At 32.3% G+C, this 57671-nt stretch carries 42 protein-coding genes (1 of these 42 running past the window's edge); 13 read left to right on the top strand and 29 right to left on the bottom strand.

Features of this window, described 5'->3' with window-relative positions; translation table 11 throughout:
- On the bottom strand, positions 1-364 hold the start of the coding sequence (locus Q0998_RS06295) for a LacI family DNA-binding transcriptional regulator (protein WP_299667723.1). The gene continues 653 nt to the left of window position 1, outside the view; the window shows 364 of its 1017 coding nt (coding positions 1-364); the start codon lies at positions 362-364; its stop codon lies off the left edge, out of view.
- Positions 365-551: 187 nt separating this feature from the next.
- On the opposite strand from Q0998_RS06295, the gene Q0998_RS06290 reads away from it, so the two are divergent.
- The 6 genes from Q0998_RS06290 (at position 552) to Q0998_RS06265 (ending at position 20301) form a co-directional block, all read left to right on the top strand.
- Positions 552-3671, top strand: a complete 3120-nt coding sequence (locus tag Q0998_RS06290; protein WP_299667720.1) for a SusC/RagA family TonB-linked outer membrane protein — start codon at positions 552-554, stop codon at positions 3669-3671.
- A gap of 11 nt (positions 3672-3682) precedes the next feature.
- The gene (locus tag Q0998_RS06285; protein ID WP_299667718.1) at positions 3683-5257 is read left to right on the top strand and encodes a RagB/SusD family nutrient uptake outer membrane protein; all 1575 of its coding nucleotides are present in this window, start codon (positions 3683-3685) and stop codon (positions 5255-5257) included.
- Positions 5258-5277: 20 nt separating this feature from the next.
- Positions 5278-6354: a SusE domain-containing protein gene (locus Q0998_RS06280; RefSeq protein ID WP_299667716.1), complete on the top strand. Its 1077-nt coding sequence runs from the start codon at positions 5278-5280 to the stop codon at positions 6352-6354.
- 10 nt (positions 6355-6364) lie between these two features.
- Positions 6365-7774 (top strand): SusE domain-containing protein, encoded by a 1410-nt coding sequence (locus Q0998_RS06275; RefSeq protein WP_299667714.1) that lies wholly within the window; start codon positions 6365-6367, stop codon positions 7772-7774.
- A gap of 80 nt (positions 7775-7854) precedes the next feature.
- Entirely contained in the window at positions 7855-10635 is a 2781-nt protein-coding gene (locus tag Q0998_RS06270) for an alpha-amylase family glycosyl hydrolase (RefSeq protein ID WP_299667711.1), read from the top strand.
- 183 nt (positions 10636-10818) lie between these two features.
- Positions 10819-20301: a LamG-like jellyroll fold domain-containing protein gene (locus tag Q0998_RS06265; protein WP_299667709.1), complete on the top strand. Its 9483-nt coding sequence runs from the start codon at positions 10819-10821 to the stop codon at positions 20299-20301.
- Between the two features lie 216 nt (positions 20302-20517).
- Here the strand turns inward: Q0998_RS06265 and Q0998_RS06260 are convergent, their stop codons facing one another.
- The 8 genes from Q0998_RS06260 to Q0998_RS06225 all read right to left on the bottom strand — a co-directional run bounded on the left by Q0998_RS06260 (position 20518) and on the right by Q0998_RS06225 (position 29645).
- Positions 20518-21837, bottom strand: coding sequence for a sugar MFS transporter (locus tag Q0998_RS06260; protein WP_299667707.1), 1320 nt, complete (start codon positions 21835-21837; stop codon positions 20518-20520).
- Between the two features lie 37 nt (positions 21838-21874).
- Positions 21875-22849, bottom strand: a complete 975-nt coding sequence (locus Q0998_RS06255) for a glycosyltransferase (RefSeq protein WP_299667704.1) — start codon at positions 22847-22849, stop codon at positions 21875-21877.
- 286 nt (positions 22850-23135) lie between these two features.
- Entirely contained in the window at positions 23136-23942 is an 807-nt protein-coding gene (locus Q0998_RS06250) for an SDR family oxidoreductase (protein WP_299667703.1), read from the bottom strand.
- Between the two features lie 120 nt (positions 23943-24062).
- Positions 24063-25721: a DNA repair protein RecN gene (gene recN / locus Q0998_RS06245; protein WP_299667701.1), complete on the bottom strand. Its 1659-nt coding sequence runs from the start codon at positions 25719-25721 to the stop codon at positions 24063-24065.
- A 44-nt stretch (positions 25722-25765) separates the two neighbouring features.
- Complete coding sequence (locus Q0998_RS06240; RefSeq protein WP_299667699.1) at positions 25766-27928, bottom strand: peptidase domain-containing ABC transporter; 2163 nt, start codon at positions 27926-27928, stop codon at positions 25766-25768.
- Positions 27918-28829, bottom strand: coding sequence for a carboxypeptidase-like regulatory domain-containing protein (locus tag Q0998_RS06235; protein ID WP_299667696.1), 912 nt, complete (start codon positions 28827-28829; stop codon positions 27918-27920). The genes Q0998_RS06240 and Q0998_RS06235 overlap by 11 nt, the downstream gene beginning before the upstream one ends.
- A 68-nt stretch (positions 28830-28897) precedes the next feature.
- Entirely contained in the window at positions 28898-29104 is a 207-nt protein-coding gene (locus Q0998_RS06230; RefSeq protein WP_299667694.1) for a hypothetical protein, read from the bottom strand.
- 52 nt (positions 29105-29156) lie between these two features.
- Positions 29157-29645, bottom strand: a complete 489-nt coding sequence (locus tag Q0998_RS06225) for a hypothetical protein (RefSeq protein ID WP_299667692.1) — start codon at positions 29643-29645, stop codon at positions 29157-29159.
- Between the two features lie 561 nt (positions 29646-30206).
- Between Q0998_RS06225 and Q0998_RS06220 the strand changes: the two genes are divergently transcribed.
- Positions 30207-30425 (top strand): helix-turn-helix transcriptional regulator, encoded by a 219-nt coding sequence (locus Q0998_RS06220; RefSeq protein ID WP_299667690.1) that lies wholly within the window; start codon positions 30207-30209, stop codon positions 30423-30425.
- Positions 30426-30435: 10 nt separating this feature from the next.
- Here the strand turns inward: Q0998_RS06220 and Q0998_RS06215 are convergent, their stop codons facing one another.
- The 8 genes from Q0998_RS06215 to Q0998_RS06180 all read right to left on the bottom strand — a co-directional run bounded on the left by Q0998_RS06215 (position 30436) and on the right by Q0998_RS06180 (position 40551).
- On the bottom strand, positions 30436-31326 hold the full coding sequence (locus Q0998_RS06215; protein WP_299667688.1) for a DUF4835 family protein: 891 nt from the start codon (positions 31324-31326) through the stop codon (positions 30436-30438).
- Between the two features lie 201 nt (positions 31327-31527).
- On the bottom strand, positions 31528-32736 hold the full coding sequence (gene coaBC, locus Q0998_RS06210; protein ID WP_299667686.1) for a bifunctional phosphopantothenoylcysteine decarboxylase/phosphopantothenate--cysteine ligase CoaBC: 1209 nt from the start codon (positions 32734-32736) through the stop codon (positions 31528-31530).
- Complete coding sequence (locus Q0998_RS06205) at positions 32736-33056, bottom strand: DNA-directed RNA polymerase subunit omega (RefSeq protein ID WP_299667683.1); 321 nt, start codon at positions 33054-33056, stop codon at positions 32736-32738. The genes coaBC and Q0998_RS06205 overlap by 1 nt, the downstream gene beginning before the upstream one ends.
- Before the next feature lie 9 nt (positions 33057-33065).
- The gene (gene bamD / locus Q0998_RS06200) at positions 33066-33926 is read right to left on the bottom strand and encodes an outer membrane protein assembly factor BamD (RefSeq protein WP_299667679.1); all 861 of its coding nucleotides are present in this window, start codon (positions 33924-33926) and stop codon (positions 33066-33068) included.
- 176 nt (positions 33927-34102) lie between these two features.
- Positions 34103-34978 carry a 4-hydroxy-tetrahydrodipicolinate synthase gene (gene dapA, locus Q0998_RS06195; protein WP_299667675.1) on the bottom strand — a complete coding sequence of 292 codons (876 nt, stop codon included), beginning with the start codon at positions 34976-34978 and terminating at the stop codon, positions 34103-34105.
- 106 nt (positions 34979-35084) lie between these two features.
- Complete coding sequence (locus Q0998_RS06190) at positions 35085-35597, bottom strand: hypothetical protein (RefSeq protein ID WP_299667672.1); 513 nt, start codon at positions 35595-35597, stop codon at positions 35085-35087.
- 368 nt (positions 35598-35965) lie between these two features.
- Positions 35966-39616, bottom strand: coding sequence for a M1 family aminopeptidase (locus Q0998_RS06185; RefSeq protein WP_299667669.1), 3651 nt, complete (start codon positions 39614-39616; stop codon positions 35966-35968).
- Positions 39617-39663: 47 nt separating this feature from the next.
- Positions 39664-40551 carry an ABC transporter ATP-binding protein gene (locus Q0998_RS06180; RefSeq protein WP_299667666.1) on the bottom strand — a complete coding sequence of 296 codons (888 nt, stop codon included), beginning with the start codon at positions 40549-40551 and terminating at the stop codon, positions 39664-39666.
- Between the two features lie 127 nt (positions 40552-40678).
- On the opposite strand from Q0998_RS06180, the gene Q0998_RS06175 reads away from it, so the two are divergent.
- Together Q0998_RS06175 and Q0998_RS06170 are read left to right on the top strand one after the other, a co-directional pair.
- Positions 40679-41767 (top strand): M42 family metallopeptidase, encoded by a 1089-nt coding sequence (locus Q0998_RS06175; protein ID WP_299667665.1) that lies wholly within the window; start codon positions 40679-40681, stop codon positions 41765-41767.
- Positions 41768-41998: 231 nt separating this feature from the next.
- Positions 41999-42541 carry an NUDIX domain-containing protein gene (locus Q0998_RS06170; protein ID WP_299667664.1) on the top strand — a complete coding sequence of 181 codons (543 nt, stop codon included), beginning with the start codon at positions 41999-42001 and terminating at the stop codon, positions 42539-42541.
- A 192-nt stretch (positions 42542-42733) separates the two neighbouring features.
- On the opposite strand, the gene Q0998_RS06165 is transcribed toward Q0998_RS06170, so the two are convergent.
- The 5 genes from Q0998_RS06165 to Q0998_RS06145 form a co-directional block, all read right to left on the bottom strand.
- Positions 42734-43498: a DUF6503 family protein gene (locus Q0998_RS06165; protein WP_299667663.1), complete on the bottom strand. Its 765-nt coding sequence runs from the start codon at positions 43496-43498 to the stop codon at positions 42734-42736.
- A 72-nt stretch (positions 43499-43570) separates the two neighbouring features.
- Positions 43571-45337 carry an ABC transporter ATP-binding protein gene (locus Q0998_RS06160; RefSeq protein ID WP_299667662.1) on the bottom strand — a complete coding sequence of 589 codons (1767 nt, stop codon included), beginning with the start codon at positions 45335-45337 and terminating at the stop codon, positions 43571-43573.
- A 221-nt stretch (positions 45338-45558) separates the two neighbouring features.
- Entirely contained in the window at positions 45559-47466 is a 1908-nt protein-coding gene (gene acs / locus Q0998_RS06155; RefSeq protein ID WP_299667660.1) for an acetate--CoA ligase, read from the bottom strand.
- A gap of 10 nt (positions 47467-47476) precedes the next feature.
- The gene (locus Q0998_RS06150) at positions 47477-49162 is read right to left on the bottom strand and encodes a sodium:solute symporter family protein (RefSeq protein WP_299667658.1); all 1686 of its coding nucleotides are present in this window, start codon (positions 49160-49162) and stop codon (positions 47477-47479) included.
- Between the two features lie 13 nt (positions 49163-49175).
- Positions 49176-49430, bottom strand: coding sequence for a DUF4212 domain-containing protein (locus Q0998_RS06145; RefSeq protein ID WP_299667655.1), 255 nt, complete (start codon positions 49428-49430; stop codon positions 49176-49178).
- A 77-nt stretch (positions 49431-49507) separates the two neighbouring features.
- Here Q0998_RS06145 and Q0998_RS06140 point away from each other — a divergent pair, with 77 nt between their 5' ends.
- Together Q0998_RS06140 and Q0998_RS06135 are read left to right on the top strand one after the other, a co-directional pair.
- Positions 49508-50284 (top strand): sulfite exporter TauE/SafE family protein, encoded by a 777-nt coding sequence (locus tag Q0998_RS06140; protein ID WP_299667951.1) that lies wholly within the window; start codon positions 49508-49510, stop codon positions 50282-50284.
- Between the two features lie 120 nt (positions 50285-50404).
- Positions 50405-51199, top strand: a complete 795-nt coding sequence (locus Q0998_RS06135) for a tellurium resistance protein TerC (RefSeq protein ID WP_299667652.1) — start codon at positions 50405-50407, stop codon at positions 51197-51199.
- Between the two features lie 262 nt (positions 51200-51461).
- On the opposite strand, the gene Q0998_RS06130 is transcribed toward Q0998_RS06135, so the two are convergent.
- The 7 genes from Q0998_RS06130 to Q0998_RS06100 all read right to left on the bottom strand — a co-directional run bounded on the left by Q0998_RS06130 (position 51462) and on the right by Q0998_RS06100 (position 56276).
- Complete coding sequence (locus Q0998_RS06130) at positions 51462-51830, bottom strand: glyoxalase (RefSeq protein ID WP_299667650.1); 369 nt, start codon at positions 51828-51830, stop codon at positions 51462-51464.
- Complete coding sequence (locus tag Q0998_RS06125; protein ID WP_299667948.1) at positions 51823-52305, bottom strand: hypothetical protein; 483 nt, start codon at positions 52303-52305, stop codon at positions 51823-51825. Before Q0998_RS06125 ends, Q0998_RS06130 begins: the two co-directional genes overlap by 8 nt.
- A gap of 42 nt (positions 52306-52347) precedes the next feature.
- Entirely contained in the window at positions 52348-53535 is a 1188-nt protein-coding gene (gene fabV, locus Q0998_RS06120) for an enoyl-ACP reductase FabV (RefSeq protein ID WP_299667648.1), read from the bottom strand.
- Positions 53536-53691: 156 nt separating this feature from the next.
- The gene (locus tag Q0998_RS06115) at positions 53692-54657 is read right to left on the bottom strand and encodes a phosphoribosylaminoimidazolesuccinocarboxamide synthase (protein WP_299667646.1); all 966 of its coding nucleotides are present in this window, start codon (positions 54655-54657) and stop codon (positions 53692-53694) included.
- A gap of 40 nt (positions 54658-54697) precedes the next feature.
- On the bottom strand, positions 54698-54889 hold the full coding sequence (locus Q0998_RS06110; RefSeq protein WP_299667644.1) for a hypothetical protein: 192 nt from the start codon (positions 54887-54889) through the stop codon (positions 54698-54700).
- A gap of 25 nt (positions 54890-54914) precedes the next feature.
- Positions 54915-55250 (bottom strand): hypothetical protein, encoded by a 336-nt coding sequence (locus tag Q0998_RS06105; protein ID WP_299667642.1) that lies wholly within the window; start codon positions 55248-55250, stop codon positions 54915-54917.
- Between the two features lie 72 nt (positions 55251-55322).
- Positions 55323-56276, bottom strand: coding sequence for a PhoH family protein (locus tag Q0998_RS06100; protein WP_299667640.1), 954 nt, complete (start codon positions 56274-56276; stop codon positions 55323-55325).
- A 128-nt stretch (positions 56277-56404) separates the two neighbouring features.
- On the opposite strand from Q0998_RS06100, the gene Q0998_RS06095 reads away from it, so the two are divergent.
- Positions 56405-57265 carry an SAM-dependent chlorinase/fluorinase gene (locus Q0998_RS06095; RefSeq protein WP_299667637.1) on the top strand — a complete coding sequence of 287 codons (861 nt, stop codon included), beginning with the start codon at positions 56405-56407 and terminating at the stop codon, positions 57263-57265.
- A 2-nt stretch (positions 57266-57267) separates the two neighbouring features.
- Entirely contained in the window at positions 57268-57564 is a 297-nt protein-coding gene (locus tag Q0998_RS06090) for an antibiotic biosynthesis monooxygenase family protein (protein ID WP_299667634.1), read from the top strand.
- Positions 57565-57671 lie beyond the last annotated feature (107 nt).

Here is a 57671-nt window from a genome sequence, read left to right as displayed (position 1 = left end):
AACCATCTACACTACCATTAGATAACACTTTTAAGTTTTCTACTTCTTTACGGTAAGATTCACCAGAAAAGCAAACCATAATTCTATAACCCTTTGTACTGGCACCTTCTTCAATTCCTTTAATTACCGTAGAAAAAAAATGATGCACTATTTTAGGTAGAATAACACCAATTAATTTGGTCTTCTGATTTCTTAATTGCAATGCTAAACTATTTGGTTTGTAGTTATAGTGATTTGCATATGCTTGAATTCTTTCTTTGGTTTCTAAACTAATTTCATGACTGTCTTTTAGGGCTTTAGAAACGGTTGAAGTTGAAACGCCTAATTCTTTTGCTATTGTCTTTATCGTAATTTTTTGCTTCATATTTTACAAAAATCAAATTTTATATGGCCTTTTTTGTTGATTTTTCAATAAAGTTATCAACACGAAACCGTTTTCGTAATTTTTCGTATGAGGAAAATAGAGTTCAACAACATATATTTACGAAGTGGAATGTAAATTTATTGTTAAATCAAAGTCAAATTTACAGTTATTATTTAACAAATTATACATGAAAAAATTTAAATTATTATTAATTGGAATTCTTTTGACTTCATCCTTTACCCTGTTTGCCCAACAAACAGTGAAAGGTGTCGTAAAAGAAAAAGCATCTGGCGAACCTTTGCCGGGTGTAAGTGTGGTGTTAAAAGGCACAACAATAGGTGCTGAAACCGACTTTGATGGGATCTTTTCTTTAGATAGATTAAAAACAGGAGATATTTTAGTTTTTAAATACTTAGGCTACTCTGACAAAGAGGTTATAATTGGAACGAACTTTAACATCACAGTTTCTTTAGATGAATCTGCAGAGCAATTAGATGAAATTGTTGTGATTGGTTACGGAACTGTTAAAAAAGAAGACCTAACGGGTTCTGTAGATGTAATTTCTGCAAAAGATTTTAATCGAGGAGCAGTAATTTCTCCAGATCAATTGTTACAAGGTAAAGCTGCTGGTGTTAGAATTACTAGTGCTGGTGGACAACCAGATGCCGCGCCAAATATTAGAATTCGTGGTGGTTCTTCTCTTTCTGGAAACAATTCTCCATTAATCGTTATAGATGGTGTACCATTAGATAATGGTGGTATTGCTGGTGTAGGCAATCCTCTAAGCTTAATAAACCCAAATGATATTGAAAGTTTTACAATATTAAAAGATGCTTCTGCAACAGCTATTTATGGTTCTAGAGCTTCTAACGGTGTCCTAATTATTACAACTAAAAAAGGAACTTCAGGTGAAGCAAAATATAATTTTTCAGCAATAACATCGGTTAGTGCAATAAGTGCTAGAAACCAAATTCGGGTAATGGATGCTAATACATTTGTAGATTTTGCTAAAACATTTTATCCAGATAACTTAGAGGCTTTAGGTGTGCCTGTTGGTTCTGTTAATACGAATGAACCAAGTACAATTGTTTCTTTAACAGACAAAGATGGAAACTCTTTTCGACGTCAAATTTTTAATTCAAATTGGCAAAATGCCATTTATAGAACTGCTGTTACAACAGATTATAATTTTGGTGTTAGAGCAAATCTATTCAAAAGAGTACCAATTAGAGCCTCAATAGGTTTTAATGATACCGAAGGTGTTGTAAAAACTAATGATTACCAAAGAATTACGGGTTCTTTAAGATTAACTCCTAGATTTTTTGATGATCATTTGAAAATAGATATTAATGCGAAAGGAACTTTAGTAGATAAAAATGCTATTGATGATGGTGGTGCTTTAGGCGGAGCAATTTCTATGGATCCAACAAAACCTATTTATGATAATAGTTCTATTTTTGGTGGCTTTTATCAACAATTGAGACCTTCTACAGATGCCAATGCACCGAATGCTAGATTAGGTGCAAGCAACCCATTAGGTGTTTTAGAACAAAGAACAAGACCTGAAGAAGTGCAACGTATATTAGGAAATATAGAATTAGATTATAAATTTCATAGTCTGCCAGAGTTAAGAGCAGTTGTAAATTTAGGTTTAGAAGCTTCTACTGCAGAAATTAATGAAATTTTTCAAGAAAATGCTATAAACGCTTACACATTAGTTCCTGACGATAGTCAACCACTAGGTACTTATATTTTTAATTTTGGAAGGAGTTATGGTGAAAAGCAAGATATTACAAATACAACTATGGAAGGTTACTTAGCATATCGTAAAGAATTAAATGAATCTTTCATTAATAATTTTGATGTGCAAGCTGGATATTCTTATCAGAATTTTAAAAATGAAGGAACTAAAGATCTTTTTATCAATGATCCTACTTCTGGTGTTCGAATTCCAAATATTAATCCATTGAATCCAACAAACAGATATTTTAACGAATTAAATTTACAATCATTTTTTAGCAGAGCTAACATCAACTTAGCCGATAAATATTTAGTTACATTATCTTTAAGAGCAGACGGATCTTCATTTTTCACTGAAGAAAATAGATGGGGTTATTTTCCATCAGCAGCCCTAGCTTGGAAATTAAAAGAAGAAAGTTTTATAAAAAACATAGAACAAATCAACGATTTTAAAATCCGCATTGGTTGGGGGCAAACAGGACAACAAGATGTTTCTGGTCAAGTAGGTTTTTATCCTTCTACACCACTATTTGAAATTGGTTCCCCAGAAAGTCAATATATAACTGGTGTAAATTTATACAATGCTAAAGAATTTAATCCTGATTTAACTTGGGAAAAAACAACTACTTACAATATAGGTGTTGATTTCGATTTTTTTAAGAATAGTTTACTTTCGGGTTCTTTTGATCTATATCAAAGAGAAACTACAGATTTATTGGTCGTAGCTACAGTTCCTCCAGGACAAGCGTTAAGTGATCAAGTAATACAAAATATAGGTGCTACAGACAGTAAAGGTTTTGAATTAAACTTAAATGTCAATGCGATAAGAAAAGAGAATTTAAACATTTCTTTAAATAGTAATTTATCCTATAACTTTACAGAAGTAACCAACTTAGAAGGGGTTCAGCAAATTAATGCTCCGAATGGTGGTCTTGCTATTGGAACAGGCAATATACTTTTGAGACATGCTGTTGGGCAACAAGCAGGTTCTGCTTGGGTTTTAAAACAAGTGTATGATACTGCTGGCAACCCAATTTTAGGTTCTTTTGTAGACTTGAATGGAGATGGAAATATCACTGAAGATGATAGATATTATAAAGCCATACAGCCTAACTGGACCTTTGGTCTTGGTTTTAACGTCAACTTTAAAAACTGGGATTTTAGTGCAAGTTTTAGAGGTCAATTAGACGGAGAAGTATACAACTCTAGAAAATTAACAAACGGAGTTATTAGAAATGTACAATCTACAGATGGAACATTTTTCAACAATGCGCTAGATTTTTCTGCTGGTGAAGCAAATCTTGCTTTTACAAATATTTTAGATCCAGTGCAGTACTCAGACTATTTCTTAGAAGGTGCATCATTTTTAAGATGTGAGAATATTGTATTAGGTCATACATTAAATAATGTGTTTAAAAACGTAGCCTTAAAAGTATATGGCGCCGTTAACAATCCGTTTTTAATTACCAACTATTCAGGACAAGATCCTGAGAATTTTTCAGGAATAGATAATAATTTCTATCCTAGAGCAACTATATATAATGTAGGTGTAAATATTGATTTTTAATACATACAATTATGAAAAATATAAAAAATAAGTTTTTAAAACTATTCACAAGTTTTGTAATTATTTGTACACTTTTTACAGGATGTATAAATGATTTAGACACACAACCAGAAATAGAATTATCTTTAGAAGAACTTTTAGCACAAGACCCACAAGCTGTAGAAGGTATATTATCTAGGTTATATGGTTCTTTTGCGCTGTCTGGTGCAGCTGGACCAGGTAGTTCAGATATTAGTGATGATGCTGGAGAGTCTCCTTTTTTAAGAGGAATTGTAAATCTACAAGATTTTTCTGCAGATGGTATGAAAAATAGATGGGGAGATAATGGTTTAGACCAATTAACAACCACAAGTAATTGGACCCCAGAAAATAAATTCTTTAGATATTTATACAATAGAATTTTCTTCACAATACCCCAGTGTAATAATTTATTGTCGATTTTACAAAATGTAGAAGTAGATAACAAAGAAGTTATTATTGCTGAGGTGCGTTTTATTAGAGCCTTAGCTAATTTTTATTTAATTGATGTTTTTGGGAAAGGAGTGATTGCTACAGAAGAAAATTACGGGCAAACAGATCCTTTACCCGAAGCTACACGATTAGAATTGTACAACTTGGTAGAATCAGAATTAGTAGCCATCGAACCTCTATTATTAGCTTCAAATAGTTACGGTAGAGCAACAAAAGGTGCAGCACAAATGCTATTGGCCAAATTGTATTTAAATGCAGAGACATATACAGGAACACCACAGTATGACAACGCTGCTATTTTTGCAAAAAAAGTAATTAATGAAGGTGCATACACATTGGTTGACAATTTTGTAAGCCTTTTTTCTGCAGATAATAATACATCAACAGAAATTATTTTCCCTTTAATTGCGGACGCGCAAGTAAGCCAAAGTTTTGGGAATACTACTTATATTGTTAACGGAAGTTTGTTAGCAGATACAACACCTTTAGCACAGTTTGGTGCTACTGATGGTTGGGGAGGTCACAGAGCTTCTAAAGCATGGTATGCTCTATATGGAGATTTGTCTACTACGACAGATGAAAGAGCAAAGCTTTTCTGGACAGCTGGTCATACCTATGAAATGACAGATTATAGAGAATGGACTAACGGATATCCATCAATTAAATTTAGAAATACAAACTTTATAGGTTCTTCAGTTCCTACAGATTTCTCTGGTACAGATTTCCCATTATTTAGATTGGCAGATGCTTATTTAATGTATGCAGAATGTGCAGTAAGAGGCTCATCAGAAGCAGATATTCCAACAGCTGTCGGATATATAAATACGGTAAGACAACGCTCTAAAGCTTCTTTAATTTCAGCAGCAGATTTACAAAGCAATGGGGCTAACGGTTTACCATTTATTTTAAACGAAAGAGCAAGAGAATTGAATTTAGAAGGACATAGGCGTACAGATTTAATCCGTTATGGTCTATTTACTGGAAATACATACTTATGGCCTTGGAAAGGTGGTGCAAAGGATGGAACGTCAATTCCAAGCACTTATAATGTGTATCCTATACCTTCTTCTGCCTTACAAGCAAATCCTAATTTAACGCAAAATCCAGGCTATTAATTTTAAATAACGCAAAGATTATGAAAAAATTTCTTAAAAATATTATTCCTATAGTTGCTTTTTTAGCAATCTATTCTTGTGCAGAAGATAGAGATGATTTTAGTATCAATTCTTCTGTAGTCGCTCCTGCTGTTGTAGAGCCAAGTACTACTACCATTAATTTAGTAGGTTTACAAAACCTACCAGACAATCCTGCTATAACTTTAGTATGGAACAAGGTTGATTATGGTGTGCAAACACCTGTTAATTATGATGTTGAAATTTCTAACACACAAACTTTTGACAATGTTGCATCGTTTAGCAATAATAATCAACGTACTATTTCTTGGACGGTAGACGAGTTAAATGTACAGGCTCAAAAAATTGGTTTGCCAGTAGAAATTGAAAGCGATTTGTATGTAAGAGTAGTTTCTTCTTTAGGCACAGATGATAGTGTTAGAGCAACTTCCGACGTTATAACATTAAAAGTTACTACGTATTTTGCATATCTTTTTGATGATTTTTACCTAGTTGGTCCCGCATCTAGAGCAGGATGGGAAAACAATAACAACAACCCTCCGTTATTTAGAACTGAAGCCAATGCCGACAAATATATCTATACTGGTTATTTTAATGCCGATGATTTTAAAGTTTTAGAAATGTTAGGACAATGGCAACCACAATGGGGCACAGATGATAATGTAACCTTAGCAGGAAACCCAGCAACAAGTTCTTCAGATCCAGGTCCATTTTCAATTGCTGCTGCTGGTTACTATACATTTACTTACGATTTTGCAAATAAAACGTTCTCTATTACAACATTTGATGATTCTAATAGCACAACTTACACATCTATAACTGTAAAAGGTTCTGCGACTGTAGACGATATTGCACTAACACAATCTACTTTCGATTCTCATATCTGGTATGTAAACGGTGTAGATTTAAAAAGTGGATCTGTAAATTTCATAGATAGTAATGGAGCAGCTTGGGGTAATGATAATGAGTTTCACGGTACAGCTACCATTAATGGTGGAGATATACCCACTACCGATAGAAATTATAATATTTCATTTAATGACTTAACAGGTGATTATATGATTATACCAACATTTTAAAATATATACAATGAAACATTTATTAAAATTAAGTTTACTTGTACTAACGGTTTTTATGTGGTCTTGTGAAGAGAATAATGAAATTATTATTACACCAACCTCTAACTTTACCCTAAACAACCCAGAGATACAAAATATAATTATAAACTCTAGCTACTCTTCAGATGCAGAAGCTTTTAGAATAACTTGGGAAGACAACAGATCTAGTGCTACTGGAGATTATAAAATTGAAGTAGCTACCAATGAAGATTTTAGTTCTTCTATTGAAATAGGTACAAGTACAGTAGATAGTTATGTATTTACTTACGGAGTATTAAATACTGGATTGCAAAGTTTAGCCTTAAATGCACTTTCTAATAACAACGTTTATTTTAGAATTGTAAATGGAGATTCTTTTACCAATTCGATAAACATGTCTATTCTATCAGCAAATATTGCAGTTGCACCACCTGTGCTAACATCTCCAAATACTGGCGATAGCTTTGTTATAGAACCCTCTAAAGCTGGTGATGTAATTACAACGGTAGCTTGGAGTTTTAGCAACAGCTCTAGTTTAATTATTACCCATGAAGTAGAAATGGCTATGGCAGGAACCGATTTTGCAAACATTGTTGTTGCGGGTTCAGTAGATGATACTCAATCTTTAGAAATTCTTGCATCACAATTAAATAATTATGCACTTACAGCTGGTTTAACAAAAGATGTTGCTGGAGGTTTAGATATTAGAATTAAATCTTCTTACACAGAAGGTGGAAATACAGTAAGTACATATTCTAACATAAATACCATTACAGTTACGCCAACAGATTTACTACCAAGATTTGCAGTTCCTGGTAATCACCAAGGCTGGCAACCAGATGAAACAGTTGCTGCCTATGTGCCATATATTGCAGCCTCTGGTATTGGAGATACAAATTATGAAGGTTTTGTCTATTTAGATGGAGGCTACAAATTTGTAGAACCAGATGTAGATGGAAACTTTGTATGGGGCAATACAGATTGGGAAGATGATGGTACAGCTTCTGGCATAATGTCTACAAGCGGTCCTGGTAATTTTCCAGACCAAGACGCAGGATATTACCTTCTTAAAGCAGATACTTCTTCTCAAGCTTATACAGTAGAACAAACCAACTGGGGTATTATTGGTGCAGCAACACTAGCAGGTTGGGGCGCAGATACAGATTTAGTTTTTAATAGAGCTACACAAGCTTGGTCAGCAATTATGGCTTTAACTGCAGGTGAATTCAAATTTAGAGCAAATGATGATTGGGGCATTAATTTAGGTCCAGATAATGATAATGATGGATCTTTAGATTTTGGTACAGGAAATAATTTTTCTGTTGATACTGCTGGTACCTATTTAATTACTTTAGATTTAAGTAATCCAAGAAAATATGCATATTCTATCGTTTTGCAATAAATTAATTATATAGTTAGACTGTCTGAAAAGTATTTTATAGGTACTTTTCAGACAGCTTTATTCGTATTATCATAAAAATCATGAAAAAAATCACCTTACTGCTACTCTTTATTTCCTTTATAAGTTTTTCTCAGCAACAAAATGCTACATTTTCTATATCGCCAACCTCTTTTGAAGAAACAGAAGAAATTACGATTACAGTTTCTAATATAAACCCCTCTATTTGGGGAACTGCAGATGTCTATCTATGGACTTGGTCTTTTGATATTAATGATAAAAATATTGCGGATGCTCCCAATAACGGTTCTTGGACAAATTCTAGCGAAGCTCAAAAAATGACAAAAGTGAACAATAGCACTTTTTCAATTACTTTTACTCCAACCACATTTTATAACAGAACTAATATGGGTAGAATTGGCATGTTGGTAAAAGCGAAAGACGGAACAGGAGACAAAAAAACACAAGACAATTTATTTGAGGTTGGTAAATTTCAGGTAATATTAAATACACCTTCAACAAATACTTCTATTGTAAATGCTGGCGACAACCTCACCATTGCTGCAACTGCAACATTACCATCGAACTTTAACTTAAAAGCAAACGGAACAACAATAGATCAAAAATCTAATATAATAACCTACAACTTCTCTCCTACGCTATTGGAAAACACCAATTTTGTGTTAGAGGCAACAAATAACGGAACAACAATAAATAAAGAATTTACTGCCATTGTAAAGCCTACTGTTGTTGAAGCTGCTGTACCTGCAGGAATGAAAGATGGAATTAATTTAAATCCTTCAGACAACACAAAAGCAACCTTGGTTATATATGCACCAATGAAAGAATTTGTACATCTTATTGGAGATTTTAACAATTGGACCATCAACAATAATTATGTATTAAAAAAAGACGGAGATCGTTTTTGGATCGAACTAACGGGGCTAACTCCAAAAACAAATCATCTCTATCAATATCTAATAAATGGTGAACTAAGAGTTGCAGATCCGTATGCTACAATTGTTTTATCAGAATATGATGATCAATATATAGACGCAACAACCTATCCAGATTTGGCTTCTTATCCTACAGGGAAAACAAACCATGCTGTTACATTATTAAGAACTGGAGATGATCCTTACAATTGGCAAATAACCAATTTTACGAAACCCCAAAAAACAGATTTGGTTATTTATGAACTTTTAATCAGAGATTTTGATGCATTACACAGTTTCGATGCTGTAAAAGCAAGGTTAGATTATTTACAAAATTTAGGGATTAATGCCATCGAATTTATGCCTTTAAACGAGTTTGACGGAAACGAATCTTGGGGCTACAATCCTTCATTTCACATGGCTTTAGATAAATATTATGGCTCCAAAACTGCTTTTAAACAATTAATAGATGAATGTCATAAAAGAGGAATTGCTGTTATTTTAGATGTTGTGTATAATCATGCATCTGGGCAAAATCCTTTTTATAGAATGTACAATACAGACAACGGTGGTTATAGTGGTCAAGCAAGCACAAATAGCCCTTTCTTTAATGCAACAGCAACACATTCATATAGCGTGTATAACGACTTTAATCATAGCAAGCAAGTAACGCAAGATTATGTAAAAAGAACAGCGCAATATTGGTTAGAAGAGTTTAAGATTGATGGTTTTAGATGGGATTTAACAAAAGGATTCACTCAAAATTGTTCTGACGGTAATGAGAGTTGTACCAATAGTTATCAGCAAGATAGAGTTGATATCTTAAAAAAATATGCAGATTACCAATGGGAAATAGATGCTGATTCGTATGTGATTTTTGAACACTTAGGAACTAATAGTGAAGAAACACAATGGGTGAATTATAGACTCAATGAAGGAAAAGGAATTATGCTTTGGGGAAAGCATAATGGCAATTATTCTGAAGCTACAATGGGTTTTCACGATGGTGGAAAATCAGACTTTTCTTGGATTTCTTACAAAAATAGAAATTGGTCTGTACCTGCAAATGTGAGTTATATGGAAAGCCATGATGAAGAACGTCTCATGTATAAAAACTTAGAATTTGGCAATTCAAATGCTTCCTATAATGTTAAAAATCTAGCTACAGCTTTAGACAGAGTTGAATTAGCTGGCGCATTTTATTTTACAATTCCAGGTCCAAAAATGATTTGGCAATTTGGTGAATTAGGGTATGACGTTGGTATAAATGAAAATGGTAGAACTGGCAACAAGCCTATTAGATGGGATTATTTTGAAGAAGCTAACAGAAGAGACGTATATAAAACCTATTCTAAATTAATTGAATTAAAATTAAAATATGAGATTTTTAAAACCTCTAATTTCACTTTAGACGTTGCAAATACAAACGGTTTAAAGAAAATTCATTTAACAAATTCTTCAGCACCCGAAATACAAAATATTGTAGTTTTAGGAAACTTTGGCATTACAACACAAAACATCAATCCTTCTTTTCAACAAATTGGTATTTGGTATGATGTATTAGATGAAAACTCGAGCCGTATAGTTACAGATACCCAAGCAACAATTTCTTTAGCACCTGGCGAATTTAAAATATTTGGAAACCAACCTGCAACACTTTCCATTGATGATGTTGTTTTAGAGGATACTATTATTAACATATATCCAAACCCCACTTCAAGCTTTTTTTCAGTATCTAAAGAAGTTTTAGAGGTTCGAATTTGTGATATTACTGGAAAGCAAGTAAAAAAATATACGAAAGAAAATATAGATACAAATCAATTTTATATTGCTGGTTTAAACCATGGAATTTATTTTGTTAAAATAAAAGATGCCTACAATAAAATAATTACTAAAAAGCTAATTATAAATTCATCTAAAAATAAATAGTAAAGCATTGTCATCAATTAATATTTAATCATACTCATAAAAAATCACGAAGTACTCAACTACTTCGTGATTTTATTATGAATTCCTTAATTGTCTAGTTTACAGTATAAATAACTTTTTAATTGAGTAAAAAATAGTATGTTTGCAGAAGATCCCCCAAGATCTTATTTGCTAATGTAATCTATGAACAAAACGTTTAATAGAGTTTTTGAATTTGGGGGAATTCAATACTCAACAAAGAACAAAACAAAAAAAGTTATAACAACAACTTTACTTTTGTTTTTTATCACTTTTTCACATATTTCTTTTTCACAAACAATTGCTGGTACAGGTTCTGCTATAAATATATGTGGTAACTGTACACCTTCTGGTTGGACAGACACCGGTGGTACACCAGACATTTCAAATAGAACAAATGCAGGTGGACAAGGTAGTGTTGGTGGCGGTGCTTCTTGGGTAAACACTTTACCTTTACCTCCTACTGGAGACCTAACATGGATTTCTTTGAGAGACATTGGAGATGGAACAGATCCAAATGGTGTAGAAGAATCGATAAGGACAACTATGAGCGGTTTGGTTGCAGGTAAAGTCTATCGTTTAAATATCTACACCCTTACTACAAAATCTAACAATGACGGTTCTAGCCCTACAGGAAGTTATTATGCAGGAAATTATATGGAAGAATTCGATTATGAAATTGAAGGCTTCGGTAGACAACCCATCAGAAAAATACCTCAAGATGTTTGGGGCACAAAATCGGTAATTTTTATAGGAAAACCATCTGGTGGAAATATGGAATTATCATTTTATCCAGGAACAGATGCCATATCAGGCGGGTTTCCTTATGAAGGCTTACAAACGATACAAATAGCTATTGAATTAAACGCATTAAAAGAACTAGATTCAGATAATGATGGTGTACCAGACTTTGATGATGTAGATGATGACAATGATGGTATTTTAGATATAGATGAGACTACATCTGGCGGCATTATGTACGATCCTTTTGGTGATGAAGATAATGACAAATTGCCTAACTATTTAGATGTTCGAGATGATAATTTAAGCGCATCTCCAGATCCTGATGACACTTCAATAACAGATTATGAAGATCTCAATCAAGACGGAATCCCTGACGTCTATGATTTTGATGATGATGGTGTACCTAATCATTTAGATTTAGATTCAGATAACGATGGTATTCCAGACAATATAGAAGCACAAACTACCAACGGTTATATCGCTCCAAGTGGTGCCGTTGGTTCTGGTTTTACAGACGAAGATGGTGATGGTCTAGACGACAATTATGATCCTGAAATTATTGGTGGAACTGCTGGAACAGCTATCTTTCCAGTAAATTCAGATAGTGCTGCTATTACAGATAACCCAGATTATTTAGATTTAGATTCAGACGAAGATGGAGTCTCAGATACCATAGAAGGAAACTTAGTTTTAAGTAGAACCATTGGTATAAATGGATTAGACAGCACACATGACAGTGGTGGGAATTATAAAGATGTAAATGGTACTTTTGACAACACCCAAACAGATAATTTTCCAGATGATGGAAATAACGCAAACTTAGGGCTACCTAATGACGTCAATTGGAGAGACATTTCAATAGCTGGTTTCTTAGATACAGATCTTGATGGTGTTCCCAATAATATAGATAAAGATAGTGACAATGATGGTATTAGAGATTATTTAGAAAATTGCTTAGATTATAATGCAATAGTAACATCACAGACTGGCATTGTAGATAGTGCTAATTTAACAGGTGTTCCCGATGAAAATTTTGCGCAAATAAATACCAATGGAAATATTTTTGTTTTAGATTTTGGTGAACAATATCCTGCAGGAACTCAATATCAAATTACTTGGAGAAAAAAACCAGGACAAACGGGCACAGCAATTCCTGTAATTAATGAATCTGTTGATAATGCCACATATACAAACAACCCAAATGCTCCACAATCAAATCAAACAGCTAATTTTCAAACAGACATTATAACGTCAACTTCTGCCTTTAGGTATCTTCAAATAACAAAAGCAAATCCACCAAGTGTTACAGATTTTGAAGTAGATGCTATTGGTATCTTAGATACGAATAATTGTAATAACGACGTAGATGGAGATGGAACAAGTAATTATTTAGATTTAGATTCAGATAATGACGGTATTCCAGACAATATAGAGGCACAAACAACAATAAATTATATAGCTCCCACAACTTTTACTGATTTAGACAATGATGGTTTAGATGACAATTATGATGGAAATGTTGTTGGAGGTACTTCAGCAACCTACATAAATCCTACAAATACAGATGGTACTGATGCTGTTGATTATTTAGACCTAGATTCAGACAACGATGGCACACCAGACAGGTTAGAATCAAATTCAATCTTAGACGGTACCTATGGTATAAATGGTTTAGACAGAAATTTTGAAAGTTTAGATAATTATTCCGATGTAAACGGAACCTATGACAATACACCGTTTAATGACTTCCCAGACAATCCTTCTGGAGATGAAATAGATTGGAGAGATGCCACATCTGTTTTTTCTGATAATGATGGTGATGGCGTCGAAGATTTAACAGATTTAGATGATGACAATGATGGTATTTTAGATTCCATAGAATTATGTAATGCTAGTTCAGTGACAACATCTAAAGCCACTATTACTATTAATATCGATTTAGACAGTTTTGAAGAGGAAACTACTTGGACATTAGCCCCTAGCGGTGGTGGTGCAAACATAGCTTCTGGTGGACCATATAATAATGCTAATGATGTAATTAGTGTTCCTGTAGAAATAACCAGTACTGGTACGTATGTATTTACAATTAGTGACTCATTTGGTGATGGTTTAAATGACAATTCTGATGGTGATAACGAAAACGGTACAGCTTCTTATAGTGTTTTTCTAGATGGTAGTTCTGTGTTTGCAAGTGGAGCCAATCCCGTTTTTGGAAGTGGTGGATCTGCTGCTACTGTTAATATAAATGTAAATTCATTAACAACAACTACAAAACCTGCATGTTTAACAGCAGACCCAAGTCTAGATTCAGACAATGATGGTATTTTAAATTACAAAGATCCAGACTATGCTGCAGCAAATGGCTCTACCATCGTAAATGGTGTAGTAGCTAGTTTAGACACAGATGCTGATGGTATTCCAAATTTCTTAGATCTAGATTCAGACAATGACGGAATTCCAGACAATATCGAAGCACAAACCACTTTAGGATATGCTGCACCAGATGGCGTGTATGATGCTAACGGTGTTGATACAGAATATATTGGTGGTTTAACTCCAAGAAAAACAGACAACGATTCAAAACCAGATTATTTAGATATAGATTCAGATGATGATGGAATATTAGACAATTCCGAAGCAGGAATAACACTTTCAGGAATTTATGGGAATAATGGATTAGATAATGACTACGACAATGGTGATAATTATAATGATGTAAATGGAAGTTTTGACAATTCGCAATCAGATAATTTCCCAGATGCAGATGGTGACGTTTTTAATGCTGGTGATGTAGATTATAGAGATGATACGTTTACGACTGATTACGATGATGATGGCATTAGTGACGAGTTCGATTTAGATGATGATAATGATGGTATTTTAGATGATATTGAAATTGGTGCTTGTACTCCCTCAGGAAGCCCTATTTTTATTTGGGAAACTTTATATGACACGAATCCCAACAGTACAGTAATAGATCAAGGAGATGATCCTATTTTAGCAGACAATACAAAAAAAGTCAATAATGTTACTGTAACTTTATCAAGAACTACAACCGTTGCGAGTGAAAGTGAATATCGCATTAATGATGCTACCACTACCAATAGTTCTTATACTTTAAATCAAGGAGCTTCAGCAAGTGCCGTTTCTAGACATCGATTGGTGTTTAGCGCACCCGTTTATGGAGTTTCTTTTACCTTGTATGACGTCAATCAAGATGTAGCAACAACCGCTACAGATCAAGTTCAAGTAATTCTCACAAAACAAGATGGTACTACTTATGAATTAGCTACAACAGATTATACATTAGGCACTACAAATACCTTGATAGCAACCAATACTTTTCAAGGTACAGGTGCAACAAGCTCGAATATTGTAATTAATCCAAATAATACCATTACTGAATGGATTACACAAATTCAGATTATGTACGAAAATGCGAGTACTGGAAGCTTAACAGACAAGCAAGATATTGCCATTGGTGATATTTCTTTTTGTACGCCTTTAGATACTGATAATGATGGAGTTTCCGATTTTAGAGATTTAGACGCAGATAATGATGGTATTCCAGACAATATAGAGGCACAGTCTACTTTAGGGTACATTGCTCCTACGGGTAATTACAGTATTTCAGGCATCGATTTGGCTTATGATACAGGTTTAACCCCTGTAAATACAGATGGTGATGCAGTTGCAGATTATTTAGATTTAGATTCAGACAATGAAGGCGACTTTGATATTGTAGAATCAGGCAGTGGGTTAACAGACCTAGACAATAACGGTGTTGCAGACGGTGTCCCTGCAGATTTTGGTTTAAATGGATTGATCAATTCTTTAGATGACAATGGTGTAAGTAATGCTGATGGCGATGGTCTAGGTGAAGGTGATGGCGATAATTATAAAGACGTTAATGGAACTTTTGATAGCTCACAAAATGACAATTTTAATGATGCTGACTCAGATGTAAATATTGGAGGAGATCTAGATTACAGAGATGCTGTAGTTGGCGTAGATACAGATGGTGACGGCATTGCAAATACAAATGATATTGATGATGATAATGATGGAGTTCCTGATTATGTAGAAAATCAAGGCTGCGACTCACCAATAGCAAGTTTTGTAACTTCGCCTCAAGCCTATTGGACCTTAGATAATACATTAAATGATGGTATAAATTCATTTGACGCTGGTTCTGGCACTGCTACACCAATTTTTTCAACAGATGCAATTCAAGGAACTCATTCAGCAAGTTTTGATGGAAATAATCAAGAAGTAAGGTATAGCATAGATGGTGGCTTTATGGAATCCTCTTACAGGGAAATAAGTTTTTCTGCTTGGATTAAACCAACAAGTGTATCAGGGCAAACTATAATTTATGAAGAAGGTGGTGGTACACATGGCTCAATTTTATGGATAGATAATGGTATATTAACGTATTCTATTAGAAAATCTAGCAATCAAAGAAATATTGCTCATCCAACTTCGTTATCTGTAGGCTTGTGGCATCATGTTGCTTCAACTTATAATAATGGCGTTTTAACCGTTTATTTAAATGGTGTTTCAGCTACTTTTGATTCAGGATTTACTGATATTCCATCACATTCTGGAGATGGTGGTATAGGCGGTTCAATAGCAAATAACAATTCTGCGGGTATTAACACTGGTAATTCTAATTATTCAGGTTTAATAGACGCTGCAAGGTATTCCAATGCAATTGTTTTTTCTTCTGCAGATATAAAAACAGAAGCGACATTAACGGGTTGTGATAATGATGGTGATGGCGTTCCAAACAGTTTAGATATCGATGCTGATAATGATGGTATTCCAGACAACGTAGAAGCACAAACAACTTTAGGTTACGTTGCTCCTTCTGGTGCAGATACAGATAATGACGGTTTAGACGATGCCTACGATACTGATTGTGCTCCTTGTGCTGGTGTTACAGGTGTCAATTTATCTTCACCTAATAATCATGATACAATTGATACCCCAGATTATTTAGATACAGATTCAGATAATGATGGCAAACCAGATATCGAAGAAAATGGAGATTCAAATGATGTTATAAGTGGCATAGACACAGATGGAGATGGTTTAGATGATAATTTTGAAGGAGCTAATAAAAATGATGGGTATGATGTAAATGATGAAATTAACAATCCTTCTGTAAATTTACCAGATGAAGATTCTGATATAAATACTACAGGAGATGTCGATTATAGAGATGATACAACAGGTGTAGTTACTCCAAGTACAGCAGGTAACGTTTTATGGTTGCGTGCAGACATCGATGTTACAGGAACCACAACTGTTACACAATGGGATGACCAATCTGAAGGCAATTTTATTGCTACAGGAGCATCTGGCGTAGCACCTTCTAAAATTGACAATGGTGTAAACTTTAACCCTACTATTAATTTTGACGGAACAAATGATAGAATGAGAATTCTTGATGGTATATTGGGGGGAACTAGCTATACGAATCTTTGGACATATTTTGTTATCAACCCAAACACAGCAACCACCAATGGAATTGCTTACGAAACAGTTTCTGGTGGAAATTATGTTACGGGTATTTTTTCTGGTGATGTAAATCAGCAAATTGGTAATGGTAATACAAACCATTCAGAAGTAGTACCTAATTTAGTGGGAGAATTTGGTTTGTATACCTTAGGTTCAACAAATACAGCAGGTTCAGCTCCTTCAGGAACCAATCAAGCTATTTCTAAAAACGGATCAGTTTTAGGAACACAGAACCAAGCAATTAGTTTTAATGGTTTGGACGATAATTTTGATTTAGGAAGCATTAACAATGCTTCAGATTTCTTTGATGGTCAATTAGCAGAAATCATTATTATTAATGAAACGCCTTCTCAATTAAAACAGCAACAGATAGAAAGTTATTTATCCATTAAATATGGTATTACGCTATCTAATGACGCAGATGGTGATGCAATTATTAATGAAGTAGTTTCTGGAGCTATTAATGAAGGTGATTATATCTTACAAGATCAATCAACCAAAATTTGGGATTCTGAAAGTGCTTTTCATTTTGATGTTGCTGGCATTGGTAGAGATGATGCGATGGTGCTAAATCAAAAACAATCGAAGTCTATAAATTCAGATGCCATTATTACCATTGGTTTAAAAGCTATCGCTAACAATAATGCACTAAATACAAATACGTTTACGGCTAATAAGCATTTCTTAGTTTGGGGGAATAACAATGGTGTTATTAACACAACTACTGAAACAGAATTAATTTGTGCTCCAGAAAAAACCATTGGTAGAACTTGGAAAGTTGTTGAGAATGGTAATGTGGGCAAAACTCAAATTACAGTTGATAGAACAATAATTGATAATTCACTTACAACAAACAATACACTAAAAGTGTTTAAAGTTGCAGATGATGCCTCTTTGACCACCAATGTAGAATACATTCCTTTAATTGCTTCCACTATTTTAGACCCTTCTACAAATGTTTATACAGTAGATTATAACTTTGAAGGTGTAAAATATTTTACTTATTCAGAAGTTAACGGTATTTTCTGGCAAGGAGATATTGGAGATTTTGGTGCTTGGTCTGGTGGTAATAGTATCATTACTGCGGGTGTTCCAAGTAGAGCGGTGGCAGATAGAGACAAAGTGATGGTTATAGACGCCCAAACCTCAGGTAAAAATGCTTTACTTACAGAAAACGTAGAAGTAGAATGTGTCTGGGTAAAATCTGGTTCAAAATTAATGATTCCAAATGAAAGATATTTAGAATTTGATGAAGATTTTATCTTAGATGGTGAAGTAAGATTGCAAGGTGACGGGCAATTATTGCAAACTCATATTGGTTTGTCTAATGTAGAAGGCGTTGGTAAATTATTTAGAGATCAAAAGGCAGTTGTGCCAAACGTATACCGATACCATTATTGGACTTCTCCTGTAAGAGAATTAAGTTTAAATACCTTTAGAGTTGGGCAAGTGATGAAAGATGGAAACACGCCAACATCAGAAACCTCGCCTATTACAGACATCAATTTTGTTTCTTTAGATCAAGCGGGTATTCCTAATAGAGGATTAAATGGTGCCGCTGGTATTGCTGGTGTTACCCCAATTACCATTGCAAATTACTGGATTTATACAAATTTAAATGATCCAGCAGCAGACAATGAACAATCTGCAAATTATGTTAGAAAAAAAGAAGACGGTGCCATTAGCAGAGCAAGAGGCTACACAATGAAAAGTACTGGAGAGAGTCCACAAAATTTCACCTTTGTAGGAACGCCTAATGATGGTTCTATTAGTTTTCCTATAACAGGAAATACAGCTAGTTTGGTAGGAAATCCGTACCCAAGTGCTTTAGATGCAACCGATTTTATAAACACCAATATAGATGCTATAGAAGGTACCTTGTATTTCTGGGAGCATACAGGAGAAGATACAGAACCAGAGGGTATTTCTGGGCATACTTTTGCGGGCTATTATGGTGGCTATTCTCAAAGAAATTTAACCATGGGAATTGCAGCAAACGGTGTGCCAACAGCAAGTGCTTTTGTGTATGATTGGGCAACTGCCATAAATAATACAACGAATGTTACACAAACTGTAGAAGGTATAGAAGCTAAAGTAACTTTCTCTAACAATACCATTGTATTAGATGCTAATGCAGCCAGTGTAGGTGGTACAACAGCAAACATCATTGCAAAATCAGATGGAAGCACAGATACTTATGATATCACAGTAACTTTTGATAGCAGCGTGAATTTAAACACTATATTTTTATACAATGATGCACCTTCTTTTCCAGCTTCAGACCCTACAGTTACATTAACTCCTAACAACTCCCAGACAGTAAAGACGCAATTATTATCGGGTAATTCAGGGCAAGAAGTTATATTGAATTGGTCAGATGTTAGCACTTTTACAATCACTACAGACAGGCCTTATAATTTAGTCATAGATAATATTGAATTTACAAAAGGTGGTTTGCCTAGTTTAGGAGACGGAACGTATCATGCACCTAATAGATACATTGCGGTAGCACAAGGATTTTTTGTAAGAGCAGATACAGATGGAGGAACGCTAAGATTTGAAAACTCGCAAAGAAATTTTAAAAACGATGATTACCTTGGCAATAACGGAACTTTCTTCTTTAAAACTGAAAAAAAGAAAAAAGTCAATAAAAGTCTAAATGAAAATGAAGAGGAAATAGATTTACTACCAGTATTAAAATTAGGTTTTAACAGAACTACTTCAGACTTTGTAGCCTTACACAGACAAATAGGAATTTCTTTTAGAAGAGGCAATTCATTTGGGTATGAAAATGGATATGACAGTGAGATATTTGATGTTGGTGAGAATGATCTGTATTGGCAATTTCCTGAACTGCAGGAAAGAAAACTAGTCATTGCAGGAGTCGCTGAAATTACAGACAAACTAGAAGTTCCTGTGACCATTGCAGTGGGTAATGATGATGTAAAATCTATTCAAATTGATGAAATTAGAAACATCACTAGAGATGTGTATCTGTTAGATAAATTAACCGATACCTATTATACATTAAATAAAGATCCTTTAGAATTAACAATTGCTGAAGGCATCTATACAGATCGTTTCTTTATCACATTTGGGAAAAAGACAACTTTATCTGTAGATGCTAACAATCCTTTAAATAAAGAACTAACCGTATTTATGGATAATGGTTTAAAAGAGATTGTAATTCAGAATAGCAATTTACTTCAAATTAAAGAAGTAGCCCTCTTTAATATCTTAGGACAAAAAATAAATACCTTTAAAAACCTAGACAATACTCCAGTAAACAGGTTAAAAGTGAATAAACTTACTGCAGGTATTTATATTATCAATTTCGAAACTGCTACTGGCAAACTGTCTAAAAAAGTAGTTATCGAATAATAATTTTTTATAGAGGTTAGTAGTTAAATACATACTAAGTGCAAATTTTAAAATACTGTTTATTAGATGTTTGAATTATTGGTTATTGTCTGTTCGAGACCCGAGAAAAAAATTTTTATCAAGCGGTTGGAATGACATGAATTAGTCTATAAAATATAAACCCCGAAGCATTTAGTTGCTTCGGGGTTTATATTTTCTGATAATATGATCTAAATTTTACTCTTTTTTAGATTTCGTTCTTCCGAAAAACAAAATATAAGCATAACATAAAATGGTTAAAATAAAAGCACTTTTAAATCCGAAACCATCAATTAAACTTCCAAAGAAAAAAGGAATAATTGCGCCACCAACAATTGCCATACATAACAAACCAGAAGCTTGCGCTTTTAGATCTCCTAACCCTTCTAAACTCAAGGTGAAAATTGTTGGAAACATTATTGAATTGAACAAACCAACAGCTAAAATAGACCACATAGAAATTAGACCCGAAGTATTTATAGAAATTAAAATCATTGCAATGGCTAAAAACGCAAAAATACTCAACACTTTTCCTGGAGACATTATTCTAGTTAAATAGGCGCCAACAAAACGCCCAATCATAGCGCCTCCCCAATAAAATATAACAAAGATTCCTAATAAAGATTTTGGGTCAGATCCTGAAAACGTTTGATTAAAAAAACTGGCAATTGTATTGGCAATGTTCATCATGCTTTCATTTTCTGCAACTATGACTGCTAGATTCATATCAGCAAAATAATTTACCAAAAAACTACCAATAGAGACTTCTGCTCCAACATACACAAAAATCCCTAAGGCTCCCATGAGCATTAATTTGTTCTTTAGCAATGTTAAATAACCTCCTTTTGGAGTTTCTTGCATTACTTTAGGTAGATTTATAAAAGCAAATACAACAGCTAAAATAGCAATGGAAATAGCAATCAATAAAAAAGGCGTTTGTACGGTTGTTGCTTCTGCAACATAATAGTTTGTTTTATCTATTTCACTAAGTAGTTTAATTTCATCAGAAGTTTTTACAGAATCGCTTAATAAAAACAAAGCACCAACTACAGGTGCAATGGTTGCTCCTAAAGAATTAAATGCTTGTGACAAGTTTAAGCGACTACTTGCTCCCTCTTCGGTTCCCAATAAAGCTACATAAGGGTTTGCAGCAACTTGCAGAATGGTAATTCCACCTGCTAAAGTAAAATATCCAATTAAAAAGACAGTAAACGTTCTGTATGCTGCGGCTGGATAAAACAGTAAACACCCCAAAGACATGGTTAATAAACCCAATACAATTCCTTTTTTGTATCCAATTTTAGATAAGATAAAACCTGCTGGTAACGAGAATACAAAAAAAGCAACAAAAAAAGCAAATTGTACTAAAACTGTTTTTGCATAAGACATTTCAAAGACGTCTTTTAATCTAGGTACTAAACTGTCTACTAGCACTGTGATAAATCCCCAAAGGAAAAATAAGGTGGTTAAAAAAATAAAAGCACTTTTGTAAGATTTGTTGTTTCTAGTTGTTGACATAGTTCTAATTTATTAAATTATTATTTTATAGTAATTCTCAGGACGTTAAGAAGTTTTTATTTTTAGCATAGCACTGTGATACTAAAAACCCAATTCCATAACCGAAAAACTGAGTGAGAGAAGTAATGATACTCAAAAAAGCAACTTTTAAATTTTTATTTAAAAGTAAAGAATCTATAAAAATTGCAATGAAATAGACCAAATAAAAATATAGAAATTGATGATATCCAAAAAAAGCCCAAACAGAATTTACAATTAAAAATAAGATAAATAAGCTAGGAAACCAATACGTAATTTTAGCAGTCTTTGGATACTTTTTATTTAAAATAGGTCTTGCTGTTCCAAAACCATAGGTTTGTTTAAGAAACTGTTGTAGACTGCTTCTACGTTTATGATATACAAACGCTTTTGCAATTAATTGTGTTTCGAATTCGTTTTCCCATAAACGAAAGGTTAAGTCAATGTCTTCCCCATTTTTCATTTTAGAAAAACCTTGTGTTTTGCTAAATGCTGTCTGCGACAGCCCTAAATTGAAACTTCTGGGTTGAAATTTTCCAACGGCTTTTTTCTTTCCTCGAATTCCACCAGTTGTTAAAACCGAGGTCATCGAATAATTCATCGCTTTTTGTAACGAAGTAAAACTCTCATGCGCAGCATCTGCCCCACCAAAAGCATCTGTAAAATTAGTTGCTAATGCTTTTTTTACTTCAGATAGGTATTGAGGAGGTACAATAACATCTGAATCTAAAATAATAAAATAATTGCCCGTAGCTTTCTGCATTCCGAAATTACGGCTTGCTCCTGCACCACTGTTTTCTTTAAAAAAATATTTTAAATCAAGTTGGTGTTTGTAGGTATTTACAATTGCTTCTGAAGCATTATCAGAACCATCTTCAATAATTAAGACTTCAAAATCATCAGAGAAATCTTGTTGGGTTAAACTTTCTAGCAACTCGTCAATTTCTTGTGGACGGTTGTAAACGGGAATTATTATGGAAAAATTAAGTTTCAAAGTTTCAAAGTTTCAAAGTTTCAAAGTTGAATGACTTTTAAAACTTTCTATCGTGTAAATGTAGAAAAATAAAAAAAGCCGTAAGTTTTTATTTCGAAAAAAATCCCGACTTTAAAATATGAATAAATCTTTTAGTTTTTGAAAAATTAGCAAACAAATTTTAGCCCTGATTGAGCGGTTTGTTTGAGCTCTTTTGAGGAACGAAAAAAGCGAGTAGCGAAAGCAGGAAATAGCTTCAAATAAAATAAAACCTTTCGACTCCGCTCAAGGTGACATTCTGTTAAAACTATTCAAATTTCTCCATAACTGCATCGCTAACGCCCATGTTTGAGAATCCACCATCGTGAAACAGGTTTTGTAAAGTAACTTTCTTTGTCAAATCTGAGAATAGAGAAATGGTATAGTCTGCACAATCTGCTGCAGTGGCGTTTCCTAACGGACTCATTTTTTCTGCATACGCAATAAAACCATCAAAGCCTTTTACGCCACTTCCTGCTGTGGTGGGTGTTGGAGATTGAGAAATAGTATTTACACGTACTTTGTAATCTCTACCGAAGAAATAACCAAAACTACGTGCAATAGACTCTAAATAGGCTTTATTATCTGCCATGTCATTATAATCGGGAAAAACGCGTTGTGCTGCCATATAGGTTAATGCAACAATACTCCCCCACTCGTTCATGGCTTTTTTGTTGTATAAAACGTTCATTGTTTTGTGAAAAGAAACTGCGGAAACATCCCAGCCTTTTGTCGTGAAATCGTATTTTGGATCTGTATAATGTTTGCCTTTCCTCACGTTTACAGACATCCCAATGGAGTGTAAAACGAAATCGATTTTACCACCCAAAATCTCCATCGATTTTTCAACCAAATTTTCTAAATCTTCTATAGAAGTTGCATCTGCAGGAATTATTTGAGAACCCGTTTTTTTAGCCAAAACAGCCAATTCGCCCATTCTCATGGCAATGGGTGCGTTTGTCAACACAAATGCTGCACCTTCTTCATGTGCTCTTTCTGCAACTTTCCAAGCAATAGAATGTTCGTTCAACGCTCCGAAAATGATGCCTTTTTTTCCTTTTAATAAGTTGTACATGACTAGAATTTTAGTGATTAGTATTTAGTTATTATTCTGATTATTAAGAATCTATTAGAATAATTATTTGTAAATATTCTACTATTTTTCATAAGTAGCTAAAAGTTCCCTTTTGGGGATTTAGGGGCTACTCAATAGTTCTTTTGCGTGTGTTAAAGCGGCATCTGAGATATCTTTTCCGCTCAACATTTCTGCAATTTCTACAATGCGTTCATCTGTGGATAATTGTTTTAAATTGGTGGTGGTTATTCCTTTAATTTCGTCTTTGTAGACTTTATAATGGTGGCTTCCTTTTGCTGCAATTTGGGGCAAATGCGTAATGGCAATTACTTGCATATTGGCACTCATTTGTTGCATAATTGCAGCTATTTTGTTAGAAACTTCGCCAGAAACTCCAGTATCTATCTCATCAAAAATAATGGTGGGCAGTTGTGTGTTTTCTGATAGTATTTTTTTTACAGATAGCATAATTCTCGATAATTCTCCACCAGAAGCTACTTTTTTCAGTTCACCAAAACTACCCCCTTTATTTGCTGAAAAGAGGAATTCTAATTCGTCTTTTCCATTTAAAAAGTAATTATTTGTAGGTTTTATATTGATGGAAAAACGCGCATTTGCCATTCCTAAATCTGTTAATAGCAGTTCTAGCTCTTTTGTTAGTTTGGGTATTGCCGTTTTTCTTGCCTTCGCTATTTTTTCTGCTACAATATCTAGTTTTTTTGAGATGTTTTCGATTTCCTCTTTTTTCTTATTCAATGCATCTTCTGCAGATTCAACTTGTCGCACTTTATCAGACAAATCTTCAAAAACTTTTAACAATTCTTCATTAGAATTTACATAATGTTTCTTTTGAAGATTGTATAAGAGTTGCAATCTGTCGTTAATTTCTTCGGCTTCCGTCGGATTAAATTCTACATTCTCATTGGCATTTTCTAATTCAGCAACTATATCATCCATCTCTATTTTTACAGAGGTAATTCGCTCTAATAGATCTTGATATTCTTTTGAAAAAGGAGCAATTTTAGAGAGTTTAAATGCTAAAGAATTTAATAAATTTTGAAGTCCGATTTCTTCATTTACAGAAATTTCTAAAGATTCTGATAAATTCAGTTGGATATCTTCAATATTATTTAGCTTTTCTAAACTAGTTTCTAAGGTAGCTTGCTCATCAACTTTAATGGCTGCTGCTTCTAACTCAGTAAACAAATGCAAATTATAATCATATTGCTGGTTCGCCTCTCTTTGTTGAGTTTCTAGGGCAATTAACGCTTTTTTTAACTGACTTAACTGACGAAACCCTCTTTGGTAAGAGGCAATTCGCTCTTGGTTTTTAGCCAATGCGTCTAAAATAGCAAATTGGAATTTATGATCTGACAATTGCATCGTTTGATGCTGAGAATGCACATCTATTAATTGTGTTCTAAGTTCATTTAAAACCGATAATGTTACTGGAGTATCGTTTACAAAAGCTCTAGATTTTCCTGAAGGTAGAATTTCTCTTCTAATAATGGTTTCTGCTTCGTAGTCTAAATCTACTTCTTTAAAAAAATCTTCTAAATTGTAATTAGCAATGGCCAACTTTGCTTCTACAATACATTTATGTGAAGTATCTTTTAGAGAAGACAAATCGGCTCTATTTCCTAGAACCAAGCCTAAAGCACCTAATAAAATTGATTTTCCAGCACCCGTTTCCCCAGTAATGATAGACAATCCTGATGAAAAATCGATACTTAATTGATTGATTAAAGCGTAATTATGTATGGATAATTGTGTGAGCAAGTTCTCTAATTTTTAGAAGTTAAAATTAGTGAAAATTATTTTTATTAAACCAACTCTTTCCAATAATCACTATAAAAATTTGAAGTTTCTAACAATTGCTGATGACTTCCTTGAATATCAGTTGTACCATCTTCTAAAACATAAATTTTGTCTGCTATTTGAGGTAGTGAGTGCAATCTGTGAGAAATGAAAATAATGGACAATTCAGATTTTAGCCTCTTTAATAAGTTTAGCACAAATTTTTCTGTTTTTCTATCCATTGCTGATGTAAATTCATCTAATAGTACTAATTGAGGCTTTTTATACAAAACTCTCATGAATGCAATGATTTGTTTTTGACCACCAGATAAATTAATACCTTCTTCTCCTAAAATTGTAGCAAATCCTTGGGGCAAACTATTGATAAATTCAGTAAATCCGTATTCTTTACAAAACTTCTGAATGTTTTCAGGTGTATCTTCTTTGCCTAATAGAATGTTAGATACTACATTACCACTAAATATGGTAATATCTTGTGGAATAACACCTATAATATTACGCCAATCTTCTGTATCTACTCTAGGTAGATTATGCTCATTGTTGACGATTATTTCTCCATTTTCAAAAGGATAAAATTTTTGTAATACTTGCCCTAATGTACTTTTACCACTTCCGCTTTCACCAACGATTGCGATATATTCATTTTTATTTACGGAAATATTAATATTTTTAAAGAGTTCTTTTCTACCTGCAAAACGAAATGAAAGATTTTTAATTTCTAAAGAATTAAATTTTGATATATTGATACTTCCTTTATTTTCTTCTTCTATGGATGTAAATTCGTACATTCTGTTAAATGCTACTTTAGCTTCCTGAATCTCAATATTAACTAAAGCTAAATTTGAAGTTGAAGCCATTAACATACCTACTAATTGTAAAATTGCGATGATTACACCCGCTGTTAATTCATTATTTAAAACTAAATAAACACTATAACCAAGTGTTCCTATTATAAAAAAATTTGAGATTAATTCACTTATTGTTGCATAGTTTAGACTTAAACGGTTTAAATCATAAATTGCATTTTGAAACAATTTATAAATAGAGTTTGTTTCTTTTGCAAAAAAAGTTTCTTTGTTATTATTTTTAATAGTTTCTACTCCTTTTATAGTATCTATATAATTACTTTCATTTCTAGAATAGGACTGCATTACCTTTTCTTGTTGTTGTTTTATTTTTGGACTAAAAAAAAGAACAACTACTGTTAGTAAAGGAATCCATGATAATGTAATATAGCCTAGAGTTGTATTGTAATTAAATATTGCTATTGAAACGATTATAACTAATAATATATCTATTACTATACTTCCAATTATTTTTGAAATAGTTCTTTGAATTCTACTTGTATCGTTCATTCTTGCTACCATATCTCCAATTTTTCGAGTGTCGAAAAACATTTTTGGCAGTTTTAGTAGATTATTATAAAAAAAGTGAATTACTCTTATATTATAACTTTTAGTTTGACGTATTAAGAATAAACCTCTTAAATAACCAAAGAATACTTGGATACTAAATAAGAAAAATAATAGACAAATACTTGCTGTAATTTTAAAGCTGTCATTTGAAGGTAACAAAACATCTATTAATTTTTGAGAATAAACAGCAGTTGCTAAACTTAAAATTGCTAAAATAATTCCTAAAAATAAGGACATTGAAAGTAAGTTTAAATCTTCTTTTACATACTCATATATCCATTGCCATTTTTGTTTACTCTCTACTTCTTTCTTTAAAAGTTTTTCTGTTTCATTACAAAGTAATAAGGCTTTAGATTGCCAAATAGATCCTAGTTCATTTTCATTGATATATTCTATTTTAGAACTTGTAGGATTACTGATTAAAAACTTTCCCTTTTTATAATCATAACCAAAACAAACAATAAAATGCTGTAATTTTTCTTCAAAAAGGGTGTGTAAAATAGTAGGGATTTTATTTTTTTTTAAAGCTTCTATTGTTGATTCGTAGCCTTTAATTTCTAACCCTATTTTATTACCACATTGCATTAAGCCAAGCATAGTTGTACCTTGTTTTGTAGTACCACTATATTCTCTTAATTTTTCTAAAGAATAATTACTATTGTAATATTTTAGAATTGTCTGTAAACAAACAACACCACAATCTGATTGGTCGTGGTGTTTTGTATGATTTTTTTTAAAGTAATTATTTTTCATAAACCAACAACTCTAAACTAACAGCCATATTATATTTTGAAATATCAGGAACATTTTTATAATATTCATCTATTTTAATCCACTTATTGTTACCGAAAACAGTTTTTATAAAAGAGGATGATATTATATTTTTTCTTTTTTTATCTGTAAACATAAACGCAGGCAGTATGTTTTTAGTTTCGTTTAAAACGTTTCCATTAATGTCTAATTTACCAATCATTTCTACTGCAACAAAAACTCCCTCTACAGGGAAATTAACACCAAATTTTTCTACATTAATTTCTATAATATCTTTTGAGTCTTGATTTATACTTATGATTACTGGTTTTTTTAATAAAGATACACCTGGTTTGTTATTTATATTAGAATATAAATTAACTCTAAAAATATTGTTAAAAGATAATTTTTTATTTTTCACCAAAGTTTTTTTTCCAATTGGTAAAACAATTTTTTTTATTTCAGAGTTGTTAATTTTTTTTGAATATTTTATAAGTGTAGTTAATTCTGTTTTGGGTTTGATAAACCAAGATAAATTCTTTTTCTTTTTTACGAAGCCAATGGTTTTTTCCTTATGTTTATTTTTTTCTATTCTAATTTCGTCAAGTACGTTTAATTTTGGATTTAAATAGATTATTTCTGAAGATTGTTCTGACAATTTTATTTTTCTTGCAGAATAATTTAGATGCGATATTTGAATACTATCTTTTTTTTCATCATTAATGAATTCTCCTTTTTCATTAGAGTAAACACCTTTATTTGTCTTTAAAAATTTGATTGCTACATATGGTATAGGCTCATTGGTATTAGAATCTATAATTATATATCTTTTATTTGAATTTTGTGAATGAATAAAAAATGAATTACTTAAAAGTAATATTATCAAATATTTTATAATTTTCATATAATTTAATTTTAATATTTTCAAGGATAGATTGACTAATCTACCCTTGAAAATTTATTGTTAATAATCTAGCAAGGATTGTCAGAAATACTTCTACGACTAACTCCTTTCACCCAGAAACGATAAGTTACCCTTTGTCGGTAATATGAACCGTCACTTAATTGTGAACACTGATTGTCTGAACTCCAAAAGTCTCCTCCTTGAAGAGTTGCTAATTTTTCTAAATTTAATTCTTTCATTTTATAGAATTTAAAATTATTAATAATATTTCCCATTTTTTGTGAAGGCAAATAAGTAAACCTTTTCTATCTAGACGTCAATTGATAGCTAACTAAAATTCATTTCCATAATTATAGCAAATACAAACCATAATAGAATACTTATACCATAAGTTCTTGCGGTAATTGAAAATGCTCTATTATATTTAATATTTAATATTTTGTGTATTCCTATTCCTAATATTATAATTAATATAACTTGTTCGATATTTATACTTGTCAATGATAATTTAATCCAAGGTGCTGTTTCTTCAACGTTTATAAAATTTGCTAAATTTAGCATGTCATTTACAGAGTTTATTGAACCTACTGTATATGTCCAATTATTTAATTTTACAATTGTTATAATTAAAAGTTGGCACACTAAAACAGATAGAAAACTGAGAGTAATTATATTTAATATATTTCTTAAACTTACCTTAATTTTGAAATATAAAAACCCAATATTTAGACAAAAAAACATTGCTATACTCTGAAGAAGTATAAAAACAAAATTTTCAACTAGATACACTTTAAATTGTTCTGTCTCATTATTCATTACCTCACTTTTAACTTCTGTTGTAGTAAATTGGAACAGTTTATCTATATAAGAAGTTATTAAATAATACTGCAATGCGAAAACAAGAATAATTAAAGTGAAGATTATGACTATATATTTTCTTTTCATTTCTTCTTTAATGAACAAACATTAAGATTAAGATCTAAATTAAAATTAAAAATAAATTCTAATATTGTTTTATAAATATAAAACAGAAAAGATAACAAGTCAATATCCAAAAAGTTATAAATTATTACTTTTTAGAGTCGCTGAATTCAGGGATACATATTCTAAAATTGCAGTTAATTGGTGCTTTTAAAAAACAAAATTTTATAAAGCTGAAATTAAAACTCACTTAATATAATAAAAAAATACACCTACTAAACCTTCACCAACAAAGACTTATTACTTTTTAGAGTACCTGAATTCAGGGTCAACTATCCCTGAATTCAGGGATATAAAAAATATACTGTTTTCAGGGATTGCGCCGTATACACATTTTCTTTATTTTTAAGAAAAAAAGGTGTCCCTAAACGCATAATAATAATAATAATAATGTATATGGAAACTATAATTGAAGAAAAGGTAAAAGGAATTATCGTTAAAATAAGAAACCTAAGACAACAAAAAGAATACTCTCAAGAATATGTTGGTGACAGATTGGGCATCGGGCAGGTTGCTTACCATAAGTTAGAAAATGGTAAAACAAAATTAAAACTAGCTGTTATTTTAAAATTAGCCGTAATTTTAGAAGTAGATGTTCATTGTTTTTTAGAATAATAATAGTGTATTAATTCAACTTTCTCCATTTAGCATTATTGTTAGGAGAAATTTTTCTTACCGTTTCTATCAAACGTTGTTTGTTTCTTGTTTTGGCATCTTCAGAATAGAGGCTTACAATTTCATCTGCTTTGGCATCAAAAAACAATCGAATTAAATAATTCCCAACCGTTTTATTATAAATAGCTCCCAATGCAATAACACTGTCTTCTACACTTTGTTGTGCAGATGACTTTGCACCTACTAAATTATCAAATCCTTTTCTATGGTAATTGTACAAAGTACTTCTGTAGGCTTTTAATTTTGGAGACAATAAATTATCAATCAATAAATACCTGTTTTGTTTTCCAACCACATTTTGCCAGGAAGAGAGTCCACTTTGTTGCGCTTGCAGCATTACATTTTGTGCTTCTTTTAACTCAGCATCTCCTCCGTTTAAAGCAAAAGTATCTGCATCTGCTCCTAAAATTACATGCACATAAAAAACGATGGTAGAAATCAAATTGCTATCAAAAGCGTTTTTATTGTAAATTAACGGATCAAATTCATTGTATTTAAAATTGAATTCGTTGTCTTTTATATTCAATATTGGCGAGGCATAGCTAGAATTGTATACAGGTCTTGTAGATTGTACTTGCAAGGTGGCTGTAAAATTATTATTGTTTCTAGAAGTAATCAACACCGTCATTGCGCAATTGATACGTTCTTCTGGTTTTACAACTCTATCTGTCCATTTTGTTTGATTGATATACTCATTCAACGCTTGTTGCAATGTGGTAAATACTTGCTGATTAGAACCTGCTATTTGATCTGAATTTACGGTAACCAAACAGTTTAATTCTTGAGCCTTTAGGCTTACAATTGAAAGGAATAGTAAGAAGATAAATATATATTTTTGCACTTTTTTGTTTTTACTGTCTGGTCGAGCGCAGTCGAGACCTCATTAAAACCTCTCGACTGCGCTCGAGGAGACATTACGTCATTCCAACCGCTTGATAAAAATTTTTCTCGGGTCTCGAACAGACTATTTACTGGCATTTGTCTCTCTTAATTATAACCGCTTGATAATTTTCTACATCAAGTTTCGAGGAGACAAGAAATATTAAACTAATTTCTTTATTATTTCGTTGATAATATCCTCAGCAACTGCTACTTTCGACTTTAATTCAAAGGATTTTTCATTCAAATCTTTATCAATAATAGTAATTTTATTTGTGTCTGTTGCAAAACCAGCGCCTTTATCTTGTAAAGAATTTAAAACAATAGCGTCTAAATTCTTTTTTTCTAACTTCGATTTCGCATTTTGGATTTCGTTATGAGTTTCTAAAGCAAAACCAACCAAAAATTGATGTTTCTTAATCTTACCCAAAGACGCTAAAATATCTTTTGTGGGTGTTAGCTGAATCTCTAACGATGCAGCTGTCTTTTTTATTTTCTGAGTAGCAAGATTTTTTGGTTTATAGTCTGCTACTGCTGCAGAAAGAATCGCAATATCTACTTCATTAAAATATTGATGAGATGCTTGATACATTTCTTCTGCAGAAACTACATCTATTCTATGTACTAAAGAATGTTGTATTTGTTGATGGCTTGGCCCTGAAATTAAATACACTTCTGCGCCTAAATTTGCTGCTGCTTTGGCGATTGCAAACCCCATTTTACCGGAAGAATGATTTCCAATAAAACGAACAGGATCTATCGCTTCATAAGTTGGACCCGCTGTTAATAATACTTTTTTTCCTTTTAAAGGCAATTTTGAAAGTATGTTATTTTCTATAAACGAAACAATATCTTCTGGTGCTGCCATTCTGCCTTCACCAACCAAACCACTTGCGAGTTCACCAGAGGTTGCAGGAATTAAAATATTACCAAAACTTTGTAGTTTTTCTAAACTTTGCTTTGTTGATGGGTGTTGATACATATCCAAATCCATTGCAGGAGCAAAATAGACAGGGCATTTTGCGGATAAATAGGTGGCTAATAATAAATTATTGCAAGTACCACTAACCATTTTAGACAAGGTATTTGCCGTTGCGGGAGCAATCAACATATAATCTGCCCAAAGCCCTAAATCTACGTGATTGTTCCACAATTCATTTTCATCTTCCTTCGAATAAAAAGCGGAATGAACTGGGTTTTTAGAAAGTGTAGAAAGTGTAAGAGGTGTTATAAAATCTTTAGACGCAGGAGTCATAATAACTTTGACTTCTGCGCCTAATTTTATAAACAAACGGACTAAATTAGCCGTTTTGTATGCGGCAATTCCAGCAGTTATTCCTAAAAGAATCTTTTTCCCGCGTAAAACAGACATTACTCAGTCTCTGGAGTTCTGTGATAAACTTTACCGTTTAGCCATTCTTCAACAGCCATAGCAGTAGGTTTTGGCAATCTTTCGTAAAATTTAGAAACTTCTATTTGCTCTTTATTTTCAAATACTTCTTCTAAAGAATCGTTATAGGTTGCAAATTCATCTAATTTGTCTACCAGTTCTTTTTTTAAATCTGAATTGATTTGATTTGCTCTTTTTGCTATGATAGAAATCGCTTCATAGATATTCTCTGTGGGTGCTTCAATTTCATTCTTATTGTAAGTAATTGTACTTAACGGTGCTTTTGTATCTTTATAATCCATACCTAATAATTATTTCTTTTGTAACGTTTCAAACTCTTTTCGCTTTGCAATCAAAGCATCAACTCTTTCTTTTTCTTTTTGCATGGTTGCCAACATTTTATTAGCATCTTCCATATATGGAGACTCTGGAAAGCTTTTCTTAAGCAATTCATAAGCATCAAATGCAGCTTCAATTCTTTCTATTTTTCTTCTATCTGTACTTTTCAACTCAAAATCATGAGCCGCTTTTAATCTGTAATACAAAGCTTCTTCTTTAAATTGAGTTCCTAAAAAATCTTCTAAAAGATTATCAAAAGCTTGTATTGCCGCTTTGTAATTTCTTAAATCGTAATCTGCAGTTCTATAATATGTTTTTGCAATTTCGAAATATTTCTTTTCTAATTTAGCTCTTAACGCTGCGTAATGTTTATTTGCCTCTTCTATTTTGTCTGAAGCCGGATATGTATTTATAAAACTTTGAAAAGCTTCTAAAGCCTTATTGGTGTCTGTTGGATCGATACTAAAACGTGGTGAAGCCAACTTATAACTATAGGCAGACATAAACGCCGCTTCTTCTTTTTTAGAACTTTTTTGATAATTCTTTGTAAAACGATCAAAATAATAGCCTGCAATACTATAATTCTTTTCGTTAAAATTAGACTGCGCTACCATAAACTGAATACGCTCCATTTGAGGCTTTCCTCTATAAGTTGGTGTAATTTTTTCGAATAAACGCAAAGCTTTGCTGTATTTCTGACTTTCGTATAATTTTACGGCCATCTTATACTGCTCTTCTGAAGTACCTTTATTTAATACTTTCTGGTATTCACCACAGGAAAATAGTAGCAAACTAAGTACCAATACATACGCTAAATTTTTAATTTTTTGCATCGGGCAAAATTAGTGATTAATTATGGATTAATAAAACGTTTTTTAACACAGTTCATTGTGCACTACAATAATCTATAAAAAATTGAATATAAAGAGGATTCAGATACTAAAACTTTGTTAATCTTAACCCCCTATTCTTATTGTTAAAACAAGCTATAATTTATCTGCATTAATTATTAAAAAGTGGCCACAAAATCAGCAATTTTAGCTGTTAATTCTTCACTAGCTTTTACCAAAGGCAAACGAACATTATTCTTGCAAATGGCTAATTCTTGTAAAACAGTTTTGATACCAGCAGGATTATTCTCTTCAAAAATAGCATCTACAATCTCCATCATCTTAAAATGAATTGCATAGCCATCCTTGTTTTTTCCCTCTAAACCACAATGAATCATTGTAGAAAATTCTTTTGGATATGCTTGTCCAATCACAGATATAACGCCAGCACCTCCTGCTAATGTAATCCCTAGAGCCAAATCATCATCTCCAGAAATCACTAAAAAATCTGTTGGTTTATTTTTAATTAATTCTAAATATTGTTGCATGTTGTTTCCAGCTTCTTTTACGCCAACAATATTTGTAAAATCATTCGCCAAACGAATTGTAGTGACCGCATCCATATTTTTTGCAGTTCTACCAGGAACATTATACAAAATTATTGGTTTTTCTGTTGCTGCTGCAATTGCTTTAAAATGCTGATAAAAACCTTCTTGAGTTGGTTTGCTGTAGTAAGGTGCCACAGACAAAATACCATCAATCTTACTTAAATCTGTCGTTTTTATATCTTTTACTACTTCTAAAGTATTGTTTCCGCCAATTCCTAAAACTAAAGGCAAGCGCTTCTTATTCGTTTCAACAATTGTATCTATTATTTGCTGTCTTTCTTCTTTTGAAATGGTGGCACTTTCTGCAGTAGTACCATTGATTACTAAATAGTTTGTGCCATTTGCTATATTGAAGTTCACCAATTTTACCAATGCGTCAAAATCGATACTTAAATCTTCTTTAAAAGGGGTTACCAAAGCAACTCCAGTTCCTATAAACTTTTGCATTCTATGAATATGTTAGAAATACAAAATTACAATATTAAGATTGATTTTAAACCAGATTTTTAGGAGTTATAGAAAGAATAAACAACTTTAATCGGGAAGTTTAAATTTAAAGTTTTTTAATAATTTGTAGGTATTTTTTTAATTCTGAAGTAAATTCTTTTACACTTTCAATATTTTCTGAAATTTCAATTTCATACAGCGCAGCATTTGTAGCTGCAAAACCAACTTTAAATCTTGCTTTTGACTGTAAAACAGCACTTTCTAAAAATATATTATTCGTATTAAAATAACCAATTAACAAGTCGAAAGGTTGTTCTAAAAAACTTTGAAAGTTAGTTTGTGTAAATTTTCCATTCCAACTCATCTCTTTGTCGGTAAAATGCTTGTATGAAAAATCATCTATTTTACTGAATTTACGAAAGCTGTATATTTTTGAATTTCTTATTCCTAAAGTGGTTTCTATTTCTTCCTGTACATCTATTTTTAAAGTAATATCTTCGGAAGTAAGAATACCTACAGAGTGTATTTTTTTGGATGAAATAATTTTATCATCGGTATTTTGAGACAGCAATTTCTCTAACTTTTTCTTTAAAATAGTTTCTTTAAATCCTTGAAGCATGCTATGTTGTTGAATTGAAAAATAAAAATAGTATTTATTTTTCGACTATTTCTAATAAATTCAAAATTACATATGCATCTAAAAAATCTAGTTTTATTTCTTTTTTTTGAACACATGATAAGGAAAAAAACATTATTGCTAAAAAGAACAGTTTTTTATTCATTAATAATTTTTTTTAAACATAATTTGTAATATACTTGTAACGTGTTAATGATATCATCATCAAAAACATGTTAACCCCTAACTAGTAAATAATTTTTTTTACGTTTTTTGCCCTAACAAACAAATGTAATTTATATAAAAGAATTTACTCCTACCTAAAAAGCAACTACTATAGTAGTTGCTTTTTCTGGTTTTAGAGAAGTTTTTTATAGCTTTCTTCTATTATCATCAGACTTTGTGTCTATCAATTTGTTATACGGATCTACACCCACTTCCATAGGTTTTTCAGCTACAACAAGTATAATTTTATTGTTTATTTGAGTTATTTTATGTTTTTGAAAATACAATTGCTTCTCTTTGTTTTTACCGTCTATTTCTTCTTCAGTAAAAACGCCAATGTCTATATAATCTGCAAGCGGAAGAGATAAGACTGGTTTTGACATTTTTTCAGATTTATAAGTTAAAGTATCTCCTACTTTTTCTCCGTAAAACTTTTTCCCCTTTTCATCATTTCTATATTTAGACACTTCAAATTCTATATCTACTTGATATTTACCGTTTTCTAACTCAGTAGATGTTACCTCAACAATTCTATTTTTATAAAGTGTAATGGTTTCAAACATGTCTTTAATTACATATTTTAAAGAGTCTGGAGTTACCGCTCTTATATAATCGACCATTTCTATAGACGTTGTATACGGTGGTTCTTGAAATTTTACCTTTTCTACATATTTTTTCAACGCTCCATTTAGTTTTTCTTCACCAATATAATCGCTTAGAGCATATAATACCAGAGAACCTTTTTGGTAACGGATATAACCTTGCCCATCATTATACATTAATGGTTTTTCTCTTTTGGTTTCATAAGTACGTTGCATTAGATACCCATCTAAAGCATCTTTTAAAAATGTACGCATTTTTGGTTTTCCGTGTTGGTGTTCTAACACTTTTAAAGACACGTATTCAGACATACTTTCTGATAACATTGTTGCACCTAAAACATCTGCGCCAATTACTTGATGCGCCCACCATTGATGCGCAACTTCATGAACTGTAATCGCAAACGGATAATCGACACCGTCATCGTTTTCATCATCTACATCTGCAATAAAACCAACGCCTTCAGAAAACGGAATGGTATTCGGAAAAGACTGTGCAAAACTTCCGCCAGTTCTTGGAAATTCAATAATCCTTAACTGTTTATGCTGATACGGACTAAAATTTTCTGAATTGTATTTTAAGGAAGCTTTCATTCCTTTCATCATTCTATCTAAATTAAAATCATGGGGTTTGTGATAATAAATTTCTAAACTAATTCCATTCCACAGTTCTTTTTTCACTTTATATCTCGCAGAATTAAATGCATAAAAGTTCAATATTTTACTATCCATTTTATAGTGAAAATATTTACGATCTCCTTCTAACCATTCTTTTTGCAAATATCCTGGAGCAATTGCAATTTGATCTTTAGAGGTAGAAACCGTTGCTTCAAAATCGATCCAATCAGCATCTTTAGAAATATAAGTATCGCCCAAAGCTGTTGAGTCTGACGGATGTGCTTGCAAATCATTTGGTGGTAATTCGTACTTTTTCCTTGTTTTATTATCAGTTAATTCTGCTTGCGATGAATATCCTAATGAAGGAAACATAGAAAAATTATTAATAAATGTTCCATTTTCTCTAATTGGAGACCTTCTTCTATATTCTGTATTTTGATTACTTTTTACAGTTATAGATAGTTGCAAAGTATCTCCTGGTAGAATTTTTTTATCAAACTTGTAAATATCAAAATGTTGAATTGTATCTTCTAAAACCAATGCATTTGGTCGATTAAATTCAAAAGTACTTTTTAACGAATTGTGGTTTAAAAACAAACTATCTATTTCTTTATCCGTCTTATTTACCATTATATAAGTCGCCGCAGCATCAAAAATTCTTTTCTTCGGAAAAATATTTACATACGTTTTTACAGAAACAATTCTGGGTTGTGCGTAACTTTCAAACTTTTTATAAGTTTTCTCCCATGCTACTGCGTCTAATTCCGCTTGTTTAGATGATGTTCTTTTCGATTTTGTTCCTGTTTCTAAATAAATTGAAGTACCAAGTGATATAAAAGCAATAAAAAATACTCCAAAACCAATTGCTGCAAAACCTTTAAAACGAGATTTTGCAATTACAATTCTTTCTGCAAATGAATTCGGAATTCCACGAACCCAAAACAAAAAAGAAATTATCAACAAAGAAAAACCAGCCAACAACCAATACACTTTATAAAATAAATAAGGTGTTAAAACTCCATAACCATTCATATCTGAATAACTATATCCAGGACCTTGGTTGTATTTAAATATAGCTTGTTCAACTCCTATCAATGATAAAAATGGCATTCCTATAGAAATTACTAACAATATAAATAAGCCTAAATATGGATTTCCTATTAAAGTTTGAATACATATTGATAACAAAGCCCAAACTAAAAAACTTAAAATATCTAATAAAAATAATTCTGTAATATAATGACCAATTTCAAAGTTAAAATAACCGTTGTATGCTTGAAAAAGTATTCCTGCAACCATAATTACAGACAATAAAACCAACTGCATTTTTACCAAAGCAATAAATTTAGAAAGTAACAAAGTCCAGTTAGGAATTGGAGTAGCATCTACCAAATGATTCACTTTTGCAATTTTTGCTCTGTGCACCAACATACCTGCATATAAAAAAGTACAGATGTTTATGGATGCTCCGAAAACGCCTCCAATATTCAACATTTTCCAGGTAACTGGTAAGGTTGGTGTTCCAAAAATATTTCCAATTTCAGACAAACCAACAACCAATAAAACCAAACCAACCAAAACAATGGAGATAAATGCCCAACTTTTAAGGATGTATTTAAAATCGATGTTAGACAACTTCCATGTTGTTTTTAAATTTTGAACGAATGAATAATTATAATTCACTTTTGGAAGTGTAATTCTAATGATTCCGCTAAAATTAGATTTTGTACTTCTCTCTACTTTTGGTTTTCTAAATGATATAGAAATTGCATTCTGACTAAACGTAAAAAATCGATATACCAATCCGAATATTAAAGTAGAAATTGCCAACCATAATAAACGGTTATAAATAATCATTTCTTTAATAGAGATTTGAAATTCGTTTTGTTCAGAAGGCGTCCAATATTTTGTATAATAACTTACAGATGCAGAACCAAAAGGATCTAAAATTGCAGCTAAAGTTCTGTGTTCTGGTTCAGATAAAATACTTTCCACAACGCCTTGCCCGAACATTAAAATAATTACAGTAATAAAACCTGCAGCAATATTTCTTGTAAAAGCAACTACTGCAAAAACGATCGCTCCGAACAATAAAACATTCGGTAAAATAAAGACAAAGTAGGTTTGTAAATAGGTTACAATGTTAAAAGAACCTACAATATCTTGATTTGTTCCTGGAAAACGAAAACCTACAATCATTCCTAAAGCAATCGATAAAACAATAACAGAAACCACAACTATCGAGCTAAAAAATTTCGCGAATAAATAATTGGCTTTTGTAAACGGGTACGAATACAAAATGGTATGCATTTCACTTTTAAAATCTCTATAAACAGAAACACCAATAATAGATGGAAATAAGAAGAAAATAAAAATGGTTAAAGCGTTTAGCAAACCATTTACACCAATCGGTGAATTCACAATTCTAGAGGAACCTGTTGTTGCAGTAATAGAATCAAAAAGACCAGCAGATGAGGCTGATAAAAAGAAGGATAATAATAAAAATATTGATATGTAAATATAAAAAGCGGGTCTGTTAAACCAGTATTTTAATTCTTGTTTGAATATTGTTGAAAACATAAATTGAATGTGTAAAAGTTGAACTGTTTAATTGTTTAATTTTACTGTTAAGCAATAACAGGTTCATCTTGTTTTAAAGCGATAAAGTATACATCATCTAATTGCGGAGTTGACGCTAAAAATTCTTCCGAAGGTTTTTCTGAAGAATGTACTCTAATATTTAATGTATTGTCTTGATTGTAGTTTGATGATAAAATATTAAACGCTGTTTCATTGGCTTCCAGATCATCTCTCTCGATAATCTTCGTCCAAATTGTGCCTTCAATTTCTTTAGTAGCCTCTAATGGAGTTGTATGCTTTAAGATTCTTCCACCATTTAAAATTGCCATTTCATTGCACAATTCTTTTACATCTTCTACAATATGTGTCGAAAATATAACTGTACAATTGGTACCTACTTCACGCAAAACATTTAAAAAACGATGTCTTTCTGCAGGATCTAAGCCAGCAGTGGGTTCATCTACAATAATTAATTTCGGGTTGTTTAATAGCAATTGTGCAATTCCAAAACGTTGTTTCATCCCGCCAGAGTAACCCGCAACATATTTACGCCTTACATCATACAAATTGGTGATTTCTAACACCTTGTTTACAATTGCTTTTCTTTCAGGTTTGTTTGAAATTCCTTTTAGAGTTGCAAAATAATCTAACAAATCTTCCGCAGACATTTTGGGATATACACCAAAAGATTGCGGTAAATAGCCCAATACTTTTCGCAAAGACATATTATCTTCTAAAACATCAATATCGCCAAAAGTAATTGTACCAGCATCTGGACTTTGCAAAGTGGCAATGGTTCGCATTAATGAAGATTTTCCAGCACCATTGGGGCCTAACAAACCAAACATTCCTGTACCAATTTCGATACTTAAATTATCAATTGCTTTTACACCGTTTTTGTAAGTCTTTGTTAAGTTTTTAATTACTAATTCCATGCTCTTGGTTTTATTTGTAGATACGTGTAAAAGTAAGCACTTTTGTTACATTTTTTTGCGATTATTTTACAAGGGGTTTAAACGCCTTGCTTTTTTTTTATATTTTTACAAAAAACAGAAAGACAATATGGCGAAAAAATCAATTTTAAATAAAAAATCACTTACTTTTTTAGAGAAATACTTGAATAATGCTGCACCAACAGGTTATGAATGGGAAGGTCAGAAAATTTGGATGGACTATCTAAAACCTTATGTAGATGAATTTATTACAGATACATACGGAACCGCAGTTGGCGTTATAAATCCAGATGCAAAATACAAAGTGGTTATTGAAGGTCATGCTGATGAAATTTCTTGGTATGTAAATTATATCTCAGATAACGGTTTAATTTATGTGATTAGAAATGGTGGTTCAGATCATCAAATTGCACCTAGTAAAATTGTAAATATTCATACTAAAAACGGAATTGTAAAAGGTGTTTTTGGTTGGCCAGCAATTCATACGAGAGATAAATCTAAAGAAGAAGCACCAAAACCAGAGAATATTTTTATTGATACCGGTTGTGCCACAAAAGAAGAAGTTGAAAAATTAGGGATACATGTAGGTTGTGTCATTACCTATCCAGATACGTTTCATATTTTAAACGGAGATAAATTTGTTTGTAGAGCATTAGACAACAGAATGGGCGGATTTATGATTGCAGAAGTTGCTCGTTTATTGAAAGAAAACAAGAAAACTCTGCCTTTTGGATTGTACATTACTAATTCCGTTCAAGAAGAAATTGGTTTAAAAGGTGCAGAAATGATTACCCAAAGAATAAAGCCAAATGTTGCAATTGTTACCGATGTAACACATGATACAACTACGCCAATGATTGAACAAAAAAAATCAGGTCATTTAGAAATAGGAAAAGGTCCTGTTGTTGCGTATGCACCTGCTGTACAACAAAAATTACGCGATTTAATTACTGAAACAGCAACAGATAAAAAAATTCCTTTTCAACGTTCTGCATTGTCTAGAGCAACAGGAACGGATACAGATGCTTTTGCATATAGCAATGGTGGCGTTGCTTCTGCATTAATTTCTTTGCCATTAAGATATATGCACACCACTGTAGAAATGGTGCATAGAGATGACGTTGAAAATGTTATTCAAATGATTTATGAAACCTTGTTGAAAATAAAAGATGGGGAGACTTTTTCTTATTTTGAGTAATTATTTCACAGAGATTCACAGAGAACAGGGAGTTTCACAGAGAAAAAATTTTGACACAGGTTTCACAGATTTTCACTGATTATTATGTTGAAAAATAATTAATTAAGGATTCAGACCCTTCAGATTTTAAAACCTGAAGGGTCTTGCTTGAAAATAATATTCTAATTCAAAAACAATAGATTTTTACAAGTATTTGTGAACCATCTATCCGTTAAAATCTGTATCAAAAAAATGGACGAACTAATTGACATTCTAACGCCTGAAGGAAAACCAACAGGAAAAACTGCTTTCAAATCGGAAGCGCACCAAAACGGATGGTTTCATGCAACAGTGCATATTTGGTTATTTACTTCGGATGAAAAAATATTGCTTCAAAAAAGAGCTTTGTCAAAGAAAGTGTTTCCAGGGTTGTGGGATATTTCTGTGGCTGGTCATATTGGTGCTGGAGAAGAAACTTTAGCATCTGCTATTAGAGAAGTTTCTGAAGAGATAGGACTCAATTTAAAAGAAAAAGACCTGATAAAAATCGGCACAAGGACGCATCAAGTTTCTCATGCAAATGGAATTCAGGATAATGAATTTCATCATGTTTTTATTGCAGAGTTAAAAGTTCCTATAGAAAAATTAACCATGCAAACTAAAGAAGTTGCTGGTTTACAATTATTTGATTTATCTGTTTTAAAAGAAACAAAAAACCTCAAAAACATATTGCTTCCAAGGTTTCATGAATATTATGTTTCTGTGTTTGATAAAATTATTGCTCGTCTAAAATAGATTCTTGCCGCTACCTGTGGTAGACAAGTACGCAGGAATGACAGTGTCTATATTTTACCACAAACTTGCACTGAAAAACTGCTACATTTTTTACTACATAGGAACGTAAAAAACATAGTTTTGTTGAAACTGTTACTGCTTACTGCTTACTGAAAACTGCCTACTGAAGACTGCCAACTAAAGACTGCCCACTTATTCCGCTGGTTTTTCAAAAAAGGAATCGCCCAATTTACCTTGACTCACTAATGGCAATGTAAATTCTGTTGCAGGTCTTGCAGGTACTGTTGGCATACCGTCTGCATCTTTTTTATACCAGGTAATTTCTTTTGGTAAGATGATTCCATTCACCTTTTCCCATTTGTTATATTTTATCAAATTATAGGCGTCACTAGGTTCTTTAGATTTAAAGGTAACTGTATAGGCCAACCATTCCATTTGATAAGTATTCGGATGGTAATACATGATGTAATTGTCATCAGGAGAAGTGCCTACATTTGCTTTGTATGCTATTTTATATCCTGGATAATTTATACCTTCAAAAACCAAATCAGCTACTTTATCATATATAATTCCGTCATCTGCTAATACAAAAGGCATTGCATAAAAATAAAAATACAGGTTGTAATAAAAAGCAGGATCTCCTTTATAAGTCCCCTTATTTTCTTCGCTTAACCAAACCTCTTCACCATCAAAACCTAAAGAAAAATTTGGCGTATTAATTACTGTTTTTCTAGAATGTAAATCTACCGTATGCACTTCCTCTCCTTTATTAAAAGATAAAATTTGTGCTTTTCTCCAAGTATCTATTCCTCCGTGAGCATCAAAAACGTTGTTTAATTGCTCTGGAAAATTTTCCTTTTTTTTAATTTGAATTTCTTTCTTCTCTGATGCCTTTTTAGAATCATTTTTGCAAGAAATTGTAATTGCGATGATGAGTAATAAAATTATTTTTTTCATTTTGGTTTGATTTTATTTTTACTAAAGTCGATTCTTTTAACGCTTATTTACAAAATTAAGCAATTCTAATGATTAAATTTTTGCCTGATACGTATATAAATCAAAGTACCTTCCTTTGATTGCTATCAGTTCATCATGAGTTCCTCTTTCTACAATACTTCCAGCTTCGATGACTAAAATTTGATCCGCTTGCTTAATAGTACTCAACCTATGCGCAATTACAATCGTTGTTCTGTCTCTTACCAATTCCGATAAACTTTTCTGAATCAATGCTTCACTTTCTGTATCTAAACTAGAAGTAGCTTCATCTAAAATGATGATTTTAGGATCTGCCAAAATTGCTCTTGCAATTGCCAATCGTTGACGCTGACCACCTGAAAGCTTTACGCCTCTTTCGCCAATTAAAGTATTTAGACCCTCATCAAACCTGTCTGTGAATTCATTTACATACGCCGCTTTTACAGCATTTTGTAGTTCTTCTTCTGTTGCATTTGGTCTTGGAAATAGAATATTTTCTTTAATGGTTCCTTCAAACAAAAATTCATCTTGTAAAACCACACCTAAATGCTTTCTATAACTTGATAGTTTTACTTTAGAAATATCTTGCTTATCAATGGTAATTTTTCCTGATTTCGGATTTAAAAACGTTGCAGACAAACCAGCAATCGTAGATTTCCCTGAGCCAGAACTTCCAACCAAAGCCGTTACAGACCCAGAAGGAACTTTAAAATTGATATTATTTAGGACTTCTTTTCCTTCTTCATACGCAAAAGAAACATCGTCAAAAATAATTTCTCCTTGTATCTCATCTAAAATGATGTTTCGGTCTTCATCATCTTCTTCTGCAGACATATTCATCAACTCTTCTGTTCTGTCTAAACCGGCAAGCGCTTCTGTTAATTGGCTTCCAATATTACTCATCTGAACGATGGGTGCAATCATAAAACCAAGCAATAGCGTGAAAGAAAGAAAATCTCCCACTGTCAATTCGCCAGTCATAATTTTATAACCACCAATTCCCATAATTCCTGTGGAAGCAATTCCTAGTAGAAATGTAGATGAACTTGTCATTAAAGCAGTTGCAGTTAAACTCTTTTTTACATTTTGGAATAATTTATCGACACCTCTTTCAAAAGTTTCGTTTTCTTGCGCTTCTGCATTAAAGGCCTTGATAACTCTTACGCCAGATAATGTTTCGATCAATCTACCTTTTACATCGGCATTGATAACAGCTCTATTTCTAAAAATTGGTCGAATATATTTAAATGCTTTTAGAGCAACTATCCCAAAAATGGCCACAGGAACTAATACAAAAAACGTCATAGAAGGACTAATTTTGATTAACAATATCATGGAAATCACAGCCGTAATGGTTCCTCCAACTAGTTGAACCAAACCTGTTCCTATTAAGTTTCGAACACCTTCTACATCACTCATAATTCTAGAAACCAACGCACCCGATTTTGTATTATCAAAAAAACTGATGGGTAAAGACAATACTTTTTTCTGCACTTGTGCTCTTAGTTCTGATATTAAAAACTGCGCTTGTACGCTCAAAATTCGTGTCAATAAAAAAGAAGTTACAGACTGCACTAAAATTGCCAATCCTACAATTAGTAATAAATTATATAATTGGTCGTAATCTTTGTTAGGAATCACCTCATCTAATAACTCCTTACTTTTCCAAGGCAACACCAAACTAGACAATCTACTTAAAACGATTAATACCAACCCTATAAAGACCAATTTCCGTTTTGGCCAAATAATGGTTTTAAAAGCTTTTAAAATAGAAACATTCGACTTTTGATCGCTCTTTTTTTTATCTTTAAGGTGTTGCATTTGTATATTTAATAATGAATATGAAGTGATACTATTAGTCAAAAAATATGCCATACAAAAGTATATGACATATTAACAAAATGAATTTTTAAATTTGATTCAGTTTATTGAAAACATCTCTTCCAAAATTTTGAAAAAAAATAATTAGAATAATTCCGAGACTCTTTTCTAAACTAAATTATCGGCGAAAATCCGTGAAATCTGTGTCAAAATAATTAGAATTATAATCGATTATCAATAATATTTTGCACAACTTCTGGGTTTAATAAGGTAGACACATCGCCTAAATTATCCATTTCATTCGAAGCTATTTTACGTAAAATACGTCGCATGATTTTGCCTGAACGTGTTTTTGGCAATCCTTCTGAAAATTGAATTTTATCTAACTTAGCAATGGGCCCAATTCTATCAGCAATCAATTGATTGATCTCCTTTTTTAAATTGTCATGATTTCTACTTTCTCCTAAATCTTTCAGGGTAATATATCCGTACAAAGCACTTCCTTTGATGTCATGAGGAAAACCAACTATTGCAGATTCTGCTACTGCAGGGTGTTCATTAATGGCATCTTCAATAGGCGCTGTTCCTAAATTATGCCCAGAAACAATAATGACATCATCTACTCTACCGGTAATTCTGTAATACCCAACTTCATCTCGCAGTGCACCATCTCCCGTAAAATAATTGTTTTTATAGGCAGAAAAATAGGTTTCTTTATACCGTTGGTGATTTCCCCAAATGGTTCTGGCAATACTTGGCCAAGGAAATTTGATACACAGTCTCCCTTCCACCTGATTTCCTTTTAATTCATTTCCGTTTTCGTCCATCAAACAAGGTTGAATTCCAATAAACGGCAACGTTGCATAGGTGGGTTTTGTAGGTGTTACATAGGGAATGGGCGTAATCATCATGCCGCCTGTTTCTGTTTGCCACCAAGTATCAATGATTGGGCTATTCTTTTTTCCGACATTGTCATTGTACCAGTGCCACGCTTCTTCGTTAATAGGTTCACCAACAGAGCCTAACACTTTTAAAGAAGATAAATCATAAGTATCTACCAGTTCCGTGCCGTGTTTTGCCAACGCTCTAATTGCGGTTGGTGCTGTATAAAACTGATTTATTTTGTGCTTTTGTACTATTTCCCAAAAGCGCCCGAAATCTGGATAACTGGGTACTCCTTCAAACAAAACGGTAGTTGCACCATTTGCTAGTGGACCATAGACAATGTAAGAGTGTCCTGTAATCCAACCAATATCTGCGGTACACCAATAGACATCATTTTCTTTATATTGAAAAGCATTTTTAAAGGTATAGGCAGTATAGACCATATAACCTGCTGTGGTATGTACCATTCCTTTGGGAGTACCTGTTGAACCAGAAGTATATAAAATAAACAATGGATCTTCCGCGTCCATAATAGTTGCTTCACACACGTCTGAAGCAGCATCTAACAAAGGTTGCAACCATTGGTCACGCCCCTTTTTCATTTGGATGTTTGATTTTGTACGTTTTACTACCAAAACGGTTGCTACACCAGCACAACTTTCTAAAGCTTCGTCTACAATTCCTTTTAGGTCTATGGTTTTGTTTCCTCGAAAAGAACCATCTGAAGTAATCACCATTTTACAATCAGCATCATTAATTCTTGTGGACAATGCCGTTGCAGAAAATCCTGCAAAAACAACCGAATGAATGGCTCCAATTCTTGCACAGGCCAAGGTGGCAATTGCCAGTTCTGGAATCATAGGAATGTAAATACAAACTCGGTCTCCTTTGCCAACATTGTTAGCTTTAAGTACGTTTGCAAATTTATTGACTCTTTTATGCAATTGCTTATAGCTAATATATTCTGCTGCTTCGGTTGGATCGTTAGGCTCAAACAAAATAGCCGTTTGATCTCCACGTGTTGCCAAATGCCTATCGATACAGTTTTCTGTGATGTTCAATTGAGCACCTTGAAACCATTTGATTGCTGGTTTGGCAAAATCCCATTCCAACACTTTGTCCCATTTTTTACGCCAAATAAAATGTTCTTCTGCAATTTCTTCCCAAAAATTTTCGGGTTCTCGAACAGATTTTCGATAGACCTGATAATATTCTTCTAAATGTTTGATGTGGTAATTGCTCATTTCTATATTTTTAATGTGTTGCTGCTCCAGCTTCACTTGGAATTCTTATATTTTCAACAATTTCTTGTACTTCTATTGGAGGCTTTGGGGTAAATTTAGAAATAATTATAGAAACCATAAAATTTGCACACATGGCAATGGTACCAAATCCTTCAGGTGAAATACCAAACCACCAATCTTCCTTTGTACCGCCACCAAACCAACCGAATTTAAATCTCATCATATAGAAAAGCATCAGTAAAATTCCTATCACCATTCCAGAAATAGCACCTTCTTTATTCATTCGTTTGCTAAAAATACCTAAAACAATTGCTGGAAAAAAGGAGGCTGCTGCAAGACCAAAGGCCAAAGCCACAGTGGCGGCGACAAAATCTGGCGGATTGATTCCGAAATACCCCGCAACACAAACGGCAACAACGGCTGCTAATCTTGCTGCGATTAATTCTCCTTTTTCAGAAATTTTTGGGTTGATCATTTTCTTAATTAAATCATGAGAAACAGACGCAGAAATTACCAATAACAAACCTGCTGCAGTAGATAATGCGGCGGCTAAACCACCCGCTGCAACCAAAGCAATGACCCAATTGGGTAAACCCGCTATTTCAGGATTTGCCAATACCATAATATCTTTATCCACTGTAAGTTCGTTCTTTTTTGTGTCTGCTACATATTGCACTTTCCCATCCTTATTTTTATCATCAAAAGTGATCAGTCCTGTTTTTTCCCAATTAGAAAACCATGCTGGTAATTCTGAATATGCTTTATTACTAACCGTTTCAATTAAATTTGTTCTTGAAAAGACTGCAATTGCAGGTGCTGTTGTATATAAAATTGCAATTAAAAATAACGCCCAACCTGCAGATTTTCTTGCATCAGCCACTTTTTTTACGGTAAAAAAACGAACAATTACATGGGGCAAACCTGCTGTACCTACCATTAGTGCTGCGGTAATTAAGAAAACGTCTAAGGTAGATTTACTGCCTGAAGTATATTCTGAAAAACCTAATTCTTTGTGCAACCCATCCAATTTATCTAATAAATATATTCCGTTCTCATCCATTCCCCCAAAACCTAATTGCGGAATTGGATTTCCTGTCATTTGAATAGAAATAAAAATTGCTGGCACCATAAAGGCGAAAATCAACACACAATATTGAGCAACTTGCGTATAGGTGATGCCTTTCATTCCGCCTAAAACTGCGTAAAACAAAACGATAATCATCCCAATAATAACACCTGTATTGATGTCTACTTCTAAAAATCTAGAAAACACCAAACCTACACCACGCATTTGACCCGCAACATAGGTGAATGAAATTAATAATGCACAAAAAACAGCTACACTTCTGGCTGTATTAGAATAATATCGATCTCCAATAAAATCGGGTACCGTAAACTTTCCGAATTTTCTTAAATACGGCGCTAGTAATAAGGCTAATAAAACGTAGCCGCCTGTCCAGCCCATTAAATATACGGAACCATCATAACCGTTAAAGGAAATAATTCCTGCCATTGAGATAAAGGATGCTGCAGACATCCAATCTGCTGCGGTTGCTAAACCGTTTGCTAATGGCGAAACACCACCACCAGCTACATAAAATTCTTTTGTTGACCCTGCTCTAGACCAAATGGCAATGCCTATATAAATGGTAAATGTAATGCCTACTAAAATCCACGTCCAAACTTGAATACTCATAATTTATCTTTTATTATTCATCAAATCCAAATTCTTTATCCAGTTTGTTCATCAGTCTTATATAAATAAGTATGAGCATCACAAAAACATAAATAGCACCTTGCTGCGCAAACCAAAAACCGAGTTTAAAACCACCCAATCTTATTGTATTTAGTTCATCAACCAAAAGAATTCCGAAGACAAAGGAGACCAAAAACCAAATACTTAAAAGTATTGCCAAATATTTTAAATTCTTTTTCCAATAGTTCTTTTTATTTTCTAAAATCATACTTATTGAGCTTAGTATTAATATGTTGCAATATAAATTAAATTGTATACTTTTATAAGATAAATTCTATCTAATTGATGTTACAATTTCCTATTGAAGTTCTACAAACAAACGGGTTCTTTATCCTACTTTTTTTGGTGATTGCTATTTTATATTCTTCCGTTGGTTTTGGTGGTGGCTCTAGTTATCTAGCAATATTGGCGTTAACAGGCATTGCATTTACGCAGATTAGGGCGACTTCTTTGTTATGTAATATTGTGGTTGTTTCTGGGAATGTGCTCTTCTTTTATCAGCAAAAAAAAATAAATTTTAAAAAAATAATTCCGCTAGTTTTATTAAGTATTCCTTTGGCGTACTTGGGCGGATATTTAAAAATAAATCAACAATTTTTCTTTATCTTATTAGGTTTTACACTGTTTTTTGCTGCGATTACCATGTGGATTTCAAAAAAAATAGTTGCTTCTGAAGAAAAAAACAAGCAAACAAAACCAATAAAAAATATAGGATATGGTGGAATCATTGGATTTATCTCTGGTATGGTTGGTATTGGTGGTGGTATTTTTTTAGCACCAGTTTTGCATCTTACAAATTGGGATACTCCAAAAAAAATTGCCGCAGCTGCTAGTTTCTTTATTTTGGTGAATTCTATTGCTGGATTGTTAGGTCAATATGCAAATCCTGATTTCTATATCGATTGGAATTTAACCTCAGTATTATTAGTTACCGTATTTATCGGTGGACAAATAGGAAGCAGAATTAGCAACAATAAGCTTACTCCTATTCAATTAAAGAAGGCAACAGCCATTTTAATCGCTTTTGTAAGTGTACAAATTCTGTGGAAATATTTATTTTAATTTTAAAGTTGAAATTGCTAGTCCATCAAAAACTGAAAAGAGTTAAATATTAAAGTGATAATGATTGTTTTCTAATGGTTGAACAAATATCTTTGACCGCTTCATAAAAAAAAATAAAAAATGTTAGAAAATATCTTTACCCTTTTCATGCTAATCATGTTACAAGCTGTTTTAGGCTTTGATAACTTATTATACATTTCTCTAGAATCAAAAAAAGCACCCTTAGCTGACCAACAAAAAGTTAGAAAAAATGGTATTTTAATTGCGATTATATTGAGGATTGTACTTTTATTCTTACTCGTTTCAATCATCGACTATTTTCAAGAACCTTTTGCTTTTTTATCAGGAAAAATTGAAGATGTAGTCAGTTTTGCATTTAACGGTCACAGTATTATTGTATTGTTAGGTGGTGGATTTATTATTTACACAGCAATAAAAGAAATTTGGCATATGATTGCAACTCCTGATTTTGAAAATTCTGAGATGGTAAATACTAAAAGATCAAAATCTTCTAAAGCGGTAATTTTTAGTATTGTTTTAATGAATCTGGTTTTTTCTTTCGATTCAATTCTAGCTGCCATTGGTCTTACCAGCGAAATAGAAAATACTACCACAGCTTTTATTATTATGGCTATTGCTATTGTAATTAGTGGTTTATTAATGCTGTTTCTCGCTGATAGAATCTCTGTTTTCTTAGCAAAGAACAGAATGTATGAAGTTTTAGGACTGTTTATTCTTTTTATTGTGGGTATTATGTTAGTTACTGAAGGTGGTCATTTAGCACATTTAAAACTTTTTGGAAACGAGATTGTTCCTATGAGTAAAACTACTTTTTACTTTGTGATTGCTATTCTTATTATAACGGATGTTGTACAAGGAAGATATCAGAGAAAATTAATGACTGAAAAAAAATAATATAAATTTCATACTATCAAAAAGGGCGTTTTAATCAACGCTCTTTTTTTTGTCTTAAAAATTAGAAATATTAATAAATGTTTAACTATTTTTAAAATAGATTAGACAAAATAAGTTTTATATTTGTATAGGAAATGATAAAGTTTTTAAAAGCAAATAAAAATATTACTTCTGAAAATGGTTTTTCAACATTTATGTGTTGATTTTTCAAATAAGAAGTTTTTTGGTTGATTGATAAACCGCTGTTTTACAGCGGTTTTTTTTATTTTAAATCTGCGATACTATCTTGAATTCTTTGCGTAGTGATCTGCAGGATTCTTCTATTTACTTCTGATGCACAAGTATTATAAAAATCAAATTCATCTTCAGTAAAATGACCCGCGATAAAACCAACCGTCATATTTTTATAATTGTTATCTGTTTTATAAATAGACGAAATTCTTCCTCTCTTTTTTTGCTCTGATAAACTATTAAAATCAATTTTTCTTTTTTGTAAGTAATTTTTAAAAGAAGCGATTAATAATGCGTGTTGCATTTTAATTATAGGTCTTAAAGTTTTATTTTGAAACAATTCAAACTCAGACATATTTTCTTTTATTAAATCTTCTAATACTGGTCTTTCTTTAGTCATTTTCTAGTAATTCATCTAATTCTAATTGAAAATCGTATTGTAAATCTTCGTGTAATTTATCGATTATTCTTCTGATCATTCTCACTTGAGTCTCAAAAATACTTTGCAAACGTGTACTTCTTTTTATCGAAGGTCTAAACGCTTTCATCTTTTTACAGAAATACAATAATAGCTCTACTTCTGTTTCTTTCTTTTTAGAATAGCGAATGTGTTTTTTAATGGAAGTCAAAATTTTTCGTGCCCCTTTTCTTATATAGAAATAATTCTTGGTATTAATTTCTGAAAACTGTAGATCTACTTCTTCTTTAATATTTTGAATATACATTTCTTCATTATGTGATTCAAACAATAAATACCCAAGTAATTCTTTATTTTCCTTTTTAAACCTCGCCAATTGCAAGCACAACACTTTTAACTCATCTGAAGATTTATGAGCAATTTCGTCTTTAAGTTGTTTTATAGTGACAGTTTTCATCATTCAATGTAACAAGGGAGCATGCTCCCTTGTATAAAAATATTATTTTTCACTAGGAATCAGCACCATTTCATTCACATCTTTATCGTAATCTACTCCATCAACTTTAAAACCGAATAAACTAAAAAACTCATCACTGTATCCTTGTAAATCTCCTATTTCAGATAAATTTTCTGAAGTGGCTTTTTTCCAAAGCTCAGCAATTTCTGCTTGTACATCTTCACGCATTTCCCAATCGTCGATTCTAATTCTTCCTTTTTGGTCTAAAGCTAAATCGCCACCAAACAAACGTGTAGCATATAAACGCTGAATTTGCTCTATACAACCTTCGTGAATTCCTTTTTCTTTCATCACTTTAAACAACAAAGAAATATATAAGGGAATTACAGGAATTGCAGAACTCGCTTGTGTAACTAAGGCTTTATTTACAGAAACATAAGCTTTTCCTCCAATCGATTTTAAATCATCAGTAATGGTAAAAGCAGTTGCTTCTAAGTGATCTTTTGCAGCGCCAATGGTTCCGTTTCTATACACTGGTTTGGTAACATCTGGACCAATATAAGAGTAGGCAACAGTGGTTGCACCTTCAGAAAGTAAGTTCTCTGCTTTTAAGGCATCCATCCACATCTTCCAATCTTCACCGCCCATTACAGTAATGGTGTTTTCTATATCTTCGCCTTCCGCAGGGTTTATAGATATTTCTGTTACATTTCCTGTATGAAAATCTACTGTTTTATTGGTAAAAACTTCGCCAATTGGTTTTAAAACAGATTTGTATCTTTTTCCTGTATTTGGATGTGTTCTTACTGGTGAAGCCAAACTATAAATCACCAAATCTATCTGACCTAAATCTTCTTTAATTAAATTTACAACTTGTTGTTTGATCTCATTAGAAAAAGCATCTCCATTGATACTTTTTGCATACAAACCTGCTTTATGTGCCTGTTTTTCAAAAGCCGCAGTATTGTAATATCCTGGTGAACCTGGTCTTCCTTCCGTTGGAGGTTTGTCAAAGAAAACACCAATGGTTGCTGCATCAGAACCAAAAGCACTTGTAATTCTTGATGCCAATCCAAAACCTGTTGAGGATCCTAAAACTAGTACTTTTTTAGCGCCCTCAATTTTTCCTTTCGATTTTACATATTCTATTTGATTTTTTACGTTTTGCTCACAACCTGTTGGGTGTGATGTTAAACAGATAAATCCTCTTGTTCTTGGTGCTATAATCATGATTGTTTGTTTTTAATCTAAATTTAAATTTGAAAAAGAGTGTCATTTCGACGTTAGGAGAAATCTCTAAAATTAAAACTAACAATATGAGATTCCTCCTCTTTTGCTTTGCAAGCTACATTTAATTAAATGTAATGTTCGGAATGACAAACCTAACTATTGCTTCGATTCTAAAAAAGAATTCACATTCTTCTCAATTCTCTCCAACACATTATCTGTGCTAGCTTTTACAAAAACTTCTCCAGTAATTTGTTCGTATAATTCTATATATCTATTAGAAATTTCGATAACTTTATCATCAGACATTGCTGGTATTTGCTGATTTTCTTTTCCTTGAAATCCGTTTTCGATCAACCATTGTCTTACAAATTCTTTCGATAATTGTTTTTGAGCTTCGCCGTTGTCTTGTCTTTCTTGATAACCATCCGCATAAAAATAGCGAGAGGAATCTGGTGTATGAATCTCATCAATCAATACAATTTTACCTTCTTTTGTTTTTCCGAATTCATATTTGGTATCTACTAAAATAAGACCTCGTTTCGCAGCAATTTCTGTTCCACGTTGAAAAAGTTTTCTTGTATAATCTTCTAAAACTACATAATCTTCTTCAGAAACAATTCCATTCGCTAAAATGTCTTCACGAGAAATATCTTCATCGTGTTCGCCATTTTCTGCTTTGGTAGAAGGTGTAATTATCGGTCCCGAAGTCTCGGGAGGAAATTGATCATTTTCTTTTAGACCTTCCGCCATGGCTACGCCACATAAAACTCTTTTTCCTAATTTATATTCGCGAGCAGCATGACCAGACAAATACCCACGAATAACCATTTCTACTTTAAATGGCTCGCATAAATGCCCCACTGCAACATTTTCATCTGGATTTGCCATTAACCAATTCGGAACAATCGCTGCTGTCTCGTTCATCATTTTAGTGGCAATCTGATTCAAAATTTGACCTTTAAAGGGAATTTGACGTGGTAAAATAACGTCGAAAGCAGACAATCTATCTGTAGCAATCATTACTAAAAGTTCATCATTAATATTATAAACTTCTCTTACTTTGCCTTTATAAACAGATTTTAAATTCGGGAACTTAAAATTCGTTTCGTTAATTGTATTCATTATTGTTGATTGTGTTGTTGATTGTGCAAAAATAAGAATTTTACTTATCTTTTTTTTGTTTTGCTGTTAAAGAATAAAACAATGAAAATGAAGAACCAATTATAAGAAACCACAAACCAGTACCATTTAAAATCTCTGGAATTAAATTTGAATCTTTATTCTCAAATATTTGAATTAACACTCCTAATAAACAAAGTAATAAACCTAACATTGCAACTAATTTCTTACCCATAGTCTTTGTTTATAAAATTTTTTATTTACTTCAAAATATTTTTTATTTCTTGCCTTTCAAAAGAGAATGTACGAGATCTATCATCAACAGTATGAATAATTATCAGTAGCACGTTCTTTAAACGAGTCCTATCAATTACTATTTTTTCATTTTTATAAATTTCATGAAAAACCTTTATCAGTTCATCTAAAATTAAAACATCTATATCCTTAATTTTAATTTCTAGTTCTTTTTTTTCTAAATTTAGTAATTCATAAAAACCTACAGCTAATTTTTCTTTTAATTCAATATCTAAAGTATTAACAAATGTTTTTTCTTCATTTATGGTTACTCCAGATATTTTTGCAAATAAGTTTCTCAAAAAAAGTATTATTTTTTTTACTTCTCTTTCAATAAAATCATTTTCTTGTTCCAAATCTTAATGCATTCAAACTTATTCTGTTTCTATACTTTTATAAGCACCAATAATTTTTCGCACCAATTTATGTCTTACCACATCTTTATCGTCTAAATATACTTGTGCAATGCCTTCAATATCTTTTAAAGCTAGTAAAGATTCTTTAAGACCAGAAATTTGTTTTCTTGGTAAATCTATTTGCCCAGGATCTCCGGTAATAATAAATTTTGCGCTTTTACCCATTCGTGTTAAAAACATCTTCATTTGATTGTGGGTGGTGTTTTGCGCTTCATCTAAAATGACAAATGCGTTGTCTAAAGTTCTACCACGCATAAATGCCAAAGGGGCAATTTGTATGACTCCTTTTTCTATATGAGACTCTAATCTTTCGTGTGGAATCATATCTCTTAAAGCATCGTATAAGGGTTGCATATACGGATCTAATTTTTCTTTTAAATCACCAGGAAGAAAGCCTAAATTCTCTCCAGATTCAACGGCGGGTCTTGTTAAAATGATTCTTCGTACTTCTTTTTCTTTCAGCGCTTTTACCGCCAAAGCAACGGCTGTATAGGTTTTTCCTGTTCCAGCAGGACCCACTGCAAAAAGCATATCGTTCTTCTCCATTAAAGTAACCATTTTTCTTTGGTTCTCTGTTTGAGGTTTGATTAATCTGCCACTAACTCCATGTACTAAAACATCTTTCGCTTTTTTTGAAGCGGTTGTTTTTTCGTCACTTCCATTAGAAGTTAGAATTTGTTCGATACTATTTTCGTCTAGTTTGTTATATCTATTGTAATATTTAATTAACCTTTCTATTCTAATTTCAAATTCATCTAAAAGATCGGGTTCTCCATAAATTTTCATTTTAGCCCCTCGTGCAACAATTTTAATTTTAGGGAAATATCGCTTAAGCTGTTCTATAGTGCTGTTTTGTGCTCCAAAAAAATCTCCTGGATTGATCTCTGTGAGTTCTATAATACGTTCGTTCAAATGTTTAAATTTTGTAGATTGATACCAATTTTATTTCAATTAAAAATAGCGAATTAAATTACTAAAATGATTAGATTTGCGTAAAGTAATTCATAACTTTTACACATTTAATTAACAGCTATCAATTAATGTCTCTAATTACCTTAACCACAGATTTTGGAACCAAAGATCACTTTGTAGGTGCTGTGAAAGGAGCAATTTATTCTGAACTTTCAGAGGCGAAAATTGTAGATATTACACACGAAATAGCTCCATTTAACATTACTGAAACTGCGTATATTTTAAAAAATTCTTATAAAAGTTTTCCTAAAGGAACCATACACATTGTGGGTGTAGATTCTGAATTGAGTGCAGATAACAAACACATTGCTCTAGAATTAGACGGACATTATTTTGTTTGTCCAGACAATGGCTTAATCTCGATGATCGCCTCAGAAATTAAACCCACAAAAATTGTAGAAATTAATATTCACGACAGGATAGAAAGCAGTTTTCCTGTATTAGATGTTTTTGTACAAGTGGCTTGTTTTATTGCAAGGGGTGGAAATCTAACGGTAATTGGCAAAGAAATCAAAGCATTTAAAAAATTAATTGAAATTCAGCCAAAAGTAAATCAAGCGCAAAATCAAATTATTGGCGGTGTTGTTTATATTGATAATTATGGAAATGTAATTACCAACATTAGCAAAAAAATGTTTAATGACATCGGTAAAGGAAGAGCTTTTAAGGCAACTGCTAGACGGTATTCTTTCTCTAAAATATTTACAAAATACAATGAAGTAGCTGATAATAGTACGCATGAAAATCACCAATACGATGGTCATAAATTAGCTATTTTTAATGCAGCTGGCTTTTTAGAAATTGCCATTTACAGAAGTAATTTAGATACTGTTGGTGGCGCTTCATCACTTCTAGGCTTGGGCTATAGAGATGCCATTAGTATCGATTTTTACAACGAAACAACGCCAGATTTCACTCCAATATCATAACTATGTTTGTACGAATTGTAAAGATGAGTTTTCATCAGAAACACATAGCAGCTTTTGAATTAATTTTTGAAGAGAAGAAAACATTCATTAGAAATTCTGAGGGTTGTAAATTATTAGAATTATATCAAGATAAAACAAACCCTGAAATCTTTTTCACCTATTCCTATTGGGAAGAAGAACAAGATTTAGAAAATTATAGAAATTCTGAACTTTTTAAAGACGTCTGGGCAAAAACCAAAGTTTTTTTTAATGACAAACCAGAAGCTTGGAGTGTCGATAAAAAGATGAGTTTGCAGTAAGCAGTAAGCAGTAAGCAGTAAGCAGTAAGCTGTATGTCCCTGATATAGGTTGACCACTTAAACCAAAGTGTAAGCTTATGAAAGCAAATTTAAAACAGTTAAAGAAA

The sequence above is a fragment of the uncultured Polaribacter sp. genome, assembly GCF_947501385.1.
GTDB lineage: Bacteria > Bacteroidota > Bacteroidia > Flavobacteriales > Flavobacteriaceae > Polaribacter.
This window is presented reverse-complemented; position numbering and strand designations above follow the sequence as displayed.

Excerpts from the sequence above, each read along its gene's own strand:
- Q0998_RS06290 (WP_299667720.1), top strand. The coding sequence starts at position 552 with ATGAAAAAATTTAAATTATTATTAATTGGAATTCTTTTGACTTCATCC.
- Q0998_RS06285 (WP_299667718.1), top strand. The coding sequence starts at position 3,683 with ATGAAAAATATAAAAAATAAGTTTTTAAAACTATTCACAAGTTTTGTA.
- Q0998_RS06280 (WP_299667716.1), top strand. The coding sequence starts at position 5,278 with ATGAAAAAATTTCTTAAAAATATTATTCCTATAGTTGCTTTTTTAGCA.
- Q0998_RS06275 (WP_299667714.1), top strand. The coding sequence starts at position 6,365 with ATGAAACATTTATTAAAATTAAGTTTACTTGTACTAACGGTTTTTATG.
- Q0998_RS06270 (WP_299667711.1), top strand. The coding sequence starts at position 7,855 with ATGAAAAAAATCACCTTACTGCTACTCTTTATTTCCTTTATAAGTTTT.
- Q0998_RS06265 (WP_299667709.1), top strand. The coding sequence starts at position 10,819 with ATGAACAAAACGTTTAATAGAGTTTTTGAATTTGGGGGAATTCAATAC.
- Q0998_RS06260 (WP_299667707.1), bottom strand. The coding sequence starts at position 21,837 with ATGTCAACAACTAGAAACAACAAATCTTACAAAAGTGCTTTTATTTTT.
- Q0998_RS06250 (WP_299667703.1), bottom strand. The coding sequence starts at position 23,942 with ATGTACAACTTATTAAAAGGAAAAAAAGGCATCATTTTCGGAGCGTTG.
- Q0998_RS06240 (WP_299667699.1), bottom strand. The coding sequence starts at position 27,928 with ATGAAAAATAATTACTTTAAAAAAAATCATACAAAACACCACGACCAA.
- Q0998_RS06235 (WP_299667696.1), bottom strand. The coding sequence starts at position 28,829 with ATGAAAATTATAAAATATTTGATAATATTACTTTTAAGTAATTCATTT.
- Q0998_RS06230 (WP_299667694.1), bottom strand. The coding sequence starts at position 29,104 with ATGGGAAATATTATTAATAATTTTAAATTCTATAAAATGAAAGAATTA.
- Q0998_RS06225 (WP_299667692.1), bottom strand. The coding sequence starts at position 29,645 with ATGAATAATGAGACAGAACAATTTAAAGTGTATCTAGTTGAAAATTTT.
- Q0998_RS06220 (WP_299667690.1), top strand. The coding sequence starts at position 30,207 with ATGGAAACTATAATTGAAGAAAAGGTAAAAGGAATTATCGTTAAAATA.
- coaBC (WP_299667686.1), bottom strand. The coding sequence starts at position 32,736 with ATGTCTGTTTTACGCGGGAAAAAGATTCTTTTAGGAATAACTGCTGGA.
- Q0998_RS06205 (WP_299667683.1), bottom strand. The coding sequence starts at position 33,056 with ATGGATTATAAAGATACAAAAGCACCGTTAAGTACAATTACTTACAAT.
- bamD (WP_299667679.1), bottom strand. The coding sequence starts at position 33,926 with ATGCAAAAAATTAAAAATTTAGCGTATGTATTGGTACTTAGTTTGCTA.
- dapA (WP_299667675.1), bottom strand. The coding sequence starts at position 34,978 with ATGCAAAAGTTTATAGGAACTGGAGTTGCTTTGGTAACCCCTTTTAAA.
- Q0998_RS06190 (WP_299667672.1), bottom strand. The coding sequence starts at position 35,597 with ATGCTTCAAGGATTTAAAGAAACTATTTTAAAGAAAAAGTTAGAGAAA.
- Q0998_RS06185 (WP_299667669.1), bottom strand. The coding sequence starts at position 39,616 with ATGTTTTCAACAATATTCAAACAAGAATTAAAATACTGGTTTAACAGA.
- Q0998_RS06180 (WP_299667666.1), bottom strand. The coding sequence starts at position 40,551 with ATGGAATTAGTAATTAAAAACTTAACAAAGACTTACAAAAACGGTGTA.
- Q0998_RS06175 (WP_299667665.1), top strand. The coding sequence starts at position 40,679 with ATGGCGAAAAAATCAATTTTAAATAAAAAATCACTTACTTTTTTAGAG.
- Q0998_RS06170 (WP_299667664.1), top strand. The coding sequence starts at position 41,999 with ATGGACGAACTAATTGACATTCTAACGCCTGAAGGAAAACCAACAGGA.
- Q0998_RS06165 (WP_299667663.1), bottom strand. The coding sequence starts at position 43,498 with ATGAAAAAAATAATTTTATTACTCATCATCGCAATTACAATTTCTTGC.
- Q0998_RS06160 (WP_299667662.1), bottom strand. The coding sequence starts at position 45,337 with ATGCAACACCTTAAAGATAAAAAAAAGAGCGATCAAAAGTCGAATGTT.
- acs (WP_299667660.1), bottom strand. The coding sequence starts at position 47,466 with ATGAGCAATTACCACATCAAACATTTAGAAGAATATTATCAGGTCTAT.
- Q0998_RS06150 (WP_299667658.1), bottom strand. The coding sequence starts at position 49,162 with ATGAGTATTCAAGTTTGGACGTGGATTTTAGTAGGCATTACATTTACC.
- Q0998_RS06145 (WP_299667655.1), bottom strand. The coding sequence starts at position 49,430 with ATGATTTTAGAAAATAAAAAGAACTATTGGAAAAAGAATTTAAAATAT.
- Q0998_RS06140 (WP_299667951.1), top strand. The coding sequence starts at position 49,508 with ATGTTACAATTTCCTATTGAAGTTCTACAAACAAACGGGTTCTTTATC.
- Q0998_RS06135 (WP_299667652.1), top strand. The coding sequence starts at position 50,405 with ATGTTAGAAAATATCTTTACCCTTTTCATGCTAATCATGTTACAAGCT.
- Q0998_RS06130 (WP_299667650.1), bottom strand. The coding sequence starts at position 51,830 with ATGACTAAAGAAAGACCAGTATTAGAAGATTTAATAAAAGAAAATATG.
- Q0998_RS06125 (WP_299667948.1), bottom strand. The coding sequence starts at position 52,305 with ATGAAAACTGTCACTATAAAACAACTTAAAGACGAAATTGCTCATAAA.
- fabV (WP_299667648.1), bottom strand. The coding sequence starts at position 53,535 with ATGATTATAGCACCAAGAACAAGAGGATTTATCTGTTTAACATCACAC.
- Q0998_RS06115 (WP_299667646.1), bottom strand. The coding sequence starts at position 54,657 with ATGAATACAATTAACGAAACGAATTTTAAGTTCCCGAATTTAAAATCT.
- Q0998_RS06110 (WP_299667644.1), bottom strand. The coding sequence starts at position 54,889 with ATGGGTAAGAAATTAGTTGCAATGTTAGGTTTATTACTTTGTTTATTA.
- Q0998_RS06095 (WP_299667637.1), top strand. The coding sequence starts at position 56,405 with ATGTCTCTAATTACCTTAACCACAGATTTTGGAACCAAAGATCACTTT.
- Q0998_RS06090 (WP_299667634.1), top strand. The coding sequence starts at position 57,268 with ATGTTTGTACGAATTGTAAAGATGAGTTTTCATCAGAAACACATAGCA.